The organism is Dictyoglomus sp. (assembly GCA_025060475.1).
Classification (GTDB): domain Bacteria; phylum Dictyoglomota; class Dictyoglomia; order Dictyoglomales; family Dictyoglomaceae; genus NZ13-RE01.
This window is the reverse complement of the sequence record JANXBZ010000003.1, coordinates 1-49,571: the sequence shown is the minus strand read 5'-3', so window position 1 is coordinate 49,571 and position 49,571 is coordinate 1. Positions and strand designations below refer to the sequence as shown.

Below are 49,571 nucleotides of genomic sequence, written 5' to 3'. Positions count from 1 at the left end.
CCACCTGCTCTCTGAATGTCCCCTAACCCTATGTACCTTAATCCATATATCTTTGTCTTTACTACTTCAGCTGGTATCGCTTTTTCCTCAAATGGTTTTATATAATTAATTTCTCCTACTTTTTCTACACTAAATCCTACTATCCTGCCTAAGAGAGGAAGCAATTCCTCAACGGGTACTTTATTAACATAAAATTCAACCTCTCCTGAAATTTTGGGATCTATTACAAAATTTATATTAGCTTTTTTACCTAATTCTTTCAAAATTTCTCTTACATCAATTTTTTTCAATTCTGCAGTAATATATAACCTATTTCCAATTCTATCTACTTTTATCAAATCTGTAACAACTAAAGCTGGGGTTTCTGCTTTTTCTTCTGTCTTTCTTTTAACTAATATTTCTCCCCCTTCCTTAACTTCATAAGATAATCCACTTCCTCTAATTATTAAATCTAAAGCTCGATCTACCAAAACACGGTTAAGGGTAACAAAGACGATACTACTTATATTACTCTCAATAAACACACTTCTACCTGTCTTTTTGGCAATTTCCTGTAAAACATTTTTGATATCTTCTCCATGTAAACTCGTGGAGATATAAATATTACCATCGATCTTTTCAACTAAAATTTTTTCTGGAGGAACAGGAACTTCAGTAACAACTTTTTCTGTGGGAACATCTAAAGATTTAACAAAACTTTCGATTTTAGCAATATCTGAAGACGGACCAGATATAATTAACCAATTCCGATTCTCTTCTGTAGCCACAATAAGATTTTTATTGATATTACTTACAAGATCCTTTGCCTTTTTAGAATCAAAGTATTTTAGTGGAAAAATTTTTGTGGTAAGCTCTCTACTTTCAAGTTTTTGCATCTTATCTAAAGTACTTACTATTAAAACTTCTCCTTGCTGTATATACCCAAGATCACTTGCAGCAAGTAAAGAATAAAAAGCATCTTTAAAGGTTACATCTTTCAAATAAACACTTATTCTTCCTTGAACACCAACATCAGTTATAATATTCATCCCTATAAGTTGTCCCATTGCCTTTAATACATCTCTTATCTCTGCCCTATCAAAAGTTAGAGAAACCTTCTGCATAAACTTGTCTGTAGTAGTCTTAGATGGAGTTTCCATCTGCTTCTCAGAAGTAGAAACTGGAGAAATTTTAGAAGTTTGAGGAAGATTCGATTCTACAACTTCTTTAGGTTCTTCCTTGGTAACACTCACTATAGATGTAGTTTCAACTTTTACTGTTCTTCCGGGAAGTTTTGCAAGAATTTCTTCAGTACCCACAACTAATCCCTGATCTGTCTCTTTGATACCCACCTTGGGATAGGAAACCTTTAAATCAAATACTAAACGAGTTACTAAGGGATCCTTAGAAAACTGGGAAATTCTTATGGTAATAAAAGGACTAACGTTGATATTATAACTTTTAACAGAACTTCTATCTAAGGTATTTTGTAAGTCTACAACAAATCTTAAAGGATTCTTTAATAACAAAGTTTTATAGGGAGGTATTAATTTATTTTCAGTATTTATTATAATCAAAGGAGGATTTAATTTTTTATCTATGGATATACCCAATAATTTATATTCTTCCTTTGAAACAGAAGATTTAGTGTCAACTTGGGTCGCAACTTGCGGACTAATGTGTAATGTTATACTTCCTAGTTTTGAAGATATATTATATTTAGGAATTGACCCGATAAAATTAAAAATTAAAGTAAGAGTCCCTTTTTTAGTATCTTCTTGAAAATTTATATTTCCTATAAAGCCCTTATTTATTTCCAATGATTTTCCTTTTATCTTATTTTCAACTTTTTCTAAAGTTAAGAACAGTTGTGTTCCCTTTTGATTTAAACTATATTTAGGAATTGTTGGTGATGAGAAAAACAAAACAATCTCCATAGAACCAGGAGTTGGCTCTTTGATTTGAATGCTTACTAAAGAAGTTATTGCTGCGAAGGTTGTTATTATAAAAGAAAGGAATATAAATATTAAAAGCTTTTTATTGATATTTTTCAAATTAGTCACCTCCTAATTTTAATATGGCAATTTCATTTCCCTTCCTTAAAGTTAAACTCTCATCATCGATTTTGGAAACATAAATATTATCTCTTAAGATTTGACCACTTTTAACAAAATATCCTTTATCTCCTTCCTCAAGTATAGCATAGTATTTTTTTTCTACCTTTATTATTCCAGTTAATCTAAAATTTTTTGCAAAATTTTCTCCTTTAGGAATAATTTTCACAGGAGTAGATATCTTTTCTTCTTTACGGGTAATTTCTACTACCTGTCTCGAGGAAGAAAGAGTTGTTCCTTCTTTAGGAATAGTAATAACAGAAGCAAAAGGATTACTTCTTCCTAAATTGATACTTGTATATGTATAAATTATTTCTTTATAAGTTAGAGTATTCAACATTTGAGTTAAAGTATCAGTCAAAAAAGGAGTAGAAACAACTTTAGGTTTTACTTCAGTTTCTGGCGGAAAAACTAAAAAATTAGCATAATAATAATATCCTACGCCTCCTATTAATAATAAACTACCAACTATAAACATTACTATTCTAAATTTAGGTTCTTTTAATAATGTATTTAAATCCATGATGAATCCCCCTTAACGAGTTATAAATGTGGACAAGATAAAATTATATTTTAATAAGGAAGCTTCAGTATTTAGGGGATTTATTTTTAGATTTTTAATTAATATTAGCCGAGGAGCTGTTTTAATTTTAGAAAGAAAAAGCAAAAAGGATCCATAACTTCCTTCCATATCTATACTATAATTATATTCTTCATAGGGAGGGGGGGTTTTTCCATCAGTTTTTGGTACATTTGATGGAAGAGGTCTGAAAGAATTTATTTTTAATTTAGATTCTTTAGAGATTTTCTCTACATGAATTAAAAGTCTTGGCAAATCCTCTTTCACAGGAAGTTTTTCCTGTAATTCTGCATATCTTTGCAGAGCTATTCTAAACTTATCCCATTCTTCTAATAACTTTTTATAACTTGCTTGATATTTAATTAAAGTTTGCCTATTAGTCTCAATACTTTCTAAGAGATTAGCTTTTTCTTGTTCTAAAGGACGATAAATTAAGAAATAAAAAATCCCTATAAATAAAAACAAAATTAAAGATAGAATAATCCAAATATTAATTTTCATTCTTCTACCCTCTTATATTGAGCGGATAATTGAAAATTAATAGAATCATAGGGAGGATTTCCAACCCTCGATGCAAAAGCAAGCTTTATATTCTCCCACATACCTAAACTTTCCATTTGAGCAAGAAAAACTGCTATATCATTATAGGATAAAGCAAATCCTTCTAAATTTAAATTTAAATCTTCCATTGCAAAATTTTTAAGCCACAAATTTCTTGGAGTGTTTCTATTTAAACTCTCAAATATGGATAGCCAAGAAATTTCTTTCTGAGAAATTTCATCCAAAAGTTTTAATCTTTCACTATATTGCTTCTTCATCTCATCTATCTTTTGAAGTTCTCTTATTCTGTCTTTTATAACACTTATCTGCTGCTCCAAAGAGATATTTTCATTTCTCAAGTTTCTAACTTCTATTAATATATTTCTATAAAGGGTCAAGGCTCCTAAAAGGACGATAAATAAAATAATAAAAAATAATATCCCCAAAAAGGGTAATCTTATTACTTCCTTTCTTTTTACTACCTTAGGTAATAAATTAATTTTGAACATAATCTAAGCTTCTCCCCAAAAAAGAAGTCCTAATGGGACACTCCACTTAGGTAATTCTTTTTGAAAAATAGAAATAACGTCTTTATTTTTAACTTGTATATTTAACTCATTCAAAGATAAAGGAGAAATTTCTGCCTTTAATCCTAACATTGACTCTAATAATTCAATAAAATCTTTATTTAATACAATATCTCCTAAAAGAATTAATTTTTCAACTCGTTCTTCAGGATACTGCGAGTAGAAGATATTGATATTTCGATAAATCTCTCTTAAGTACTCATCTAAAGCGTAGGATCTACTTAATTCATCTAATTCTTCATCTTCAAACCAATTCTTAGTAAGAATACTTCTAAAGAAAAGAGGAGTTTTATTTTTCAAAATTAATAAATCAACAAATTTTTCTCGAGCATAAATAAAAAGAGTCAATTCTTTAGGAATATCCTTTATTTCTTTGATCGCAGTTCTTATAGCACAAAAGAAGCTTATATCTATTAACTCTGGTTCTAAATTTAAATCTCTTAAAATATTTAAAAAAGAATTTAAAATTTCTGATGGTGAGGCTACTAATAATAATTGATATTCCTTTGTATTTTCTCTTTCTGTTATATTTAATATTTGATAATCAAAATACACATCTTCCACAGGAAAAGGAATAAATCTCTCCAATTCCCATCTCAATGCTTCTCTAAGCTCCTCTTCAGGCATATAAGTAAAATTAATAAATCTTATTGCAGTATTTTGAGCAGGTATAGAAAACAAAACTTTTCCCTTCTTTAACTTAAAGCTTTTTATAATTCTCTTAAGAATCTCTCTTACAGGTTCAGGGTTAGAAAACTGTATTCCTTGAAATATATCATCAGATAAACGTTCTTCATGAATATGTTTTATAATGATCTTATCTCTTTTTCTACCTGCGTGAATTACTCTTAAAGGATTATTAAAATCAATTCCTATTATTTGTTCCTCAGAAGAAAATAAATCTTTAATACTCATATTCTTAATATTCCCTCCAAGATAGTGTTCTTAGCTTAGTTCTTGTTTTTTGTACTACGTTTTCTATTCTATGAGTAGAAAAAATATTATTTAAGAACTCATTATTATGCCTTACAGTACTATTTCCTCCTATATCAACATCCTCACCTAAAGAACACCCATCTATTACAGGATCTCCATAAATGCTCAATTCATCAGTACTTGTATCCATATTTGAAGCAAAAACTATGCCTCTAACTTTATTTCCAGTTCCTGTAATTTTTAAATTTCCTCTAACAACAATAATTCCTTGAAACTCAACATTTCCTGCCATATCTGCTGAGCCATCAACAAAAATAACTAAAGACCACGTATTATATGTTTTAGTAGCAGAATTATACCATGAAGGATTACTTTGAGCTACATTTACTACATTTTTCAAGTCAACTCTATTTCCACTTCTATATAATCCTTGCATCATAGAAATTGCTCTTAAATAAGAAAAATTTAATGTGGGCATTTGTAATGAGGGATCATTAGCAATATAATCAATTCCTGGAATAGGAGAATTTGTTCCATTAATATCATAACTTCTTCCTATAAGATCTACATCTCCTCGAGAATATATAGCAGTATCAAATCTTCCTCCTGGCAAAGGTTCTCCACGAATAATTGCATTTCCTTTTACACTTACATTTCTTGCTGCAAAAACTGCATATTTAAAGGGATCTAAAGAAAATTGATCCGCTCTTCCCCAAATCTCTATACTCCTTTTTACCGTGTAATTTGAAATAGAAGGAATATAACCTACACTTCTTATTACAAAGAAATCTCCCTGTACTAATAAACCTCCTTCATTTATCAAAGCATTTGTATAATTAGCGGAAACAACATATTCCCCTAATCTAATTGGTAAAATAAAGGATCCTGTAAATCTTAATCCTGAAGTTTCAGTAATAGTATAACTTACATTTAGACCATAGGATTCCTTCTTAGATGTAAGATTTAAATCCTTTAGATTTACATTGTTATTAATTAAATAAACTGCATTTTCTAAACCTGCCTGACTAAGATAAAAAGCTTGATTACTCTCTATTTGTCTTCTTGTCATTAAATTCTCAGGAGGTATCAAAGATAAAATTATTCCACCAAGAATAAAAAGAAAAAGGACTATGGAAATAACTAAAATTAATTGTCCCTCTTCCTTCATTTATATCACCTCAAATATATTTTACCTCAAGAAATAATTTTCTTTAAGAGGTAGATAAATAGAGAAAGATAATGTATAATCTGCTCGATTATCCCTATCTGCATCAAGTTTAAGATCAACAAGAACTATTTTAGCTAAATTAGGAGAAGTTATATTGGAAGATGCATCCAAGTAGTAAAAAACTGGAGTTAATACTCTAAAATTATTTTCCGTTAGGGGATTATCACCAACCCATAGACTTCCTTGCTTTACTTGTCTTCTTAATATGCCTGAGGGATTTACATAATATCTAACAGTAGATAATGATGAAGAGACAATATTGGTTTGAAGAGTATATATATAGTAATTTATTATAATACTACTACCATCCGAAGAAGGATCTATTGAGGAGGCTCTTTTTATCTCTCTGATTAGTCTATCAGATACTAATCTTGCATTTCTCTGTAAATCTATTCTTTGATTAAGGCTTTGATAACTTCGAGAACCTACAATAAGAAAATTAACAATAGCAGTAATTACAATAAAAGATACTGTAACACTAATTAAAAATTCTACTAATGTAAATCCTCTTTTCATCATGGAATAGACCTTAATATCTCTAAAGATAAAGTTTGAGTTTGAGTGCCATCTCTCCAAGATACATATAAAGTAATTATTTTACACCATGTATATGGAGTATTTAAAGTATAAGATATTCTAAAACTCATGTTTCTAATATTAATGATCTTAGGATAATTGTTTAATAAAAAAGTATCAATTTGGGTATAGGCTTTTGAATTTATGTTTTCCGCTTCTCTAACTAATAAATGATTAGCTTGTACAAGATTACTAATTCTAGGATATTGAAATAATCCATACGAATACATCTGAAATACAGCAAACATTGCAATAAATATTATTAAACCTACAATTAAAACTTCTATTAGACTAAACCCATTATTACCAATTTTCTGGAGGAGAATCACTAACCCATATCCTCCCTGTAGCTGGAGTTATAATTATATATTTTCTTAATCTTCCTTTTCCCAAAACGACAGTCCCTCCCGCAGATGGTATTCCCAAGGATGTAAAATACAATAAATTTAAAGATCCAAAATCGGCAGAAATTAGATCAACTTTATATTTCTTTAAATCAATTATCCTAAATACTCTATAACTATTGCTATTTGGATTATACACTTTCCAAAGACATAATTCAACATTTGGATAAAATTCAAAAAAGTCGTGATACTCCTTTTGGGAACAAGCACTTTCTTGAAAAAGTTTTAATGCTGAGAATAAATTAATTGTTGCTTCTTCTAAACTCAAAATATCAAAGAGGTTTATAAAATTATAACCTAAAGCAATAATAATTATTGAAAAAATTGAAAAAGCAATCAATAATTCTAGAAGAGTAAAACCCCAATATTCATTGTTCATATAATTAAAACAAAGCAAAATAGAAATTAATTAAATTTTCACCCCAAAAATAACTAAGAATTCCAGAAATGATAAGAAAGGGACCAAAAGGAATATATTCTTTTAAATTTTTTCTTTTTAGGATAATAAGAATGATTGAAACTAAACCTCCTAAAGTAAATCCTAAAAATAGTGTCAATAATCCTAGTTTAACACCTAAAAAACTTCCCAATAAAAGCCCCAACTTTATATCTCCTTGTCCCATTCCTTCTTGTTTGTAAAAAATCAATGCCAAAATGTATATTAATAATAGAATAATTCCAACAACAATGCTTCCTTTTAAACTTTCCGTAAATTTCCCTTCAAATAAAGAGATAAAAATTCCTATCAAAATTCCAGGAATTGATATAATATCGGGTATCAGCATGTGTTCTAAATCTATGAAAAATATAGGTATTAAAAGGGAAACAAATACCAAGGATTTGATTGTAAATAAAGAAAAATCAGAAATCAGAAATAAAATAGAAAAAGTAAAACCCAAGAATGTCTCAACCAGTAAATATCTAAAAGCAATTTTTTCTCTACAATATCTACACCTTCCTTTTAGTAAAATATAGCTGAAAACTGGTATCAAATCCCATAGACCCAATCTATGGTTACATTTAGGACAATGAGAGGGAGGTATAATAATAGATTCTCCCCGTGGTAATCGATATATTACTACGTTTAAGAAACTTCCTATACTTGCTCCCAAGAAAAACATTAAAATTGTTAATATAAATTTAATAATGAGCATAACGCTGTTCTACCTCTTCTTTAAGTAGTTTCATTATATTTTCTATAGAAAAGACTCCTAAATCTTTATCATGCTTTCTAACACTTATTTTTCTTTCAGTCATCTCTTTATCTCCAAGAATAAATAAATAAGGAATTTTCTGGGAAATAGCTTTTCTTATTTTATAATTTAAGCTTGCCTGATCTAAATCTATTTCAACTCTAAATTCCTCTTTTCTAAATATATCCGCTATTTCTAAAGCATAGTCTCTATGCCTATCCGCAATAGGTAAGATGACTATTTGAATTGGAGAAAGCCAAAGAGGAAATCTTCCCCCATAATGTTCTATTAAAACTCCTAAAAATCTTTCTAAAGAACCTAAAAGAGTTCTATGAATCATGACAGGCCTCTTCTTTGTTCCATCAGGAGCATCATAGGTTAAATCAAATCTCTCAGGAAGATTAAAATCCACTTGAATCGTAGGTCCTTGCCATAACTTCCCGTACAAACTTTTTAATCCAATATCTATCTTAGGGCCATAAAAAGCTCCTTCTCCTTCTGCAATTCTATATGTTACTCCCAGAGATTCTAAAGCATTTTTTAAAGAAAGTGTTGCTTTCTCCCAAATTTCATCACTTCCAATATATTTTTCAGGACGAGTAGATAAAGTTATTTCAAAATCTTTCAATCCAAAAGAATTTAGCATAAAGAAAGCAAAATCTAAAATTCCTTTTATTTCGTCCTCTAATTGTTCAGGAGTACAAAATATATGAGCATCATCTTGAGTAAATCCTCTTACCCTTTGTAAGCCATAAAGAACTCCAGATCTCTCATATCTATAAACTGTTCCCATTTCAAAAAATCTCAATGGAAGCTCTTTATAGCTATGTATGAAAGACTTATATATAAGTATATGTCCTGGACAATTCATAGGCTTTATAGCATATTCCTGATCTTCTATTTCTAAAAAAAACATATTTTCTCTGAAATTATCCCAATGTCCTGATCTCTTCCAAAGATCCATCTTTAAAACGTGAGGAGTAATAACTGGAAGATATCCCCTCTTCAAATGCTCTTTTCTCTCAAATTCCTCTATAATTAATCTTAACATCGCTCCTTTAGGAGGATAAAATATTAAACCTGGACCTGCGTCCTCAAAAATAAAAAACAAATTCATTTCCTTACCTAATTTTCTGTGATCCCTTTTTAACGCTTCTTCTCTATTTCTTAAATATTCCTCCAGTTCTTTCTCCGTTAAAAAAGAAGTTCCATATATTCTTTGGAACATTGGATTTTTCTCACTTCCTCTCCAATATGCACCAGAAATATTAAGAAGTTTAAAATATTTAATTCTTCCTGTAGAAGGAAGATGGGGACCTTTACATAAATCTATAAAATTTCCTTGTTTATAAAAAGTTATAGGTTCACTCTCAGGAATTTCCTCTAAAAGTTCAATTTTAAAGTCTTCTCCTAAATCTTTTAGAAGCTTTTTTGCTTCATCTTTTGAAAGCTCAATTCTTTCTAAAGATAAATTTCTTTCTATTATTTCCCTCATCTTTTCTTCAATTTTTTTTAAATCTTCTTGAGTAAAAGGTTCTTTTTTATAAAAATCGTAGTAGAAACCATCTTCTATAGCAGGACCAATTCCTAATTTTACATCTGGGAATAATTCTTTTACAGCATTTGCTAAAACATGTGAAGTTGTATGTCTATATATTTCTTTTCCCTCAGGAGTATCCCAGTCTAATATCACTACTTCGGAATTATCCTCAGGAATATAAGAAAGATCATATAATTTATTATCAATTTTAGCTCCTAAAGCAATATTGTCCAACCCTTTTTCTTTAACCGCTGAAAGTATGTTTCCCTCACATTCCCAACTCTTTTCCCTCCATTTCATTATCCATACCATATATCTCTCCTCCTTGTTTTTAAAAGTAAAGCTCCCGCCATAAAAGGACGGGAGCACCGTGGTTCCACCTTAATTGGTTTTTTCACCCACTTTGATTTCTAACGGAATTACCCGTTTTTACTTACTCTCTCAGAAGAGATTTCAGTAAAAAAGCTCAGAGGTGGTCTTCCCCTTCTAAAGCTTAGAAGGACTCTCACCCTTTCCCTTCCTCTCTGAAAGCTTTAGTAAGGGTACTCTCCTCTTCTTTGCCTTTACTTTATGGTGGGCGCGGGTGGGATTGAACCACCGACCCCTACCGCGTCAAGATAGTGCTCTTCCACTGAGCTACGCGCCCTTTGGCTAAAATTATAAATTTTATAATTATTATAGTCAAGAAGAAATCTGTGCAAGAAATTTATTAAGAATTATAATAGCGGATTGCTGATTCTTTATAATTTTTCTCTTCTCTCTTCTTACATTTCCTTGAATCAACACTTTTTCTGCCTCGATGGTAGAAAACCTTTCATCAACAAAATATACAGGTAATGAAAAATTTTTCTCTAAAATCAAGCCTATTTTTTTAATTTGTAAAGTTCTTTGAGTTTCTTCTCCCTTTAATGATATAGGTAATCCTAAAACAAAACCTTTTATAGAGTAATCATTTAATATTTTCTTAATAAGATTTAAAAACTCTTTTTTTCCCCTATTCTCAAATACCCCTAATCCCTGAGATATAATTCCTAAAGGATCAGATATAGCTAACCCTATATATTTTTCTCCCCAATCTATGGCTAACCATCTTCCCATAATTATTTCTCGAGCCATTCTGTTAATATTTTCTCTATTGTTTTTAAATTATCAATCTTATCTATATTTATTTGAGCAAAAGTATCTCTTCCTCCTCCTTTTCCCTTTAACTTTTCATTTAACATATTCGCAATATCTTTAGCAAGAATTCCCTTTTTAACTAAACTTGGAGATATCATAATATTTATAGAAGTTTTATCTTCTTGATCAATACCCAGGATAATTAAACTATCAGGTTTTTTACTTTTTAAATAATCTCCTAATCTTCTTACTAAATCAATAGATGGAAGATTAACCTTTTCTATGAAGATATTCACGTTATCTTTTGAAATCACCCTCTCTAATATTCTCTTAGCTTCATATTCTAATATTATATTCTCAAGATTTTTAATTTTATTATCCTTCTCCTCTAAAGAACTTAATATTTTTACAAGTCTTTGATTTAAATCATCTAAGTTATTAACTCTTAATAAGCCATAAATATCATTTAAAGCTTTCTTCTGAGAATTAATATACTCCCATGCTTTAAGTCCACACAATGCAAATACTCTTCTTATTCCACTTCCAATTCCTTCTTCCTTTACTATAATAAATAACCCAATATCTCCTGTATATTCTACATGAGTTCCTCCACAAAGCTCCATACTTATATCATTTATTTTTATAACTCTTACCTCTCTTTGATATTTTTCAGTAAATAAAGCTAAAGCCCCCATTTCTCTTGCTTTTTCTAAAGTAGTATATATCTTTTCTACTTTATAATTAGAAACTATGGATGAATTTATAATTCGCTCTATTTCTTCAATTTCTGAAAATGTTAAAGGTTGATAATGGGTAAAATCAAATCTTAAAAATTCAGGAGAAACAAGAGATCCTGACTGCATAACATGATTCCCTAAAGTCTTTCTTAAAGCATAATGTAAAAGATGAGTTGCAGTATGATGTCTTTGAACACTTTCTCTCGACTCTTTATCAACTCTTGCAATAACTTCCATTCCCTCTTCTAATTCTCCTTTAACTACCCTTCCTTTATGAACATAGAATTTTTCTCCTAATTTCTGGACATCATTTACAACAACTTCAACATCTTCACCAACTATTACTCCTTTATCTGCTACCTGACCTCCACTTTCTGCATAAAAAGGTGTTTTATCTAATATAAGATAAATTTCCTCGGAAGGTTTAATTATCCTCCCATGTTTTCCTTGAAGAAAGAATAAAACCTTAGATTTGGTTTCTAACACATCATAACCTACAAATTCAGTAGGAGGAATTTCTCTTAACTCATATATTTCCTCATCGGAGAGATTTATCCATATACTTTCTAGTTTTTCCTCTAAAGAAATTCTCGCTTTCCTTTTTTGTTCCTCCATTGCCTTATTAAAACCCTCTAAATCTACTTTCCATCCCTTTTCTTGGGCTATTTCAAGAGTTAATTCCAAAGGAAATCCATAGGTATCGTAGAGTCTAAACACAAAATCCCCAGATAATTCTGTTATTCCTTCTCTTGATATAGTATCTAAAAGATAAAGACCTTGTTCTAAGGTTTTTAAAAACTGTTCCTCTTCTTTTTTTAATATTCTCATTATAAAATCTTTTTTAGAAACCAATTCGGGATAAAAGGATTTCATAATTTCAATAACCTTTGGAACTAAATTATATAAGAAAGGCTCTTTAATCCCTTTTTCAAAGGCTTTTCTTTCTGCTCTTCTTATTAGCCTTCTTAGGACATAACCTCTCCCATCATTCGTAGGAACAACCCCATCTCCCATGAGAAAGGTTATACCCCTTATATGGTCTGAAATTATTCTTTCTATAACCCTATCTTCTTGATTTATTAATTTTCTAATCTCCTGTATCAGTGGTTGAAAAAGATCAGTATCAAACACATTAACAGCCTCTTCCACAATAGTGGTAATTCTCTCTAAACCCATTCCCGTATCAATGTTTTTCTGAGGAAGAGGAGTTAACTTTCCTTCCTCGTCCATATAATATGTCATAAATACAAGATTCCAAATCTCCATAAATCTATCACATGGATCTCCAGGTTTACAATTTTCTTCTCCTTTGTTTTTAGGCCCAAAATCATAATAAATTTCTGAACATGGACCACAAGGCCCTGTTGGTCCTGGTGGTCCCCAAAAGTTATCTTCTTTACCTAACCTAACTATTCTTTCCGCAGGAATTCCAATATGTTTATTCCAAATCTCAAAAGCTTCATCATCTTCTTCAAAGATAGAAATCCATATAGAAGATAAAGGCAACTGGAGTTCTTTTATGAGGAATTCATAAGCAAATTCTATTGCTTCTTTCTTAAAATAATCTCCTAAGGAAAAATTACCAAGCATCTCTAAAAAAGTAAGATGTCGAGGGGTAAATCCAACTTTTTCTATATCTGTAGTCCTAAAGCACTTTTGAATTGTGGTTATTCTTTTTGCTGGAGGTGTTCCTTGTCCTAAAAAATATGGTTTAAAAGGAACCATTCCCGCAGTGGTAAAAAGTAAAGTCGGATCATCACTAGGAACTAAAGAAGCACTGGGAAGGTGCAAATGTCCCCTTCCAACGAAATATTTAATAAATTTTTCTCTTATTTCTTGACTTATTCTCATTTTCCTTAAGTTTTTATTACTAAAAATCCCCGCTGTGCCGTGATGTCACATGCCTTTGCGCCCTCTTCCCCATACTTTTAAGCCTCACTTCTCTTGGTTATGTAGCTCGTAAGAGCCGCAATCCCAAGAGAAGATATTGGCTTATCTAGAAAAGGTGTTGAGCCAAGGACACGTCCACACCACGCACACAGCAGGGCTCTCTGATTCAATATATATCATTTTTTAATGTTTTTTTCAAGTTTATTCTTAAACTATTTCAAAGGAATCGAAGCTGGAATTTTTTGCATAAGTAGTCCTAATCGTATTTTTGTCATTGCCATAAGTTGCGGGTCTACTTTATCTCCTAAGGATTCTATTTTTTTAAATAAGTTTAAAGCATCAAATAATCTCCCTTCTTCTTCATATATAGAACCTAATATATACAAAGCTTGTGGATTTTCACTGTTTTTCTCTAAGATTTTCTTTATATCCTTTTCTGCTTTTTTAAATTCCTTGATTTTAAAATATTCCATTGCTCTGTTCATATAAAATTCATCTTCATTTTTACATAAACTTTTAGCCTTATTATATGTCGAAACAAAATTAGAATAACCCTTTAATTCTTGAATAATCCCAAGTTTTAACCAAGCCTCTATTCTATTTGGAAATTCTTCTGTAAGCTTTTGCGCTTTATTTTCTGCTTCCTCGTATTTTTTTTCTTCTATTAATCTATCTATAGAGGATAAAGAATTTAAAAATTCTTCTTCTGGTGTTTTATAAAATCTAAAAAACAAAATCGTACCAATGAAAATAATTACTAATATTCCTGTAGATAATAGAATTTTTTTCATTTTTTTCTTTTTTTCAAGTCTATAAATTTCCAATATATGCCACCACCAAAATTCCTTAGGATATGATGAAGATCTTGAAAATATAGAAGAATTTTTTAATCCCTTGTTAAATACTTTTAGGTTTGATTTTGCTAAAGAATCTATTTCTCTTAATCGAATTAATTCGGGTTCGATAGATACTTTCAGATCATTTAATTTCTCAACTAAATCCTGTATTTCTTGTCTCATAATTACAAACTTCTCACAATTTTCTTGAAGTTTTCTTGGATTCGGAACGATTATATCTCCTAGAATTTTTCTAATATCCTCCAATTTTTTTCTTAAATTCTCCAATGGACTCTCCTTCATAGAATCCCCCCTAGCCTAATATTATAACAACTGCTACAGCATATTTATTAGAATGAGAAAGACTTACTTTAATATCTTTTATTCCTCTCTTTACTGCCTCCTCTAAGGCCTTGTTTTTTAATCTTATTTCTGGTTTTCCATTTACACCAGTCAATATTTCTACATCTCTCCAACACCATCCTTCAAATTTACCACCTAATGCTTTAATAAACGCCTCTTTTGCCGAAAATCTTACAGCAATAGAGGAAAGGTTATTTTTTTTGCTACTTATTTGTCGTCTCTCCTCTAATGAAAGAATTCTCTCTAAGAAATTTTTATGTTTTATAACTGCCTCTCTAATTCTATCAATTTCTACTATATCTAGACCTATTCCAAGTATTTTTAAATTTTCTTCCATATGCTATTCCACTGTAACAGATTTTGCCAAATTTCTTGGTTGATCAATCTCTCTTTCTAACTTCTCAGCAACATAATAGGCAAAAAGTTGCAAAGGAATTGTTACAAAAAAAGGATAATATTTTGGATCAAATTTGGGAATATAAATCACATCATTAGCAATATCCAAAATCTTTTTATCTCCTTCGCTAGCAATAGCAATAATTGGTGCTTTTCTCGCTTTTACTTCTTCTAAATTTGAAAAAATTTTATTATAGGTTTCATCCTCAACTGCTATTGCCATTACTGGGGTATTTTTATCTAGCAAAGCAATAGGCCCATGTTTCATTTCTCCTGCTGATACTCCTTCAGCATGAATATAGGATATCTCTTTTAATTTTAACGCTCCTTCTAAAATTAAAGGAAAATTTCTTCCTCTTGCTATATAAAGAAAATTTTTCATTTTTGAATATTTATATGCTATTTCTTTTATTGAATTTGAATTAGACAAAATTTTTTCTAAATATACTGGTATTCTTCTTAAATTATCCCAATTTACACCATTCTCTCCATATAGTCTCTGCTTTATATATTCTTTCAAAAGATAGATAAAAGCCAATTCTGCTATAAATGTTTTTGTTGCTGCCACCCCTATTTCTATTCCCGATCTTAGAAACAAATTAAAATCGCTTTCTCTTGCGATAGTGCTTCTAGGATTATTAGTTAAAGACAGAATTTTTGCTCCTTTTTCCTTTGCTAATCTTAATGCTGCAATAGTATCAGCAGTCTCTCCTGATTGACTTATAGCAATAAAAAGTGTATTTTCATTTATTTTTGGCTTTCTATATCTAAATTCTGAAGAATAATCAACTTCAACATAATAAGGTAACTCTTCTTCCCATAGATATTTTGCAAAGTATCCTGCATGATAGGAAGTTCCACAGGCAACTACAAATATCTTATTTATTTTTTTCCACAAAATTGAATCTTCTTCGAAATCTTTAAAAAAGAAGAGATTTCCTTTTTTTTCTATAGCCTCAGTAAATATTTCTCTTAAAACTGCAGGCTGTTCATATATTTCTTTTAACATATAATGAGGATAGGAACCTTTATCAACAGAGATTTTCTCTTTGGGAATTTTTACAGGTTCTAAATTTAATCTACATAGATTATTTTTTAAGTTATAAATTTCTATACGTCTAGGAGAAAGAATTACTAATTGATCGTCTTCTGGGAAAATATAATTCTCTACCCAAAGAGAAAGAGCAGGAATGTCAGATGCAACAAATATTTCTTCCTCTCCTAATCCAACTATTAAAGGACTCTGCCTTTTGATCACATAAAGAGTCGTAGGATTCTTTTTATCTAATATTACCAAGGCAAAAGAACCCTCTAATTTTTCGATTGCTTTTTTAAAGGAAAAGATAATATTTTCTTCTAAAAATTCCTCTTCTATTAGATGTACAATAACTTCTGTATCTGTTTGACTTCTAAATTTATGACCTTTAGCAATTAGATAATCTTTTAATTCTTTGTAATTTTCAATTATACCATTATGAACTACAATAAAACGTCCATTACAGTCCATATGGGGATGTGCATTATCTATTGTAGGTTCACCATGAGTTGCCCAGCGAGTATGTCCCACACCAATATAGCTCTTCTCATTATAATCAACAATTTCTTCTAACTGTTTTACCTTCCCCACAACTTTCTTTATAATTACTTCCCCATCTACTAAAGTTGCAATTCCCGCAGAATCATAACCTCTGTATTCTAACATTTTTAGTCCATTTATGAGAAAAGGAATACATGTATTTTTCCCTACATAGCCAATTATACCACACATCTTTTTCTCCTCCTCATAATAAAATTTCTATGAGAAGGAGACTTCCTTACTCACCTTTGCTACTGGAAACCTTTTGTCCTGGCGGTCACCCACCAGTTTTGTGAGTTTCCTTTAAGGTAGGTAGCAACTACCTGGAGGCATCCGCCGAAAACTCGATAAACCTCCTCCTCGTCAACTTACCCTTTATCGGGTAAGTCCAGGCGCTTAGTTCAAAAATGAAATTATTTTATTTTTAATTTTTTTCATATATTCCTCTAAAAGGCTTTCAGGAACATCTCCTTCTAAAGTAATCCTTAAAACAGAAGACTCTGTTCCTGAGAATCTTACTATAGATCTAATATTGTTTTCCCTTATCACCTCCTTAACTAATTCTTCCAGAGTTTTTGTTATTTCCTTTGGATAATTTTTATTTAAGTTCAAATTCTCGGTTATTTGAGGATACTGGGGAATAGAATTAGCTAATTCTTCTAAGGAAATATTTTCTTCTTTTAAGATCTTTAAAAGAAAAAGAGAAGCTAAAAGGCCATCACCTGTAGGTAAATAATCAAATAATATAACATGCCCTGAGGGTTCTCCTCCAAGATTTAACTTATTATTCAATATCTCTTCCAAAATATATCTATCCCCAACTTTAGTTCTTATAAGAGAAATATCCTGTCCTTTAAGAAATTCTTCTAATCCCAAATTTGTCATGATTGTGCCAACTACAGTATTTTTATTAAGCTTCTTCTTTCTCTTTAAATATAAAGCGATTATTCCAAGAATTTTATCTCCGTTAACTATGGAAAATTTCTCAGAAAAAGCTAGAACCCTATCTCCATCCCCATCAAAAGTGAATCCAATAGTCGCTCCAGAATTTTTGAAATTTTCAAGTCCTATTTGGGGATAAACTGCCCCACAATTTTTATTTATATTTGTTCCATCATAGTTATAATTAATAGCAACAACTTCTGCACCTAAATCTTTGTATAAGATAGGAGCAATTTCAGAAACAGATCCATTCGCACAATCTAAAAAAATCTTCCATCCTCTTAAATCTAAATTTATAACTTCCTTAAGAAATTTTATATAAAGATTCTTACCTTCTGGAAATTCAATCCTTTTACCTATTTTTTTTCCTCTGTATAAAACAGCTTCAGATTTAAGTAAATTTTCTATTTCTTCCTCAACATTATCAGGAAGTTTAAAACCATCTTTTCCAAAGATTTTGATTCCATTATATTCTACAGGATTATGTGATGCAGAAATAACAATTCCTGCAGAAATATGTTCTAAACAACGAACAAGATATGCAATACCAGGAGTTGGAATAATTCCTACATCTAAGGTATCTATTCCCATAGATAGTATCCCAGATTGTAGTGCAAAATTCAGCATGTCTCTTGAAATTCTTGTATCATATCCTATTATTATTTTTCCCTTTTCTTCTAAATACTCAGCTAATACTTTACCTAATTTTAAAATAAACTCAGGAGTTAAATCTTCATTGACTTTTCCTCTTATCCCATCAGTTCCAAAAATCCTGTTCATCTTAAATCTCTCCTTTCTTCTTCAATAATTGCCCACGAAAAGGTCTTAACAAATCTTCTATTCTCAAAAAGGGTTTCGACTTTAAAATTTTTCTTGATCTTTCCTTTGATAATTATTTCACTTTTTTCTTCAGGAATTCCTGAAAAACTTATCACATTATATCTAAAATTCTCAAATTCCAATGTATAAACTGAAATTGTTGTTCCTACAATAGTATAAGGATCCTTGACCTCTCCTTTAAGTTCTATCTCCTTTGAATCAAATAATTCTGGATTTTCTATAAGCTTTTTCCACCTTTCCCTCCATGGAGTATCTAACCACCATTGATAATAACTATATACCCAAAAACCTAAAAATAGTAAACTCAAAATTACATAAAAAATTTTATGAAATTTCATTATTTTTTATATTATAACAGAGATTTTTTCACCACAAAATGGACAGGTATTAGTATTCAACAGAAGATTTTTCTCTATAGTATAACCATTCCTAATAATAAGTTGATTTTTACATTTCGGACAAAAAGTTGTAGAAGTTTCTAAATTCCATATATTACCTAAATAAACATAATTTAACTTTTCCTTGGCAATAGAATAAGCTTTCCAAAGAGTTTCAAGAGGTGTAGGAGATAAATTAAATTTATAAGCAGGAAAATACCTAGAAAAATGAAGAGGAATATTTTTATCTATACTTGCTATCCAGTTAGTTAATTCCTTAATTTCATCCTCTTTATCATTCCAACCAGGAATTATAAGAGTAGTAATCTCTATATGAATACCCTTCTTATAAGCTAAAAGTATAATGTTCAACACTTTTTCTAGTTTTCCTTGGCATAACTTAGAGTAAAATTCTTCATTAAAAGATTTTAGATCAATATTCATAGCAGATATATATGGAGCTAATTCTAAAAAAGGCTCTTCTTCTATATAACCATTGGTTACTAAAACATTTTCTAAATTTTGTTCTTTAGCAATTTTAGATGTTTCTAAGACAAATTCATACCATATAAAGGGTTCATTATACGTATAAGCAATACCAAAAGATTTATAGGATCTAGCAAGAGAAATCAGTTTATAGCTATCAATCTTTTCAAGTTCAAATTCATCAGGAGAAACCTGTGAAATCCTCCAATTTTGGCAATATGGGCATTTAAAATTACAGCCTACAGTCCCAACAGATAAAATAAATTTTCCTGGATGAAAATGGTATAGTGGTTTTTTTTCAATAGGATCTAAGGCAATAGAACTCACGAAATTATAATTAAGAGAATATAATATACCTTCTCTATTTTCTCTGACTCCACATATTCCTCTTTTTCCTGACAAAATTAAACAATGATGTGGACAAAGAAGGCATTGAACTTTTTTGTTGTCTAATTTTTTATAATACAAAGCTTCTTTCATTCATTCCTTATATCTAATTACAGTAAATTTGTAAATTTTATAATCCTCTGAAGGATCGATACCTGCTTTTGCCAAAGCAATTTCTAACTGTTTCTTAACAGTATTTACCCCTTCAAGATCTGGCAAAAGAACTCCTCTTCTCCATCCCTTCTCTACAACTATACCGAATTTTTTAGGATCTAATTCATCTAAACTTTTTACTTCTTCTAAAGGAGAAAGTATATCTACAGAAAATTCTAAATCATCTAATTCCTCTAAGGTTACAGGAGGAAATCTTGGATCTCTGAATGCAGAATTTATAGCATTTTGTATAATTTCTTGAGCTAAATTCTCAGATGTAGGCAATATAGTTCCTATACACCCCCGAAGCTTACCGTTTTTTGTGTGAATAGAAACAAAAGAACCTGCTCTTTTTTTAAGTTCCAAAGGAATATCTTCGGGGGGATCAATAATTTTTTTTTCTTTTAAGTATACTTCAATAGCCTTTTTAACTAGAGAAATAACATAATCCTTTAAATCCATAATTTAACGCTTTGAATATTGAGGAGCTCTTCTTGCTCTTTTTAGGCCATATTTCTTTCTTTCTTTCTCTCTAGGATCTCTCTTCAAGAGTCCTTCCTTTTTTAGGATACTTCTAAATTCTGGATTAAGATTAGTGAGAGCCTTAGCAATACCATGAGCTAAAGCTTGAGCCTGAGCAGAGGGTCCCCCACCATTGGCATCCGCAATAATATCTACTTGATCCTTCATTCCTGTGAGCTCTAATGGCTTTTTAGCCAATACATGAAAAAATATTCTTCCCCCAAAATACTCTTCTAAAGTTTTATTATTTACAATTATTTTACCTTCTCCTGGATAATGAAGCCAAACTTTAACTCTTGAAGTCTTCCTGCTCCCAACCTCATGAAATATTTTCTTTTCTCGAAGATTCAATTCCAACATCTATCCCTCCTAGATATTTAATACCTTTGGTTTTTGAGCATGATGAGGATGCTCAGGGCCAGAATAAATTTTAAGCTTTTTAATCATCTTCCTTCCTAAGGAATTTTTAGGAAGCATTCCCTTTACTGCAAAATAAATGATCCTTTCAGGAAATTTAACTCTCATTTCTTTAGCAGTTAAAATCTTGTCACCTCCAGGATATCCTGAATGTCTAAAATAAATTTTAGTATCCTCTTTTTTGCCCGTTAATACCACGTCTTTTGCATTAATTACTATCACAAAATCTCCAGTATCTACATGAGGAGTATATATAGGTTTGTGTTTGCCCTTTAAAATCTTAGCAATTTCAGAAGCTATTCTTCCCAAAACCTTTCCTTTGGCATCTACTAGAAACCACTCTCTTTTTATCTCTTCTTTTTTTGCCATATAAGTTGACATTTCTATTCCTCCTTTCTTAATGGACTTTATAATATAATATAATTTCTTGCTCTTTGTCAATATTTTATAAACTGAACAATAGTCAAAAAATCCCTCCTGTAGTTATAAAACTTAGTAGAAAAGAATAAAACCTTCCAGAATTAGTCAATATTATAACAAAAAATTCTGTAAAGAAAAGAGTACCTAAATTTTCTTTTTCTATCTTCATACTCATCAGTCTTAGTTTTTTAATAGATTTTTCTAAAGGTTTTCTTTTATAGTTTTAAGAAATTTTAGACAATTATTTTTAACAAAATTTTAATTGTTTAAATCTCCTAATAATTTTAAAATATATTGTGAAAAAAATAACGTTAAAAAAATAACAATAATAGGAGTTTAAACATGGGAAAATTAATCTTAACAAAAGAAACTAACTGTCAATATTGTTATAAATGTCTTAGAAACTGTCCTGTCAAAGCGATAATGTTTAACAAAGGAAAATCATACGTTATGGATGATGAATGCATTTTATGTGGAAACTGTATAGAAATATGTCCTCAGAGGGCAAGAACCTATACAAAAAGTATACATATTTTATATGAACTAAAAGATAAGCCTTTTTTGGTCTCCATAGCACCATCATTTTTTGCTCATTTTGACGAGCCACTCAAAATTATTACTTTTTTAAAAAGCCTAGGAGCTATTGCAGTACAAGAAACTGCTGTAGGAGCTGAGATAATTTCTAGATATTATAGAGACTTTATCAAAAAAAATAAAAATAAAACCATGATCACTACATCTTGTCCCGTAGTTTTTGATATGGCAGAGAAATACTATCCAGAGGTCATCCCTTATCTTTCTCCTTTTTTGTCTCCAATGAATGTACATTCATTGTTCATGAAGAGATATTTTGGAAATTTTCCTGTAATGTATATAGGACCATGTATAGCAAAGAAAAAAGATGGAGAAGAATATGTAGATTTAGTCTTAACTTATGAAGAACTAGAAAATTATATAGAAAAAAATAATATAGATATTGTCAGCTTAGAAACGAGTTATCCCACTCCTCCATACCCTGATAAAGGTAGATTTTATCCCATAAGTGGAGGCATAAACTTCACTCTAGAAGGAGACTGGATAAATCATATGGTTGTAGAAGGGGTAGAAAATATAGCAAAGATTTTTGAAAACATTAAGTCTTATAAAGAGGGTTTCGTAATAGAAGCTACAGCATGTTTTGGAGGCTGTATAAACGGACCAGCTATAAGAAAAGATATAGGTATTTTAGAGAAAAGAAAGAGAATTATTAGTTATGCAGAACAACTCAAAGAAATAGAAAAACCTAATAATTTCTCAAGCTTTCAATTTATTGACGACATAAAGAGAATTTTTTCTCCTAAAAAAAATGTCATAGAAGTATCAGAAGATAAAATCAGAAAAATTTTGATAGAGATGGGAAAAGAGAATTCTAAAAAAGAGCTAAATTGCGGTGCTTGTGGATATTCAACTTGCAGAGAAAAAGCTGTAGCTGTAGTTTTAGGAAAAGCAGAGAAAGAAATGTGTATTACTTATTTGATTGATAAGGTAAGTTCAGTTAGTAATGCAATTATAGAAGAGTTTCCAAACATCATTATTATTTATAACAAAAATAATAAACCCATATATATAAATCCTTCTGGAGAAGATTTCTTTTATAATAAAGAACCTCTTTTAGATTTTGTAATCGAGGAAATAGAAAGTGGAAAAAACTCAATAGAAATCTCAGTAGATGATGAGCATTATTACTTTTTTGTTAAAACCTTTGAACTACCTGATGGACATGGAAAAGTAGCATTACTCTTAGATATTACTAAGGAAAAGAAAAAAGAAGAAGAACTCAAAAGATTGAAAAAAGAAAGTGCGGAGAAAATAGAGGAATTGATAAATAGGCAGATGCTTCTTGCTCAAGAAATTGCAAGTCTTTTGGGAGAATCTATTGCTGAAACAAAAAGCTATTTTGTACAGTTTAGGAAGGTGTTAGAAGAAGATGCTGACTTGTGAGGTAGTTTTTGCCTTCAAAAATAAAGAAGGAGAAGAAGTTTGTGGAGATTCTATAAAAATAAAAAGAAATGAAGATAAAGTAGTAGTTACTGTCTCTGATGGTCTTGGAAGTGGAATAAAAGCGAGTATTCTTTCTACTCTTACCGCTTCTTTAGCCACCACCATGTTGTTCAATGATATGCCTTTAGAAGAAGTGATGAAAAGTATATTATCCACTCTTCCAAAATGTAAAATAAGAGACATAAGTTATGCGAATTTTTGTAGTATTCTTTTTAAATCATTAGATAAAACATGCTATATAGCAGAGTATGAATTTCCTTTAGTTCTATTGTTTCGCAAAAAGGAATTTGTAGAGCTAGAAAAGAAAAAGAATATTATTGAAGGCAAAGAAATAAAAGAAAGCTTCTTTGTACCCTTAGAAGATGATTTCTTATTCGTAATGACTGATGGGGTTCCCCAAGCAGGATTAGGAACAAAATTGTTTCCTTTAGGATTAGGCGTAGAGAATATTAAAAGGGAAATTACTAATCTTATTAGGTATAAATTGACTCCTAAGGAAATAGTTGAACATTTGATTGAAAAAGCAAAAAAACTTGATAAGGGTGTAAAGGGAGACGATGCTCTTTGTTGTGTCTTACATTTTAGAACTTTCAATAAAGTTAATGTAATGGTTGGTCCTCCTTCGGATCCCTTTTTGGATGAATTCGTAGTTAAAAGATTCATAAGTATGCCAGGAAGGAAGGTGATATGTGGAGGAACTACTGCACAAATTGTAGAAAAAATTCTAGGAAAAAAAGTTGAGCTTGATTTGAAAACTATTTCTGATAATTCTCCACCTATAGGATATATGGAGGGTATAGATTTAGTAACAGAGGGGATTATTACTTTAACACAAGTTTTTAGATATCTTAATGGACAAACAGAAAATTTAGGTTATGGAGCAAGTATTATTGTTGATTTTATAGAAAAAGCTGACGAGATTTGTTTTATTGTTGGGAAAGCTATTAACCCTACTTATCAAAATCCACTATTTAGTTATGATATGTCTCTTAAGTTTAGAGTTATTCAGGATATAGCAGAAATATTAAAGAAAAAAGGGAAAATTGTTAAAATTGAATCTTACTAAAAAGGAGGTCAAAAAGTGAAACTTAAAAGAAATTTTGCCAAAGTAGAAGAAATTTTAAAAAAACATAATTATCGCCAAGATAATCTCATAAAAATTCTTTTAGATATTCAAAAAGAATATCGCTACTTACCAGAAGATGTTATTAATTATATAGGTGTAGCCTTAGATATACCTCCTGCTAAAATATATGGTGTTGCTACTTTCTATGCTCAATTTTCTTTAAAACCTAAAGGTAAATATACTATTTCAGTTTGTGATGGTACAGCATGTCATATGGCAGGATCTACCTCTCTAATTGAATCAATTAGAGAGGAATTGAAAATATCACCAGGAAATGTAACAGAAGATCTTCTTTTTAGTCTCGATCAAGTAGGCTGTCTTGGAGCTTGCGCTCTTGCTCCTGCTATGGTCATAAATGAAGAAGTGTATGGAAATCTTACCCCTGAAAAAGTTAAAGAAATTATAAAAAACTTAAAAGAAAGGGAGAGGAAAAATGAAAGTGCTTAAGACAATCGATGAAGCATTACAATATATTGAAGAGAAGAAAATTGAGAGAAAAAAGAAACTGGAGGATATTAACATTTTTGTATGTATAGGTACTGGCTGTGCTGCAAAAGGTTCTGTAAAAATTTACGATGCCTTTAAAGATTTATTTAAGGAAACTAAAAGAGCAAAGGTCTATCCTCTCGAAGAAAACAATAATAGAATCAAGAAAACTGGTTGTTGTGGTAGATGCTCTTCAGGGCCATGGGTAATTGTAATGCCTTACGGATATTTTTATTGTGAAGTAAGGCTTGAAGATGTGAAAGAAATATATGAGGAAACAATATTAAAGGGTAAAGCAGTAGAAAGACTTCTTTTTGTAGATCCTGCTACCTCTCAAAGAGTAGAAAAGTTAGAGGATGCAAAATTTTTTAAAGCTCAATCTTTCTACATAATGGAAGATATTGGAAAGTGTGAATGCGATAGCATTGATGATTATATGGGAAGAGGTGGTTATCTTTCTTTTTTGAAAGTATTAGTAGAGAATAAGCCAGATAAAGTTATTCAGATTATAAAGGACTCAGGACTAAGAGGAAGAGGAGGAGCAGGATTCCCAACTGGTATTAAATGGGAAATAACAAAAAATAGTAAAGGAGATAGAAAATTTGTTGTTTGTAACGGAGATGAGGGTGATCCTGGAGCTTTTATGAATAGAACTCTTCTAGAAAGAGATCCCCATGCAGTTTTAGAAGGAATGCTTATTGGAGCTTACACTATAGGAGCTAATAAAGGTTATGCATATATAAGGGCTGAATATCCTGTGGCCGTAGAAATGTTTAGAAAAGCCATAGAAGATGCAAAGAACTTAGGATTAATAGGAGAAAACATACTTGGTACTTCATTTTCCTTTGATATAGAAATAAAAGAAGGTGCAGGAGCTTTTGTATGTGGAGAAGAAACAGCCCTGCTTGCTTCGATTGAGGGAAAAAGAGGAATTCCAAGACCCCGTCCACCTTATCCTGCTCAGGCAGGACTTTGGGGTTGTCCTACTCTTATTAATAATGTAGAAACCTATGCCAACATTCCTAAAATAATAAGAGACGGCGCAGAAGCTTATAGAAAAAGAGGCGTACCAAATTCTCCCGGAACAAAGATGTTTTCTGTCACTGGTCCTGTGAAACTTACCGGTATTATTGAGGTCGAATTTGGAACAACTCTAAGAGAGATTATATATGATATATGTGGAGGACTTTCCGATGGAGATGAACTTAAAGCAGTTCAAATAGGAGGTCCCTCGGGGGCTTGTTTATCTGAAGCACTTCTTGATCTTCCTTTAGACTATGACTCTCTGAAGACTGCAGGAGCAATGGTAGGTTCTGGAGGAATAGTAGTACTATCTAAAAAGACTTGTATGGTAGAAGTAGCAAGATTTTTTTTGGATTTTACAAAAAGAGAGTCTTGTGGAAAGTGTATTCCTTGTAGAGAGGGTCTTATGCAGGCATATCATATACTTGAAAAGTTTACTCAAGCAAAAGGCTCATGGGAGGATCTTGAAAATTTAGAATTTTTGGCAGATCTAATTAAGAAGGCATCTGCTTGTGGATTAGGACAGACTGCTCCTAATCCTATTTTAAGCACTTTAAGATTCTTTAAAGATGAGTATATAGCTCATATTGATGGTGTATGTCCTAGTGGCATGTGCACTGCTTTTAAGAAATATTCTATTAATCCTGATCTTTGTAAAGGTTGTGGATTGTGTGCTAGATCATGTCCTAAGGGGGCTATATTAGGTGAAAGAGGTAGACCTTATAGAATTGAACAAGAAAAATGTATTAAATGTGGCGCTTGTTTTGATAAATGCAAGTTTAAAGCAATTGAAATTATATAGGGAGGAAGAGAGATTATGAAAATATATGTAGACGGAAAAGAAGTGATAATAAGAGATGATGAGAGAAATCTCTTGGAAGCTCTTAAAAATGTAGGTATAGAAATACCTAATCTATGTTATCTATCAGAAACATCAATTTATGGAGCATGTAGATTATGCTTGGTTGAGGTTGACGGAAAAAATATTGTTACATCTTGTAATTTAAAACCATATGAAGGCATAGTTATTAGAACAAATACTCCAGAGATCTATGAGATAAGAAAAGGTATTCTAGAACTTCTACTTGCCTCTCATAGTAGAGACTGTACGACTTGTGAGCGAAATGGAAGCTGTAAATTACAAGATTATGCTGAAGCTTTTGGAATTAGAAGAATAAGATTTGCTTCCTTAACCAGAGATAGTAAAATTGATAGCACATCTCCTGTAGTGAGAGATAACTCCAAATGTATTTTATGTGGAGACTGTGTTAGAGTATGTGATGAGGTACAAGGAGTTTCAGCTATAGATGTAGCAGGAAGAGGTTTCACTTCTAAAGTAGTTCCAAGTTTTGATCATAGTCTTTCTGAAGTAGAGTGTGTATATTGTGGACAGTGTGTAGCTTACTGTCCTACAGGAGCACTTTCTATAAGAAACGATATAGACAGGTTATATAAAGTTTTGAAAAATAAAAATAAAATTATAATAGGAATGATTGCTCCAGCTGTGAGATCTGCCATACAAGAAGAATTTAAACTTGACGGTGATCTCTTTATTGCAGGAAGATTGAACTCTTTCTTGAAAATGATAGGTTTTTCAAAAGTTTTTGAGGTACCTTTTGGAGCAGATTTGGTAGCTTATGAAGAAGCTCATGAATTTCTAGAAAGAATAGAGAGAGGTAAAAACATTCCCCAGTTTACTTCTTGTTGTCCGGCTTGGGTGAAATATGTGGAAGAATTTTATCCTTCTTATATTGAGAATTTATCTACCGTAAAATCTCCACAACAAGCACTAGGAAGTATTATTAAAGAGATATACGTCCAAGAAAATGGTATATCCAAGGAAGATATCTTCCTTGTCTCAATTATGCCATGTACTGCTAAAAAATTCGAGGCTGAGAGAGAAGAACATAAGGGAGTAGTAGATCTTGTCATAACAACAAAAGAACTTGCTCAAATAATTAAAGCAAGTGGTATTAATATATCTCTTCTAAAACCAGAACCTTTCGATAAACCTTTTAATTTGTATTCGCAGGGGGGTTTAAACTTTGGCAAAACAGGTGGAGTTTTGGGAACAGTTTTATCGGTTATTGATAATAAGCTGAAAATTAAATCTCTTTGTGAAGAGGAGATAGAGAAAGGTATAAGGTTATTTAATATGGAACTATCTAACGGTAAGAAGCTAAGAGCTATGGCTATTTATAGCCTTGGAAAGGCAAAGAAGATTATGAGAGATATTAAAGAGGGAATTCTTGAAGTAGATATAGTAGAGGTAATGGCATGTAGTTTAGGATGCATAGGAGGCGGTGGTCAACCATATCCAAATGACAGTATAACAAGATTAAAAAGAGCTAAAGTACTTTCTGAGATAGCTAGTATAAACCCTATAAGTTCACCTGAAGAAAATCCTTATCTTATGGAGTTGTATAATAAGTACTTAGATCATCCATTAAGTCATAAAACTCATAAGATCCTTCATACTAATTACTCTCCAAAAAGAAGAGTACCTGAGAAAGATATAGAGATTTTACCTCTTCCCATTTCAGAAGAGGAAAAAATAAAAGTAAGAGTATGTCTTGGTACATCTTGTTATCTAAAGGGTTCTTATAAGATACTGTCTGAACTTATTGAGCTAGTAAGAAAAGAAGACTGGGCTAATAATATAGAGGTAGTTGGTACTTTTTGTACTGAAAATTGTAGTAATGCTCCAAATATTTTAGTTGATGATATATTAATAACTGAAGCAGATATTAATAAGATAAGGGAGATGTTAATAGAATATGCTAAAAGAAAACAGAGAATATCTGATGTTTCCTAGAGCAACTCTAGAAAGATTAAAACTTTATCATAGACTTCTTTCAGAAGAAAATAAAGAATACATATCCTCAGAAGAAGTAGGAGAAAAACTTGGCATTCCTCCGGAACAAGTTAGAAAGGATCTCTCTTATCTAGAATATAAAGGAAAACCTAAAGTGGGTTATCATGTAAAAAGCTTACTTGATGAGCTTAATAAACTCTTTGGTCTTGATAAAAACGTAAAAGTAGTAATAATAGGCGCTGGAAACCTAGGTTCTGCTCTTACAAATTATCCGGGTTTTGCTAACTATAATATAGAGATCGTAGGAATATTTGATAATGATAATCAAAAAATTGGAAAAAGAATAGGTGATTTGGTAGTACTACCCTTAGACTACCTTGAAAGAGTTATAAAGAGGTTCAGTGTAGAAATAGGAGTAATATGTGTTCCAAAAGAATCAGCTCAAAAAGTTGCAGAACTTCTTGTAAACAGTGGAGTTAAAGCCATATGGAATTTTGCTCCTACATTTATAAAAGTACCTAATGAGATTATAGTGAAAAATGAAGACATATCTTTAGGGCTTCTAAGTCTGAAACATATGCTTGAGGTAAAAAAAACAAAATATTAAGGAATAATAAAAATTCTATCAAAGAAATTTTTCTCTTCAATTCCCTCTTGGTGGCTAACCATCAAGAGGGATATTTTTTTATCCTCAAGATATTTCTTCAAAAATTCTTCTACCTTTTTTTTAATCTTTGAATCTAAGGACTTAAAAGGCTCGTCTAGTATTAGAAGATTATGAGGTATGGTAAAAGACCTAATGAAGGAAAAAATTTGCTGATATCCTCCCGAGAGTTCTTGAGGATATAAATGTAAATACTCTTTAAGATTGAAATATTCTGTAAGAAATTCAAGCATATTTATATCTTTTGCTGTTAGTTTTAAATTTTCCTCCATATTTAGCCAAGGTAAAAATATGGGATCTTGGAATTGGAAAGATATTTGAGGTTTCTCAAAAAATTCAATTCTACCCTCATCAGGAGATATTATTCCAGCAATTATTTTTAATAAAGTTGTCTTTCCACTTCCATTAGGTCCTTTTATTATGATTCTTTCTCCCTTATTAATCTCTAAAAAGATTCCATTTAAAACTTTCTTCCCATTGAAAGATTTTTTAATATTAGTTAATCTTAAAAAAACCATTTTTAACACTCTCCCTTAAAAAACCAGTTCTTTGAAATATAAATTCAGAAGATTTACTTAAAAGAAAAAGAAATAGGGCATAAGCATAGACTTCCTCGACATTTAGAAAAGTCTTTGCATAACTAATTAGAAAGCCAATTCCCTTTTCTCCCGAAAAAAATTCTGCCATAGCTGATATTTTAAAAGAAGAAACTATAGATATAGCAAAACTAGGTAATAAAAAAGGCTTCAGATAAGGAATTAAGAATTTAAAAAAATACTTCTTTTTACAAACAGGATATATTTTAAAAAGCTCTATATATTCTCTAGGTATATTTTTAATAGCGTTATAAGTATTTAGGTAAAAATTAGGAAAAAGCACAACAAAAACAATAAATATTATAGTTTTATTTCCAAAACCAAACCAAAATAAAGCAAGAGTTATCCAAACAATTAAGGGATTACTTTGAAATAAATCGATAATACTTCTTATGCTATTATGAACATATGAATTTTTCACAATTCCGAATATTAGGCCAAAGATTAAAGCTAGAAGAAGTCCCATAATCCCTCTAAACATTGTAGCTATTAAATGTTGATAAAAGTAAGGATTTTTCAATAAGTCAATTATTTTATAAAGTACCTTATGAGGATAGGGAAGAATTAGATTTGAATTTATTACCATCCCCATAAGGTACCATATAATTATAAATAATATCCAGAATAGTATTTTATAGTTTAAAGAAGTTCTCATCTGGAATATTTCCTATTAATTGAGGAGCTTTTTCATATATATACTCTAAAAAGTTTAACAAATCTCTTTTTATAGAATAACCTTGATATCTAAAAGCTAATCTCTTTAAGGATGATCTTATAATATGTCCTTCTATATTGAGAATTTTAGAGGATTTTTCGATATAATTTTCTGGATTCATATTTAGATTCTTAAAATTATCTCTAAATAGTTTATCTATTCTTTCTATATCTTTTTTATTTAAATCTCTCCTTATAGCAATAGAGGTTATTGGCAGATATTTTCCTTTTGAAATCCATCTGTATACTTGCTGAATATCTAAGAGTATCCTTCCATTTTTAGCTAAACACATGGATACAAAGGGTTCGGGTAATAGAGCATTATTTATTTTTCCAGAAATATATAATGATGTTATTTCCTGAGGAGTGGAGTAGTAGATATTTATTTTGTCCTTTAATTCTGTTTGCTGAAGAAAAATATTGAAGATAATATCTTGAGTAGAACCTTTTTGGGCTATATACAAGGTTTCTCCCTTTAGCTCTTCAAATTTTTTTGCTTTATTAGAAATTAAATAGAAGGCAGAAAAGTTAAAAGTAGCAAGATATTTAATATTTACCCCCTTATTATATAAATTAACAAGTGTAATAAATGGAGCTATTATTACATCATATTTACTATCTCTTGCTCTGATAGTTAATTCATCAATGGTTCTCCAAATAGTAAAGTTAAAGTCTGAACTTTCTAAGATTAATGGGGCAAAAGGTATAATACTTGGTCCTAAAGGAATTAATACTTCTATTTTTTTAAGATTATTAGAAAAAGCTAAGTTAGGATTTGATATTAATAGAATAACTAACAATATCAATATTATTTTTTTCAAAATTTCACCTCCATAAAATCGTTATTTTTTTCACGATAGATTATAACAAAAAATTTTTAAAAAAATATTAAATCAGCAGAAATTTTAATAAGCTTTTTAAAGTGGTAAAAAGTTTCCCTATGTAGAATTATCTCTTAATTTATAGATTGTCATATTTTACATCAAAAAGATATAAACCTTGGGGTGGAGCACAAGTAGAAAATCTTCTATCAAATTTTCTTTCTAAGTAGGAAATCCATTCATCAATCTTCTTTCTTCCACATCCTAATTCTACCATACCTCCTACCAAGAATCTTACCATTTTCCATAAAAAGTGAGAAGCAGAAATATAAAAAATTAAAAAATGACCATAAAATTTCCAGAAACAATTTTCAATTTCAACTACTGTGTCTTTATTTCCTTCTTGTATACAAAAATTAATAAAATTATGTTTCCCTAAAAGTAATCTTGCTGAAGTAGATAAGATTTCTTTATTTAAAGGATATTTGATCCACCAGACAAAATCTTTTAAGAATAATGAAGGAATTTCACAATTATATATAATATAAATATATGACTTGCTTTTTGCACTATATCTTGCATGAAAACTTTCATCAACTCTCTCAATGTTTTTTAAAATTATATCTTCAGGCAGAAGAGAGCTTATTGCACGTCTTAGCTTATCTAAGTCCCAGTTTTTCAAAGATTTAAAACTTACTATTTGATTCAATGCATGAACTCCTGCATCAGTTCTTCCTGCTCCAAAAACTTTTATATCCTCCTGGAAAATATCTCTTAATATTTTTTCTAAAACTCCTTGAACTGTTCTTTTGCCTGGTTGTTTCTGAAATCCATAAAAGTTTTTTCCTAAATAAGCAATAGTCAATTTCCAATTGTACATCATCACAGACTTAATAGAAATACTGAAAAAATAATTATAAAAGAAATATAAAGATTTTCTTTCATTTCCCAAGTTAATTTTTTATAACGAGTTCTACCCTTTCCCCCTCTATATCCCCGTGCTTCCATCGCTTCTGCCAATTCTCCAGCCCTTCTAAAAGCGCTAAGAAAAAGAGGAATAATAATAGGTAGCAGTTTTCTGGCCTGTTCAATAAGACTTCCTTTTCCAAATTCTGCACCTCGAGATTTCTGAGCCTTTATTATTTTATCTGTTTCCTCTAAAAGAGTTGGTACAAATCTTAAAGCAATAGTCATCATCATTGAAAATTCATGTACAGGAAATCTGACATAATTAAGAGGTTTTAAAATATCTTCTAAACCATGCGCTAATTCTAAGATAGAAGTAGTTAGAGTCAAAAGAGAAGTAATTATAACTAAAAAAATAAGTCTTGTAGACATGAACACAGCCATTTGAATTCCTTTCTCAGTTATGTGGAAAATTCCATATCTAAAAAAAACTTTTCCTCCTTCTTCTCCAAAAAAGAGATGTAGAGTAAAAGTAAACGCTATTAAAAAATACAAGGGCTTTAAGCTTCGAATAAAATATTTTAAAGGAATTTTAGAGATTAAAACTTCTGAGACTAAGAAAAAAAAGAATATTAAGTAAGAAATATTTAGCTTTAAAAGAAAAAGAAGTATTATTAACCAAAAGGACGATATCAATTTAGCTCGGGGATCTAAGGAATGTAAAAAAGAGTTTCCTGGTATATATTGACCTAATGGAAAGGTCTTCAATGCTTCCATGATGCCAAGTACCCCTTATACGCAAGAATTATTTCCACGATCTCATTTAATGTCATATATCCTTCAACAGGATAGCCTTTTTCCTCTAGAATTTTTATAATCTGAAGAATTTGAGGAAGATCTAAACCGATTTCAATTAACTTTTGTTTCTCTCTAAAGAGAAAATCAATGGATCCATCTAAAATAATTTTTCCTTTATGTAATATTATTACTCTTTTTATTAAGGGAATAATCTCGTCTAAATCATGAGAAACTATAATCAAAGTTTTATTTTTCCTCGTCCACCTGTTTAAATATTGCATTAATTCTCTCTTTCCTCGCGGATCTAAGTTTGCGGTAGGTTCATCTAAAACTAGAACTTCAGGATCCATAGCTAAAATACTTGCAATGGCTAATCTCCTTTTTTCTCCACCAGATAAAGAAAAGGGAGATCTCTCTTTAATTATTTCATAGTTTAAACCAACAACATCCAAAGCTTTCTTAACAGTATCTTCTATTTCTTCCTCTTTAAAACCTATATTTCTTGGACCAAAAGCAACTTCTTCAAAAACAGTTTCTCCAAATAGTTGATGCTCAGGATATTGAAAAACTAAGCCTATAATTCTACATATCTCTTTCATAGACCATTCTCTTATATCTTTTCCTTTTAAATATACCTTTCCTTCTGTAGGTTGTAAGAGTCCATTAAATAATTGTATTAATGTAGATTTTCCTGAGCCCGTTTCACCAATAATTCCTATTCTTTCTCCCTCATTAATAGAGAGAGAAATTTCTTTTAAGGCTAATCTTTCTAAAGGAGTATTTTTTAAATAATAGAAACTTACGTTATCTAAAAAAATCAAAGACATTCTTTAAGCTCCTCAATAGTCAAGATAGGATAATAAATATCTGCTCCTTTATCTTTAAGAATCTTTGATAATTTAGTAACTAAAGGTAAATCTAAACCCCATTTGATAATTTCAGAATATAAAGTAAAAACCTCTTTTGGGGTTCCTATAAATTTCATTTCTCCATTATCTAATATTATAACCTTTTCTGCTAAAATAACCTCTTCCATGTTGTGGGTAATTAATATTATAGAAATTTTTTCTTTTTCATAAAGGTTTTTTATAATATTCAATATTTCTCTTCTCCCTTTAAGATCTAGCATAGTTGTAGGTTCATCCAAAATGATATATTTAGGAAGCATTGCTAAGACACTAGCTATAGCAACTCGTTGTTTTTGTCCACCAGATAATAAATGAGGAGGATAATTCCTATATTCTTTCATACCTACAGAAGAAAGAGCAAATTCTATCCTTTCCTCAATCTCTTTAGGAGATAATCCTAGATTTTCACAACCAAAAGCTACATCCTCTTCTACAGTCATACCTATAATTTGGTTATCTGGATTTTGAAAAACTAAACCAACTTTTTGTCTTATTTCCCAAATTCTAGCTTCATCTTTTGTATTTATGCCATCTACAATTACATCTCCATATGTAGGAATTAAGAGTCCATTTATAAGACGTGCTAAGGTAGATTTACCAGAACCATTTGCTCCTACTATAGCTAAAAAAGAAGGAGAAGGTATTTCCAAGTTAAAATTCTTAATTGCTACCTTCTCCTTTATAATTTCATCTCTATAAACAAAGGTTACTTTTCTAAGTTCTATCATTTACACTAATTCAACTACTGCTTCTTGAGCTGCATCACCTCTACGTATACTTGCTTTCAATACTCTTGTATATCCCCCATTCCTTTGTTGATACTTAGGTGCGATTTCAGTAAATATCTTTCTAACAATTTCTCTATCTTGAATCCAACTATAAACCAGTCTACGATTGTGTATAGTGTCTTTTTTGGCTAAAGTAATAATTTTTTCCGCTAAAGGAGTAAGTTCTTTTGCTCTTGGATAAGTAGTTATAATTTTTCCATGTTTAAAAAAGGAAAGTAATAAAGCCTTCAATAATGCCTTTCTTTGAGGCGTGGGTTTACTTAATTTTCTATATGCTTTACGATGTCTCATCAGATTCCTCTCCTTTCGTACTAGATAACGAATAACCTTTTTCCTTTAATTTTTCTTTGAGTTCTTGAAGAGATTTTTGTCCAAAGTTTTTTATATTAATTAACTCTTGTTCTGTTTTAGAGAGTAGTTCATCTATAGTATGAATTCCTGCCATTCTTAATGCATTGTAAGCACGAGTAGACAAGCCTAAATCTTCCAATGTCAAAATCTTCTTTTCTTCTTCTTTAATAAAAGGTGATTCCTCTTTCTTTATCTCTGAGAAGGAAAAGTCCTGCTCTAAAATAAATTTTGCATGATCCATTAAAATTTTAGCTGCTTCTTTTAAAGCAACATCTGGAGAAAGAGCTCCATTGGTCCAAATATTTATTACTAGACGATCTAAATCTGTTCTTCTTCCAACCCTTGTTTTTTCTACCTCATAACTTACTTTTTTTACAGGTGAAAAGATAGAGTCTAAATTTATAACACCAATGGGCTGTCCTGGAACTTTATTCTCCTCTGCAGATACATAGCCTTTTCCTTTTCTTACTTCTACTTCCATATATAGAGGAACCTCTTCTACTAAAGTAGCAATCACTAAATCAGGATTTATTATTTTTACATTAGAGGGAGCTTTAAAATCTTCTGCTTTAACCACTTTTGGACCTACAACATTTAGTTGAAGAATATGTGTTTCGTTATCTTCAATCTTTACCACTATTTTTTTAAGATTCAATAAAACTTCTAAAATATCTTCTTTCATTCCTTTATAAACATCTAACTCATGCCTTATTCCTTCTATTTTCACTGCTGTAACTGCTGCCCCTTCAATAGAAGATAGTAATATTCTTCTAAGAGAGTTACCAATAGTCCATCCAAAGCCTCTCTCTAAAGGTTCTATTATAAATCTTCCATAAGTTTCATTTAATTCCTCAATAAAAACTTTCCTTGTTTCTTCAATCAATTTATCTACCTCCTTAACGAGAGTAGAACTCAACAACTAATTGCTCTTGTACAGGAACATCTATTTCTTCTCTTGTAGGCAATCTCAGAATTCTACCTTTTAGATTCTCATTATCTACTTCTAACCAGGAAGGAACATGTTTATTAGAAAAAGTCTCAAGAGCTTCTTGGACAGGAATAAGATCTTTTTCTGCAACTTCAATTATATCTCCCACTTTAACATTATATGATGGTATATTCACTTTTCTTCCATTTACAAGAATTTTTCTGTGTAAAACTAATTGTCTTGCTTGAGCTCTACTCAAAGCCCATCCAAGACGATAAACTACATTGTCTAAACGAGTTTCTAAAATTTGGAGAAGTCTCTCACCTGTAACTCCTTTTCCTTTAGATGCTTCTTCAAAGTATCTTCTAAATTGTCTCTCCAATACTCCATAGATTCTCTTTAGTTTTTGTTTTTCTCGCAATCTCAATCCATATTCTGTAAGTTTTCTTTGGGCTCTACCATGTTGACCAGGAGCAGATTTTCTCCTCTCAAAGGGACACTTATTACTAAAGCATTTTGTCCCCTTAAGAAATAATTTAATTCCTTCTCTTCTGCATAAACGACAATCAGGACCGGTATATCTTGCCATATTTTCTTTCCTCCCTCTTACACTCTACGTCTTCTTGGTGGTCTACATCCATTGTGAGGTATAGGAGTAACATCCTTAATTAAATTAATTTCTAAACCTGCAGCCTGTAGAGATCTTATTGCAGTTTCTCTTCCTGGACCAGGTCCTTTTACTAATACATCTACTCTTTTCATTCCATATTCCATAGCTTTTTTTGCTGCCATCTCAGCTGCGAGTTGTGCTGCAAAAGGCGTTCCCTTTTTTGTTCCTTTAAATCCAGCTGTGCCACCACTACCCCATGCAACAACATTTCCTGCAGGATCGGTTATTGTCACAATTGTATTATTAAATGTAGCACTTATATGAGCAACTCCTTCAGGAATAACTTTCTTTTCTCTTTTTGGCCCTCTAACTCTTTTCTTCTTTGCCATTAATTATTCAACCTCCTGAAATTTAAGTTTTTATTTCTCCTTACGTTTTGCACCTACAGTTTTACGAGGACCCTTTCTAGTTCTGGCATTACAACGAGTCCTCTGACCTCTTACTGGTAAGCCAAGTTTATGTCTAATTCCTCTATAACATCCAATTTCTATTAACCTTCTAATATTAGAAGCTACTTCTTGCCTTAAATCTCCTTCAACTTTATATTTATTTTCAATTTCTTCACGTAATCTACTTATTTCTTCCTCAGTTAAATCTTTTACCCTTTTATTTGGATCAACTTTTGTAACCTCCAAAATTTTTTTACTTGTTGTACGCCCAATCCCATAAATATATGTCAAGGCAACATCAATTTTTTTATCTTTTGGTAAATCTACTCCTGCAATACGAGCCATTTATTAGACACCTCCTTAACCTTGCTTTTGCTTATGTCTTGGATTTTCACAAATTACCATCACTCTACCCTTTCTTCTTATAATTTTGCATTTTTCACATATTTTCTTAACAGAAGCTCTAACTTTCATCTTTAACCTCCTTATTACTTGATGAAAATCTATATATAATTCTTCCTTTAGTTAAATCGTAAGGAGATAGTTCTACTTTAACTCTATCCCCAGGCATAACTCTTATAAAATTCATTCTCATTTTACCAGATACATAAGCTAATATTTCAAATCCATTATCAAGCTCTACCTTGAAAGTTGCATTTGGTAAAGCTTCTTTAACGGTTCCTGTAATCTCAATTACTTCTTTCTTAGTCATACATCCCCTTATTCCTCTTGAGTTAAAACTTCAGGACCGTTTTTAGTTATTATCACAGTATGTTCAAAATGAGCAGAGAGACTTCCATCAAGAGTAATAGCAGTCCATCCATCATCTAATATCTTTACTCTGTAATCTCCCATAGATACCATAGGTTCTATTGCTAATGCTAATCCTTCCTCTAAAATTGGACCTTGTCCTGGTGGCCCAAAATTAGGTATACTTGGCGGTTCATGAAGATTCTTTCCTATACCATGTCCTGTAAAATCCCTTATGATACTAAAACCACTTTTTTCTACATGTTGTTGTATAGCCCAAGATATATCCGATAAATGGTTACCTACTCTTGCCTTTTCTATACCCTTCCATAAAGCAGACTCCGTAACTTCTATAAGTCTTAAAACCAAAGGAGAAACCTCTCCTATGGGATAGGTTCTTGCTGAATCAACGTAAAAACCATTATATTCTAATCCAATATCTATACTTACAATATCACCATTTTTCAATATTTTATTTTTTCTTGGTATCCCATGGACTATCTCCTCATTAATAGAAACACAGATTACTTCTGGGTATCCTCTATATCCTTTAAATGCAGGTTTTGCTCCATATTTATAAATTAAGTTTTCCACTTTACGAGATAATTCGTAAGTTGATACCCCTTCATGGATGTATTTTTCTAATTCTTTAAAGATCCTAGCTAAAATTTTTCCTCCTTTTCTCATATTATCAATTTCCTCTCTAATTTTAAGCCCCATTACCAGCCACCTTTAATATTTCTCTAGTTACTATCTCTTTATTTTCTTCTCCATTTACCTCATATAATATACCTTCATTTTTATAATATTCCAATAATGCTTGACTCTCTTTATAGTAGGTATCAAGCCTTTTTCTAATAACCTCTTCTGTATCATCGCTTCTTTGATAGAGTTCTCCGCCACATAAATCACATTTATTATTTTCTTTAGGAGGCATAGATATTAAGTTATAAATAGCACCACAATTCCTACATACTCTACGAGATGTTAACCTCTTTATTACAATCTCGTCAGATACTTTAAGATATATAACCTTTATATCCGCATTAACTAAAAACTTCTTTAAGTATTCTGCCTGTACAATTGTCCGGGGATATCCATCCAAGATAAATCCAGAGGAACAATCTTTCTTTGATATTCTTTCTTTAACTACTTCCCAAACTAAATCGTCAGGCACTAATTTACCTGCATCTAAATATTCCTTTACCTTTTTTCCTAAAAATGTTTCGTTTTTTACTGCTTCTCTAAAAATATCTCCTGTAGAAATATGAGGAACATTTAAAATCCCACTTATTTCCTTCGCATGAGTTCCCTTACCCGCACCTGGAGGTCCAAAAAATATTAATACTCTCATTTCAAAAACCCCTCATAACTTTTCATTATCATCTGAGCCTCTAAAGTTTTAATTGTATCTAAAATTACACCTACCATAATAAGAATACTTGTTCCACCTAATTGGAACTCTGTAACTCCAGTAAGTCTCTCTATAAAGGTAGGTATTAAAGCAATCAAACCTAAAAATACCCCTCCAAAAAAGTTTAACCTATTTAAAGTATTTGCCAGATATTCTTCCGTAGGCTTACCAGGTCTTACGCCGGGAATAAATCCCCCGTACTTTTTGAAGTTTTCTGATAGTTCACTGGGGTCAAAAACAATAGAAGCATAAAAGTAAGTAAAACCTAAAACAAGAAGAAAATAAAATATGGGATATAGAAAGGAGTTAGGAGAAAAAATATTAAGTATATTTTTTAACCATGGAATATTAGCAAACTGTCCTATTGTAGGAGGGATCATAAGAATAGTAATTGCAAATATAATTGGAATAACTCCTGCTTGATTTAATTTTAGAGGTAAATAAGTAGATTGTCCTCCATATACCCTTCTTCCAACCACTCTTCGCGAGTATTGAACAGGAATCCTTCTTTCTGCACTTTCTTCCCACACTACTCCAACAATTATTGCGATTAACAATATAAAAAATACTATTACATTTAAAATCCCAATTTCACCTCTTTGCAATAACAAAAATGTCCTTGCAACATCAGTAGGAAAACGTGCCAAAATAGATGCTAATATTAGTAGAGAAACACCATTACCTATGCCATATTGAGAAATTTGTTCCCCTAACCACATTATAAAAGTGGTTCCCGCAGTTAATGTAATTACAGTAGTAAGAACATATATAGGAGTTAGCTGAGGAATTACTTTATAATTATGCATAAAAATAGTCAATCCAAAAGCCTCTATAGCTGCAAGAAGAACCGTTAAGTTTCTTGCATAACGAGTAAGTTTTCTTCTTCCATCTTCCTCCTTTTTTAGTGCTCCTAAAGAAGGAAATACTACAGTAAGAAGCTCCATCATAATTGAAGCATTAATATAAGGAGTAATACCCATTGCAAAGATAGAAAATCTTGCAAGAGCTCCACCTGTAAATAAGTCTAAAAAACCAAGAAGTCCTTGAGATTTAAATAAATTACTCAAAGCAACCCTATCTACTCCTGGCACTGGTATATGAGCACCAAATCTATATACAGCAAAAATAAACAATGTAAATAGTATTTTCTTTCTCAAATCAGGAAGTTTAAAAGCTCTTATTAAAGTATCAAACACTATTTAATCACCTCTACTTTTCCGCCTGCCCTTTCAATTTTTTCTTGAGCTGAGGAGCTAAAAGAATGAGCTCTTACAATTAAGGGTTTAGAAATTTCACCATCTCCTAAGATCTTTACTCCAAAATTTACTTTTTTAATTATTCTCTTTTTTAGTAATATCTCAGGATCTACTACATCATTAGGATTAAAATTCTCTTCCAAAACTTTTAGATTAACTATGGTATATTTTCTATAAGGAGCATTTGGTATTCCACCAAGTTTGGGAAGTCTTCGAGTAAGAGGAGTTTGCCCTCCTTCAAATCCTGGTCGCGTCCCATCTCCTGTTCTTGAATTTTGTCCACTCATGCCTCTCCCCGCATACTTCCCAGAAGCAGCATACCCACAACCTACTCTTTTTGGTTCCTTTCTTGCTCCTAATTTTGGTTTTAATTCAGAAAGTTTCAATTTTCTCCCTCCCCATTTGAGGATTTCTGAGAAACTTTTACAATTTCTCTTATTTTCTTTCCTCTCATTTTTGCCACCTCAGGAAGATCTCTTAAAGCTTTCAATGCGTTTAAAGTTGCTTGGGCTAAGTTAATAGCAGTAGTTGAACCTAAAGACTTTGCTAGAATGTTTTTAATTCCTGCCAATTCCAAAACAGCCCTTGCAGCACCTCCTGCGATAACTCCAGTACCAGGAGCAGCAGGCTTTAAAAGAATTTTTGAGGCTCCTAATTTTCCAATAACTTCGTGAGGAATTGTTCCTTTGCTTATGGAAACTTTTATGGCATTCTTTTTAGCTTTTCTTATTGCTTTTCTAATAGCATCAGGAACTTCCGCTGCTTTTGCAATTCCTACACCAACAGTTCCTTGCTCATCTCCAACAACAACTAAAGCTCTAAACCTCAAATTCTTTCCTCCTTTAACAACTTTAGCTACTCTTCTAATCTCTACAACTCTTTCTTTAAAAATAGGTTCTAATTCTTTGCTCAATTATTTTCCCTCCTTATTTTTTAAAATTCCAATCCTTCAGCTCTTGCACTATCAGCAAGAGCTTTTATTCTTCCATGATATAAAAATCCACCTCTATCAAAAACTACTTTCTTTATTCCCTTTTCTAAAGCTCTTTTAGCAATAACTTTTCCTACTAATTTTGCTGCCTCTATATTATCTGTAGATTTTAACTGTGACTTTAATTCCTTTTCTAGAGACGAAGCAGAAACCAATGTATGTCCTTTAGTATCATCAATAATCTGAGCATAAATATATCTTAAACTTTTAAACACAGCTAAACGAGGCCTTTCAGGAGTTCCAAATATTTTCTTTCTTATTCTTAAATGTCTTATCTTTCTTTTTTCTTTTCTTGATTCTTTTTCTATCATTTATACACTACCTCCTATTTTTTCCCTGCCTTACCAGCCTTTTGACGTATTTTTTCACCAAGATATCTAATTCCTTTTCCTTTATAAGGCTCTGCAGGTTTAATACTTCGAATATAAGCAGCAAATTGGCCTACTTTCTCTTTATCTATTCCTTTAATTGTTATCTTAGTATTATCTTCTACATTTACACTTAAACCCTCAGGTATCTCTAATTCCACAGGATGAGAGAATCCTAAATCCATGACTAACTTATTTCCTTGAAGTCTTGCTCTATATCCAGTCCCTTGTAGTTCTAATTTCTTCTCAAAACCCTGAGTAACTCCAACAATCATGTTATTAATAAGAGCTCTTGTTAAACCATGAAGGGCTTTAGAAAATTTCTCATCATCAGATCTTTCTACTATTATTTGATGATCTTGTGCTTTTATTGATATTAGAGGATGAAAACTTTTTTCTAAAATTCCTAAAGGGCCCTTTACTCTTAAACTATTTTCTCCTATGAATTCAACTTCTACTTTCTCTGGTATCATTATTGGTTTTCTACCTATTCTTGACATATCCTAATTCCTCCTTTACCAAATCATACAAAGAACTTCCCCACCAATACCTAAAGTCCTTGCTTCTTTATCAGTCATTAATCCCTTTGAGGTAGATATTATAGCAATTCCTAATCCTCCAAGTACCCTAGGTATTTCATCTTTACTTACATAATATCTTCTTCCAGGCTTACTAACTCTTTTTACTCCTTGAATCACTGGTATTTTATTAACATATTTCAAATAAATACGAATAAACTTTTTAGGTTCTTCGCCAAATACTTCATATTTATCAATATATCCTTCCTTTAATAGAAGCTCCGTTATACTAAGTTTTAGTTTTGAAAAAGGAATATCAACTATGGATTTTCTTCTTTGATTCGCATTATTAATTCTAACTAGCATATCCGCAATAGGATCTGTAAGCGTCATAGTAAAAACCTCCTACCAACTTGCCTTTCTTACTCCTGGAATTTCTCCTTTAAGGGCTAATTCTCTAAAACAAAGTCTACAAAGACCAAATCTTCTTATGTATCCCCGTGGTCTTCCACAGATTTTACATCTATTATATTCTCGAACTTTAAATTTTTTGGGTTTTAACCATTTAACAATTTGTGATTTCTTGGCCACAATTTCCTCCCTCTCTTCTAATTTCTATTTTTTAAAAGGCATACCAAAAAGAGATAAGAGCTCTTTTGCTTCTTCATCGGTTTTTGCAGTAGTAACTATAGTAATATCCATTCCTCTTATTTTGTCTATTTTATCATATTCAACCTCTGGAAAAATTAACTGTTCCTTAATTCCAAGACTATAATTACCTCTACCATCAAAGGAATTTGGAGAAACACCTTGAAAGTCTCTTACTCTTGGAAGAGCAATATTTATTAACTTATATAAAAAGGCATACATTCTATCTCCTCTTAAAGTTACTTTTAATCCAATGGGCATACCTTTTCTTAAATGAAAATTAGAGATCGATTTTCGTGCTCTTCTTACTAAAGGTTTTTGTCCAGTAATTACAGCTAAATCTCTTGCTGCAGATTCAATTGCAGAAGGATTTTGTACAGCATCGCTAACTCCCATATTTATCACAATTTTTTCTAAGCGAGGAACAGCCATCGGATTTTTATATCCAAATTTCTTCATCATTTCTGGAATAATTTCCTTTTTATATTTTTGCTTTAGAATTTCCATATCTCTTCCTCCCTAGTTACACACGATCAATAATTTCATTGCATTTTTTACAAACTCTTACCTTTTGTCCTGTTTCTAAAAAGGAATATTTAATTCTTGCTGGATGGTTACAACGAGGACAAATCAACATAACTTTGCACCTATAAATTGGTGCAGGTTTTTCTACAATACCTCCTTGCCTATTTTTAGGGGTAGGTCTCATATGTTTTTTTACAATATTTATTCCCTCCACAACTATTTTATCTTCCCGTGGAAGGATACTTATGACTTTTCCTCTTTTTCCTTTATCTTTACCTGATATTACTAAAACTAAATCTCCTTTTTTTATTCCAAACATAAAATCTTCCTCCTTATATAACCTCAGCAGCTAAGGAAATTATTTTTGTGAAATTTTTATCTCTTAATTCTCTTGCTACTGGTCCAAAAACTCTTGTCCCTCTTGGATTTCCTTGCTTATCTATAATCACTGCAGCATTATCATCAAATCTCACGTAAGAACCATCCTTTCTTCTTATTTCCTTTCTTGTTCGAATAACAACTGCATAGACTACATCACCCTTTTTGATACTTGCTCGAGGAACAGCATCTTTAACACTTGCAACGATTATATCTCCTACTTCCGCAATACTTTTTTTTCCTAACACTCTAAAACACATTATTTCTTTTGCTCCACTATTATCTGCTACAACCAACCTAGTCTGAGGTCGAATCATTTATACCACCTTCCTCCATTACCTCTTCAGTTATAGTAGGGAGAGCTTCTCCTTTTCTTAATATTTTTACTAATCGCCATCTCTTCTCCTTACTTAAAGGTCTAGTCTCTTGAATCAGAACAAGATCTCCCTCTTTTGCCTCTTGTTTTTCATCGTGAACTTTATATTTCTTTAGCTTCTTAACTGTCTTTTTGTATAAAGGATGCGAAAAGGTATTCTCTACAAGAACCACAATAGTTTTCTGCATTTTAGCACTCACTACTCTACCAATCATTTCTTTTCTTTTACCCGACATAGTTTCCTCTCCTTATTTTCAAGATTTAAGTTCTCGTTCTCTTAATACTGTTAATATCCTTGCAATATCTTTTCTAACTAATTTTATTCTATGAGGATTTGTAAGACCACCTGTCTTAAGCTGAAATCTCAAATTAAAAAGTTCATGTCTAAGTTTTTTTAATTCCTCTTTTAATTCATCGTTTGTTTTTTCTCTTAGTTCTCTTGCTTTTACCATAATTATTCACCACCTAATTCTCGAGATACGAAACGAGTTTTAATGGGAAGTTTAGTTCCCGCTATTTTTACTGCTTCTTTTGCTTCCTCCTCTGGTATTCCACCTATTTCAAAAAGAATAGTACCTGGTTTTACAACAGCTACCCAATCTTTTACATCTCCTTTTCCTCCACCCATTCTACTTTCAGCAGGTCTTGCAGTAACAGATTTATCTGGAAATATTCTGATCCATACTCTTCCATTTTTTCCTGCGTAACGAGTAAGAGTTCTACGGACTGCCTCTATTTGAGCACTAGTTATCCAAGCAGGAGCTAAAGCTTGAATCCCGTAATCACCAAATACAACTCTATTCCCACGACTTGCTTTACCTTTTAATCTACCACGATGTTGTTTTCTATATTTAACTCTTTTAGGCATCAACATCGTAATCCACCTCATCTCTTTCAAAATCTTCTTCAAGTAAAATCGAAGTAGTAGAAGGTATTTCTTCAACAGATTCCTTTCCTAATTCTGGTTTATCTCCATGATAAATCCAAACCTTTACTCCTATAACTCCTGAAATAGTTTTTGCCTCAGCAAAACCGTAATCAATATCTGCTCTTAATGTCTGAAGGGGAATTCTTCCTTCCCTAAACCACTCTGATCTTGCAATTTCAGCTCCATTTAGTCTTCCAGAGCACATTACTTTTATTCCCTTTGCTCCTGCTCTTAAAGCTCTATTTATTGCCTGTTTCATTGCTCTTTTGTAGTTCACTCTTCTCTCAATTTGAGAAGCAATGTTTTCTGCAACTAATTGTGCATCAAGTTCTGGATTTTTTATTTCCTTTACAGATATAAAAACATTCTTCCCTGTTAACTTTATTAGGTTCTTTCGAATATTTTCTATCTCCATACCTCCTCGACCTATAAGCATTCCTGGTCTTGCAGTATGGATAGTAATATCTACTCTATTAGCTACTTTTCTTTCTATTTCTATCAAGGAAACACCTGCCTGGGAATAATTAGTCTTTATATAATTCCTAATTGCCCAATCCTCATGTAATAAGATAATATAATCCTGTTTTCCCGCAAACCAATGACTTTTCCAATCTTTTATAATTCCTAATCTAAAACCATAAGGATGAGTTTTTTGTCCCACTTTATCCCTCCTCTTTTTCTTGGACATATATAACAATGTGACTATTCCTTTTTTGAATTATATCAGCACGTCCTCGTGCTCTTGGATTAATTCTTTTCCATCTTGGAGCTTCATTTATCCATGCTCGAGAAATATATAATCTCTCTCCTCTAAGACCAAAATTATGTTCCGCATTAGCTTTTGCAGATCTTAAGCATTTCAATATAAAATATGCAGCTTTATGAGGCAAGGCTTCTAAAATTGCCTCAGCCTCATTTACCATTTTTCCTCTTACTAAATCTAATACTCTTCTTGCTTTATATGGAGATATTCTTACATATTTACTTTCTGCTTTAACCTCAAACATTTGTAGACTACCTCCCTATTTAATAGCTGTGATTCGAGCAGTAGGAATTCTATGCCCTGTAAAAGTACGAGTAGGTGCAAATTCTCCTAATCTATGTCCTATCATATTTTCTGTAATGTAAATAGGAATATGTTTCCTACCATTGTAAACTGCAATAGTATGTCCTACCATCTCTGGTACTATAATAGATCTTCTTGACCACGTTTTAATTATCCTCTTTTCCCCTTTTTCATTAAGCTTTCTAATTTTTTCCAAAAGTTTTGGGTCTACATAAGGCCCCTTTTTTAATGATCTTCCCATAAATTTTCACCTCTATTTTATCTCTTTCTTTTCGTTAGCTCTTTGAACAATAAATCGATCAGATGGCTTTCTTTTCTTACGAGTTTTATATCCCAACGTAGGTTTACCCCAGGGAGTAAGAGGACCTGGATGTCCAATAGGTGCTTTGCCCTCACCTCCACCATGAGGATGATCTACAGGGTTCATAGCAGAACCCCTAACGTGTGGCCTTCTTCCTAACCACCTATTTCTTCCTGCTTTTCCTAAAACGACATTTTTATGATCGATATTTCCTACTTGACCAATAGTTGCTCTACATCTTAAATCAAAAAGTCTTATTTCTCCAGAAGGAAGACGAATATAAGCCCATTTACCTTCTTTTCCAAGAATTTGAGCAGAGGTTCCAGCAGCTCTTACCAATTGCCCACCTCTTCCGGGATAAAGTTCTAAATTATGTATTAAAGTACCATCAGGAATATTTTTTAGAGGAAGATTATTTCCAACTTTTATATCCACATTTTCACCCGAAATTACTGTATCTCCAACTTTTAAACCCTCCGGAGCTATTATATACCTTTTTTCTCCATCCGAGTAACTTAATAAAGCAATTCTCGCAGATCTATTAGGATCATATTCAATACTTATCACTTTTGCTGGAATGTTATCTTTATCCCTTTTGAAATCAATTATTCTATAAAGCCTTTTATGTCCTCCCCCTCTAAATCTTACAGTTATATGACCAAAGTTATTTCTCCCTCCAGACTTTTTTAGAGGAACCACCAAAGATTTTTCTGGTTCCTCTTTTGTTATTTCAGAAAAATCTGGAAGAAGAGCATGTCTTGTTCCTGGCGTTATAGGTCTTAATTTCTTAAGTGGCATAATAATACCTCCTATACTCCACTAATCAGTTCGATTTTATAACCTGGTTGCAAAGTTACAATTGCCTTCTTCCTTTTTGAAGTATAACCTTGAGACATTCCTAATCTTCTTAACTTAGGCTTTTCATTTATAATTGCCACTTTCTTAACTTTAACCTTAAAAATTTCTTCTACTGCTCTTCTAACATCAATTTTATTGGCATCTCTCGCTATTTCAAAAATATACTTTCCATACTTTGATAATTCAGTACTTTTTTCTGAAATTATAGGACTTAGAATTACAGTATATGGATCTTTCATTTTAAAAATGCCTCCTCTAAAACAGGTATCGCATCTATAGTTAGAATTAAATAATCATATTTTAATAAATCATAGACATTTAGACAAGACGCAACCATTGTTTTAACATTTTTAATATTCGAAGTTGCTCTCTTTATAAGTTCATTTTTCTTAGGAAGACTTACTAGAACAGAAGAATTACTTAATCCAAAATTGTCTAGGATTTTTACAAACTCTTTTGTCTTTGGTTGAGAAAGTTCTATTTTATCTAAAATTATAAGATTATTTTCCTTTAGTTTTGTAGATAAAGCAGACCTAATAGCTAATCTTCTCATTTTCTTAGGCATCTTATAAGAATAATCTCTCGGTTTTGGTCCAAAAGGTCTTCCTCCACCTACCCAATGGGTAGCCTTTCTATCACCTTGACGAGCGTGACCTGTACCTTTTTGAGGCCAGACTTTTCTTCCACTTCTATTAACCTCAGATCTTCTTTTTGTTGAATGAGTTCCTTGTCTTCCATTTGCTAGATACATAACAACACACATATGAAACAAATCTGGTCTTGTCTTAACCCCAAATAATTCTTCCTTAAGTTCTATCTCAGAAACTTTTTCTCCATTCTGATTATAAACAGGAACTTGAATCATTGTTCTATCCCCTTCCTAAGAGATTTAATAGCTTTTCTAATTACCAGTAAATTACCTGGCGGTCCTGGAATTGCACCTTTAATAAGCAATAGATTTTTTTCTTTGTCAACCTTTACAATTTCTAAATTTTGAATAGTGACTAATTCATTGCCATATCTTCCAGCCATTTTTTGACCTTTCATTACATGCTGAACTCCACCAGCACCAATTGATGCTCTTCTTCTATGACACTTAGAACCGTGAGACATTCTTCCTCTACTAAAATTCCAGCGTTTTATATGACTCGTAAATCCTCTTCCTTTTGTTTTCCCTGTTACATCAACTAATTCTCCTTCTTTAAAAATATCTACAGTAAGTTCTTGTCCAGGTTTATATTCGTGAGGATTTATAACTCTTATCTCTTTAACAATTTTGAAAGTTGGAAAGCCAAGTTTTTTAAAAAATCCTCTTTGGGGCTTATTTAACTTTGTTTCTTTACACTGTTCATATCCTAATTGAATAGCATTATATCCATCTCTTTCTTCAAGCTTTAAAGACAATATTAGGCATGGTCCCCCCTTAACAACTGTGACAGGAACCACCTCACCATTTTCTCTAAAAATTTGAGTCATACCAATTTTTCTTCCTAAAATTCCTTTCGTAGTTGGTGCAGACATCTCAATCCCCTCTTCTCTAAGTTTTAATTTCTACTTCAACTCCTGCAGGAAGCTCTAAATTCATAAGAGCTTCCACAGTTTTTGCAGTAGGTTCTATGATATCAATAAGTCTCTTATGAACTCGAATTTCAAAGTGCTCTCCGGAGTTTTTATTAACATGAGGAGAACGCAATACCCAATATCTACTTACTTTTGTAGGAAGAGGGATAGGACCAGAAATTTTTGCTCCTGTCCCTCTCACAGTATCAATAATCTTTTTAGCGGATTGATCTAGAATTCTATGATCAAAAGCCTTGAGCCGGATTCTTATTCTTTGTTTTTCTAAATAGCTACTCATAAATTCTCATTCCTCCCTACTCAATAATTTTAGTTACGACTCCGGCTCCAACAGTCTTGCCACCTTCTCTTATGGCAAATCTTAACCCCTCTTCTAGGGCTATAGGCTTTATTAATTTTATCTCCATCTCTAAATTGTCCCCTGGCATCACCATCTGTACCCCCTCGGGCAACCT

Annotated in this window: 65 protein-coding genes, 1 tRNA gene, 1 pseudogene and 1 other annotated feature; of the genes and pseudogenes, 6 read left to right on the top strand and 61 right to left on the bottom strand. The window is 31.4% G+C overall.

What is annotated here, in order from left to right; translation table 11 throughout:
- The 23 genes from NZ841_02200 to rplM form a co-directional block, all read right to left on the bottom strand.
- A partial coding sequence (locus NZ841_02200) for an AMIN domain-containing protein (protein ID MCS7201578.1) occupies window positions 1–2,033 on the bottom strand: 2,033 nt, incomplete at its 3' end.
- Between the two features lies 1 nt (window position 2,034).
- On the bottom strand, window positions 2,035–2,616 hold the full coding sequence (locus NZ841_02195) for a hypothetical protein (protein MCS7201577.1): 582 nt from the start codon (window positions 2,614–2,616) through the stop codon (window positions 2,035–2,037).
- Between the two features lie 12 nt (window positions 2,617–2,628).
- A complete protein-coding gene (pilO, locus tag NZ841_02190; protein ID MCS7201576.1) occupies window positions 2,629–3,174 on the bottom strand; it encodes a type 4a pilus biogenesis protein PilO in 546 nt (181 codons plus the stop codon).
- On the bottom strand, window positions 3,171–3,722 hold the full coding sequence (locus NZ841_02185; GenBank protein ID MCS7201575.1) for a PilN domain-containing protein: 552 nt from the start codon (window positions 3,720–3,722) through the stop codon (window positions 3,171–3,173). Before NZ841_02185 ends, pilO begins: the two co-directional genes overlap by 4 nt.
- Before the next feature lie 3 nt (window positions 3,723–3,725).
- Window positions 3,726–4,715 (bottom strand): pilus assembly protein PilM, encoded by a 990-nt coding sequence (gene pilM / locus NZ841_02180; GenBank protein MCS7201574.1) that lies wholly within the window; start codon window positions 4,713–4,715, stop codon window positions 3,726–3,728.
- Between the two features lie 4 nt (window positions 4,716–4,719).
- Window positions 4,720–5,904: a hypothetical protein gene (locus tag NZ841_02175; GenBank protein MCS7201573.1), complete on the bottom strand. Its 1,185-nt coding sequence runs from the start codon at window positions 5,902–5,904 to the stop codon at window positions 4,720–4,722.
- Window positions 5,905–5,925: 21 nt separating this feature from the next.
- Complete coding sequence (locus tag NZ841_02170; GenBank protein ID MCS7201572.1) at window positions 5,926–6,483, bottom strand: prepilin-type N-terminal cleavage/methylation domain-containing protein; 558 nt, start codon at window positions 6,481–6,483, stop codon at window positions 5,926–5,928.
- Window positions 6,480–6,869: a hypothetical protein gene (locus NZ841_02165; GenBank protein MCS7201571.1), complete on the bottom strand. Its 390-nt coding sequence runs from the start codon at window positions 6,867–6,869 to the stop codon at window positions 6,480–6,482. The genes NZ841_02170 and NZ841_02165 overlap by 4 nt, the downstream gene beginning before the upstream one ends.
- Window positions 6,844–7,323 carry a prepilin-type N-terminal cleavage/methylation domain-containing protein gene (locus NZ841_02160; GenBank protein MCS7201570.1) on the bottom strand — a complete coding sequence of 160 codons (480 nt, stop codon included), beginning with the start codon at window positions 7,321–7,323 and terminating at the stop codon, window positions 6,844–6,846. Before NZ841_02160 ends, NZ841_02165 begins: the two co-directional genes overlap by 26 nt.
- A 4-nt stretch (window positions 7,324–7,327) precedes the next feature.
- Entirely contained in the window at window positions 7,328–8,098 is a 771-nt protein-coding gene (locus NZ841_02155; GenBank protein MCS7201569.1) for a prepilin peptidase, read from the bottom strand.
- Entirely contained in the window at window positions 8,085–9,989 is a 1,905-nt protein-coding gene (gene thrS, locus NZ841_02150) for a threonine--tRNA ligase (GenBank protein ID MCS7201568.1), read from the bottom strand. The genes NZ841_02155 and thrS overlap by 14 nt, the downstream gene beginning before the upstream one ends.
- Before the next feature lie 40 nt (window positions 9,990–10,029).
- Window positions 10,030–10,244 (bottom strand) — a binding site (T-box leader).
- A gap of 4 nt (window positions 10,245–10,248) precedes the next feature.
- Window positions 10,249–10,323, bottom strand: a tRNA-Val gene (locus NZ841_02145).
- A gap of 35 nt (window positions 10,324–10,358) precedes the next feature.
- Complete coding sequence (gene ruvX / locus NZ841_02140) at window positions 10,359–10,793, bottom strand: Holliday junction resolvase RuvX (GenBank protein ID MCS7201567.1); 435 nt, start codon at window positions 10,791–10,793, stop codon at window positions 10,359–10,361.
- Window positions 10,778–13,384: an alanine--tRNA ligase gene (alaS, locus tag NZ841_02135; protein ID MCS7201566.1), complete on the bottom strand. Its 2,607-nt coding sequence runs from the start codon at window positions 13,382–13,384 to the stop codon at window positions 10,778–10,780. The genes ruvX and alaS overlap by 16 nt, the downstream gene beginning before the upstream one ends.
- 251 nt (window positions 13,385–13,635) lie before the next feature.
- Window positions 13,636–14,562 (bottom strand): tetratricopeptide repeat protein, encoded by a 927-nt coding sequence (locus NZ841_02130; protein MCS7201565.1) that lies wholly within the window; start codon window positions 14,560–14,562, stop codon window positions 13,636–13,638.
- Between the two features lie 10 nt (window positions 14,563–14,572).
- Window positions 14,573–14,959: a holo-ACP synthase gene (gene acpS / locus NZ841_02125; GenBank protein ID MCS7201564.1), complete on the bottom strand. Its 387-nt coding sequence runs from the start codon at window positions 14,957–14,959 to the stop codon at window positions 14,573–14,575.
- Window positions 14,960–14,962: 3 nt separating this feature from the next.
- Window positions 14,963–16,786, bottom strand: a complete 1,824-nt coding sequence (gene glmS, locus NZ841_02120; protein ID MCS7201563.1) for a glutamine--fructose-6-phosphate transaminase (isomerizing) — start codon at window positions 16,784–16,786, stop codon at window positions 14,963–14,965.
- A gap of 204 nt (window positions 16,787–16,990) precedes the next feature.
- The gene (glmM, locus tag NZ841_02115; protein ID MCS7201562.1) at window positions 16,991–18,316 is read right to left on the bottom strand and encodes a phosphoglucosamine mutase; all 1,326 of its coding nucleotides are present in this window, start codon (window positions 18,314–18,316) and stop codon (window positions 16,991–16,993) included.
- Window positions 18,313–18,714 (bottom strand): hypothetical protein, encoded by a 402-nt coding sequence (locus NZ841_02110; protein MCS7201561.1) that lies wholly within the window; start codon window positions 18,712–18,714, stop codon window positions 18,313–18,315. Before NZ841_02110 ends, glmM begins: the two co-directional genes overlap by 4 nt.
- Window positions 18,715–18,720: 6 nt before the next feature.
- Window positions 18,721–19,719, bottom strand: a complete 999-nt coding sequence (gene amrS, locus NZ841_02105; GenBank protein MCS7201560.1) for an AmmeMemoRadiSam system radical SAM enzyme — start codon at window positions 19,717–19,719, stop codon at window positions 18,721–18,723.
- Window positions 19,720–20,241 (bottom strand): AmmeMemoRadiSam system protein A, encoded by a 522-nt coding sequence (gene amrA, locus NZ841_02100; protein ID MCS7201559.1) that lies wholly within the window; start codon window positions 20,239–20,241, stop codon window positions 19,720–19,722.
- Between the two features lie 3 nt (window positions 20,242–20,244).
- Window positions 20,245–20,661 carry a 30S ribosomal protein S9 gene (gene rpsI, locus NZ841_02095; protein MCS7201558.1) on the bottom strand — a complete coding sequence of 139 codons (417 nt, stop codon included), beginning with the start codon at window positions 20,659–20,661 and terminating at the stop codon, window positions 20,245–20,247.
- 9 nt (window positions 20,662–20,670) lie between these two features.
- Window positions 20,671–21,099: a 50S ribosomal protein L13 gene (rplM, locus tag NZ841_02090; GenBank protein ID MCS7201557.1), complete on the bottom strand. Its 429-nt coding sequence runs from the start codon at window positions 21,097–21,099 to the stop codon at window positions 20,671–20,673.
- Between the two features lie 381 nt (window positions 21,100–21,480).
- Here rplM and NZ841_02085 point away from each other — a divergent pair, with 381 nt between their 5' ends.
- The 6 genes from NZ841_02085 to NZ841_02060 are packed head-to-tail and all read left to right on the top strand — an operon-like array spanning window position 21,481 to window position 29,235.
- Entirely contained in the window at window positions 21,481–23,118 is a 1,638-nt protein-coding gene (locus tag NZ841_02085) for a 4Fe-4S binding protein (protein MCS7201556.1), read from the top strand.
- Window positions 23,105–24,244, top strand: a complete 1,140-nt coding sequence (locus NZ841_02080) for a serine/threonine-protein phosphatase (protein ID MCS7201555.1) — start codon at window positions 23,105–23,107, stop codon at window positions 24,242–24,244. The genes NZ841_02085 and NZ841_02080 overlap by 14 nt, the downstream gene beginning before the upstream one ends.
- A gap of 15 nt (window positions 24,245–24,259) precedes the next feature.
- Window positions 24,260–24,751: an NADH-quinone oxidoreductase subunit NuoE gene (nuoE, locus tag NZ841_02075; protein ID MCS7201554.1), complete on the top strand. Its 492-nt coding sequence runs from the start codon at window positions 24,260–24,262 to the stop codon at window positions 24,749–24,751.
- The gene (locus NZ841_02070) at window positions 24,738–26,615 is read left to right on the top strand and encodes an NADH-quinone oxidoreductase subunit NuoF (GenBank protein ID MCS7201553.1); all 1,878 of its coding nucleotides are present in this window, start codon (window positions 24,738–24,740) and stop codon (window positions 26,613–26,615) included. The genes nuoE and NZ841_02070 overlap by 14 nt, the downstream gene beginning before the upstream one ends.
- A 15-nt stretch (window positions 26,616–26,630) precedes the next feature.
- Entirely contained in the window at window positions 26,631–28,628 is a 1,998-nt protein-coding gene (locus NZ841_02065; GenBank protein MCS7201552.1) for an iron hydrogenase small subunit, read from the top strand.
- Entirely contained in the window at window positions 28,591–29,235 is a 645-nt protein-coding gene (locus tag NZ841_02060) for a redox-sensing transcriptional repressor Rex (GenBank protein ID MCS7201551.1), read from the top strand. Before NZ841_02065 ends, NZ841_02060 begins: the two co-directional genes overlap by 38 nt.
- On the opposite strand, the gene NZ841_02055 is transcribed toward NZ841_02060, so the two are convergent.
- The 38 genes and pseudogenes from NZ841_02055 to tuf all read right to left on the bottom strand — a co-directional run.
- A complete protein-coding gene (locus NZ841_02055) occupies window positions 29,232–29,810 on the bottom strand; it encodes an ATP-binding cassette domain-containing protein (GenBank protein MCS7201550.1) in 579 nt (192 codons plus the stop codon). The two genes, NZ841_02060 and NZ841_02055, sit on opposite strands and share 4 nt — an antisense overlap.
- Complete coding sequence (locus NZ841_02050) at window positions 29,788–30,474, bottom strand: ABC transporter permease subunit (protein MCS7201549.1); 687 nt, start codon at window positions 30,472–30,474, stop codon at window positions 29,788–29,790. The genes NZ841_02055 and NZ841_02050 overlap by 23 nt, the downstream gene beginning before the upstream one ends.
- Before the next feature lie 46 nt (window positions 30,475–30,520).
- Complete coding sequence (locus tag NZ841_02045) at window positions 30,521–31,423, bottom strand: DUF3834 domain-containing protein (protein ID MCS7201548.1); 903 nt, start codon at window positions 31,421–31,423, stop codon at window positions 30,521–30,523.
- Window positions 31,424–31,562: 139 nt separating this feature from the next.
- Window positions 31,563–32,303: a tRNA pseudouridine(38-40) synthase TruA gene (truA, locus tag NZ841_02040; GenBank protein MCS7201547.1), complete on the bottom strand. Its 741-nt coding sequence runs from the start codon at window positions 32,301–32,303 to the stop codon at window positions 31,563–31,565.
- Window positions 32,304–32,305: 2 nt separating this feature from the next.
- Window positions 32,306–33,106, bottom strand: coding sequence for an energy-coupling factor transporter transmembrane protein EcfT (locus tag NZ841_02035; protein MCS7201546.1), 801 nt, complete (start codon window positions 33,104–33,106; stop codon window positions 32,306–32,308).
- Window positions 33,094–33,954: an energy-coupling factor transporter ATPase gene (locus NZ841_02030; GenBank protein MCS7201545.1), complete on the bottom strand. Its 861-nt coding sequence runs from the start codon at window positions 33,952–33,954 to the stop codon at window positions 33,094–33,096. The genes NZ841_02035 and NZ841_02030 overlap by 13 nt, the downstream gene beginning before the upstream one ends.
- Window positions 33,945–34,763, bottom strand: coding sequence for an energy-coupling factor transporter ATPase (locus tag NZ841_02025; protein MCS7201544.1), 819 nt, complete (start codon window positions 34,761–34,763; stop codon window positions 33,945–33,947). Before NZ841_02025 ends, NZ841_02030 begins: the two co-directional genes overlap by 10 nt.
- Window positions 34,764–35,114: a 50S ribosomal protein L17 gene (gene rplQ / locus NZ841_02020; GenBank protein ID MCS7201543.1), complete on the bottom strand. Its 351-nt coding sequence runs from the start codon at window positions 35,112–35,114 to the stop codon at window positions 34,764–34,766.
- Complete coding sequence (locus NZ841_02015; protein MCS7201542.1) at window positions 35,101–36,090, bottom strand: DNA-directed RNA polymerase subunit alpha; 990 nt, start codon at window positions 36,088–36,090, stop codon at window positions 35,101–35,103. The genes rplQ and NZ841_02015 overlap by 14 nt, the downstream gene beginning before the upstream one ends.
- The gene (gene rpsD / locus NZ841_02010; protein MCS7201541.1) at window positions 36,071–36,691 is read right to left on the bottom strand and encodes a 30S ribosomal protein S4; all 621 of its coding nucleotides are present in this window, start codon (window positions 36,689–36,691) and stop codon (window positions 36,071–36,073) included. Before rpsD ends, NZ841_02015 begins: the two co-directional genes overlap by 20 nt.
- Window positions 36,692–36,708: 17 nt before the next feature.
- Window positions 36,709–37,101: a 30S ribosomal protein S11 gene (gene rpsK, locus NZ841_02005; GenBank protein ID MCS7201540.1), complete on the bottom strand. Its 393-nt coding sequence runs from the start codon at window positions 37,099–37,101 to the stop codon at window positions 36,709–36,711.
- 30 nt (window positions 37,102–37,131) lie between these two features.
- Entirely contained in the window at window positions 37,132–37,506 is a 375-nt protein-coding gene (rpsM, locus tag NZ841_02000) for a 30S ribosomal protein S13 (GenBank protein ID MCS7201539.1), read from the bottom strand.
- 15 nt (window positions 37,507–37,521) lie between these two features.
- Window positions 37,522–37,635: a 50S ribosomal protein L36 gene (rpmJ, locus tag NZ841_01995; GenBank protein ID MCS7201538.1), complete on the bottom strand. Its 114-nt coding sequence runs from the start codon at window positions 37,633–37,635 to the stop codon at window positions 37,522–37,524.
- Window positions 37,625–37,873 carry a translation initiation factor IF-1 gene (gene infA / locus NZ841_01990; GenBank protein MCS7201537.1) on the bottom strand — a complete coding sequence of 83 codons (249 nt, stop codon included), beginning with the start codon at window positions 37,871–37,873 and terminating at the stop codon, window positions 37,625–37,627. Before infA ends, rpmJ begins: the two co-directional genes overlap by 11 nt.
- An 8-nt stretch (window positions 37,874–37,881) precedes the next feature.
- Window positions 37,882–38,631: a type I methionyl aminopeptidase gene (gene map / locus NZ841_01985; protein ID MCS7201536.1), complete on the bottom strand. Its 750-nt coding sequence runs from the start codon at window positions 38,629–38,631 to the stop codon at window positions 37,882–37,884.
- Entirely contained in the window at window positions 38,621–39,265 is a 645-nt protein-coding gene (locus NZ841_01980) for an adenylate kinase (GenBank protein MCS7201535.1), read from the bottom strand. Before NZ841_01980 ends, map begins: the two co-directional genes overlap by 11 nt.
- The gene (gene secY / locus NZ841_01975) at window positions 39,262–40,521 is read right to left on the bottom strand and encodes a preprotein translocase subunit SecY (GenBank protein MCS7201534.1); all 1,260 of its coding nucleotides are present in this window, start codon (window positions 40,519–40,521) and stop codon (window positions 39,262–39,264) included. The genes NZ841_01980 and secY overlap by 4 nt, the downstream gene beginning before the upstream one ends.
- Window positions 40,521–40,967, bottom strand: a complete 447-nt coding sequence (gene rplO / locus NZ841_01970; GenBank protein ID MCS7201533.1) for a 50S ribosomal protein L15 — start codon at window positions 40,965–40,967, stop codon at window positions 40,521–40,523. The genes secY and rplO overlap by 1 nt, the downstream gene beginning before the upstream one ends.
- Window positions 40,964–41,494 carry a 30S ribosomal protein S5 gene (gene rpsE, locus NZ841_01965; GenBank protein MCS7201532.1) on the bottom strand — a complete coding sequence of 177 codons (531 nt, stop codon included), beginning with the start codon at window positions 41,492–41,494 and terminating at the stop codon, window positions 40,964–40,966. Before rpsE ends, rplO begins: the two co-directional genes overlap by 4 nt.
- Before the next feature lie 20 nt (window positions 41,495–41,514).
- Window positions 41,515–41,883 carry a 50S ribosomal protein L18 gene (gene rplR / locus NZ841_01960; GenBank protein MCS7201531.1) on the bottom strand — a complete coding sequence of 123 codons (369 nt, stop codon included), beginning with the start codon at window positions 41,881–41,883 and terminating at the stop codon, window positions 41,515–41,517.
- A gap of 14 nt (window positions 41,884–41,897) precedes the next feature.
- Entirely contained in the window at window positions 41,898–42,440 is a 543-nt protein-coding gene (rplF, locus tag NZ841_01955; protein MCS7201530.1) for a 50S ribosomal protein L6, read from the bottom strand.
- 15 nt (window positions 42,441–42,455) lie between these two features.
- The gene (rpsH, locus tag NZ841_01950) at window positions 42,456–42,851 is read right to left on the bottom strand and encodes a 30S ribosomal protein S8 (GenBank protein ID MCS7201529.1); all 396 of its coding nucleotides are present in this window, start codon (window positions 42,849–42,851) and stop codon (window positions 42,456–42,458) included.
- 12 nt (window positions 42,852–42,863) lie between these two features.
- A complete protein-coding gene (locus NZ841_01945) occupies window positions 42,864–43,049 on the bottom strand; it encodes a type Z 30S ribosomal protein S14 (protein ID MCS7201528.1) in 186 nt (61 codons plus the stop codon).
- Window positions 43,050–43,073: 24 nt separating this feature from the next.
- Window positions 43,074–43,613: a 50S ribosomal protein L5 gene (gene rplE / locus NZ841_01940; protein MCS7201527.1), complete on the bottom strand. Its 540-nt coding sequence runs from the start codon at window positions 43,611–43,613 to the stop codon at window positions 43,074–43,076.
- Window positions 43,614–43,629: 16 nt separating this feature from the next.
- Window positions 43,630–43,950 carry a 50S ribosomal protein L24 gene (rplX, locus tag NZ841_01935; protein ID MCS7201526.1) on the bottom strand — a complete coding sequence of 107 codons (321 nt, stop codon included), beginning with the start codon at window positions 43,948–43,950 and terminating at the stop codon, window positions 43,630–43,632.
- A gap of 13 nt (window positions 43,951–43,963) precedes the next feature.
- Window positions 43,964–44,326 (bottom strand): 50S ribosomal protein L14, encoded by a 363-nt coding sequence (rplN, locus tag NZ841_01930; GenBank protein MCS7201525.1) that lies wholly within the window; start codon window positions 44,324–44,326, stop codon window positions 43,964–43,966.
- Window positions 44,327–44,366: 40 nt separating this feature from the next.
- A pseudogene (rpsQ, locus tag NZ841_01925) lies at window positions 44,367–44,621 on the bottom strand (30S ribosomal protein S17).
- A gap of 18 nt (window positions 44,622–44,639) precedes the next feature.
- Complete coding sequence (gene rpmC / locus NZ841_01920) at window positions 44,640–44,837, bottom strand: 50S ribosomal protein L29 (protein ID MCS7201524.1); 198 nt, start codon at window positions 44,835–44,837, stop codon at window positions 44,640–44,642.
- A 2-nt stretch (window positions 44,838–44,839) separates the two neighbouring features.
- The gene (gene rplP, locus NZ841_01915) at window positions 44,840–45,259 is read right to left on the bottom strand and encodes a 50S ribosomal protein L16 (GenBank protein MCS7201523.1); all 420 of its coding nucleotides are present in this window, start codon (window positions 45,257–45,259) and stop codon (window positions 44,840–44,842) included.
- Entirely contained in the window at window positions 45,246–45,974 is a 729-nt protein-coding gene (gene rpsC, locus NZ841_01910) for a 30S ribosomal protein S3 (GenBank protein MCS7201522.1), read from the bottom strand. Before rpsC ends, rplP begins: the two co-directional genes overlap by 14 nt.
- Window position 45,975: 1 nt before the next feature.
- Window positions 45,976–46,320, bottom strand: a complete 345-nt coding sequence (gene rplV, locus NZ841_01905; GenBank protein ID MCS7201521.1) for a 50S ribosomal protein L22 — start codon at window positions 46,318–46,320, stop codon at window positions 45,976–45,978.
- A 15-nt stretch (window positions 46,321–46,335) separates the two neighbouring features.
- Window positions 46,336–46,620 (bottom strand): 30S ribosomal protein S19, encoded by a 285-nt coding sequence (rpsS, locus tag NZ841_01900; GenBank protein ID MCS7201520.1) that lies wholly within the window; start codon window positions 46,618–46,620, stop codon window positions 46,336–46,338.
- A 12-nt stretch (window positions 46,621–46,632) separates the two neighbouring features.
- On the bottom strand, window positions 46,633–47,478 hold the full coding sequence (gene rplB / locus NZ841_01895) for a 50S ribosomal protein L2 (GenBank protein MCS7201519.1): 846 nt from the start codon (window positions 47,476–47,478) through the stop codon (window positions 46,633–46,635).
- Window positions 47,479–47,489: 11 nt separating this feature from the next.
- Window positions 47,490–47,777, bottom strand: a complete 288-nt coding sequence (gene rplW / locus NZ841_01890) for a 50S ribosomal protein L23 (protein MCS7201518.1) — start codon at window positions 47,775–47,777, stop codon at window positions 47,490–47,492.
- Entirely contained in the window at window positions 47,774–48,403 is a 630-nt protein-coding gene (gene rplD, locus NZ841_01885) for a 50S ribosomal protein L4 (GenBank protein MCS7201517.1), read from the bottom strand. Before rplD ends, rplW begins: the two co-directional genes overlap by 4 nt.
- Entirely contained in the window at window positions 48,400–49,059 is a 660-nt protein-coding gene (gene rplC, locus NZ841_01880) for a 50S ribosomal protein L3 (protein MCS7201516.1), read from the bottom strand. Before rplC ends, rplD begins: the two co-directional genes overlap by 4 nt.
- A gap of 16 nt (window positions 49,060–49,075) precedes the next feature.
- Window positions 49,076–49,396 carry a 30S ribosomal protein S10 gene (gene rpsJ, locus NZ841_01875; GenBank protein MCS7201515.1) on the bottom strand — a complete coding sequence of 107 codons (321 nt, stop codon included), beginning with the start codon at window positions 49,394–49,396 and terminating at the stop codon, window positions 49,076–49,078.
- Between the two features lie 16 nt (window positions 49,397–49,412).
- A partial coding sequence (gene tuf / locus NZ841_01870) for an elongation factor Tu (GenBank protein ID MCS7201514.1) occupies window positions 49,413–49,571 on the bottom strand: 159 nt, incomplete at its 5' end.

What these genes read in the sequence shown, in the direction of transcription:
- NZ841_02195 (MCS7201577.1), bottom strand. Translation starts at nt 2,616, where the DNA reads ATGGATTTAAATACATTATTAAAAGAACCTAAATTTAGAATAGTAATG.
- pilO (MCS7201576.1), bottom strand. Translation starts at nt 3,174, where the DNA reads ATGAAAATTAATATTTGGATTATTCTATCTTTAATTTTGTTTTTATTT.
- NZ841_02185 (MCS7201575.1), bottom strand. Translation starts at nt 3,722, where the DNA reads ATGTTCAAAATTAATTTATTACCTAAGGTAGTAAAAAGAAAGGAAGTA.
- pilM (MCS7201574.1), bottom strand. Translation starts at nt 4,715, where the DNA reads ATGAGTATTAAAGATTTATTTTCTTCTGAGGAACAAATAATAGGAATT.
- NZ841_02175 (MCS7201573.1), bottom strand. Translation starts at nt 5,904, where the DNA reads ATGAAGGAAGAGGGACAATTAATTTTAGTTATTTCCATAGTCCTTTTT.
- NZ841_02170 (MCS7201572.1), bottom strand. Translation starts at nt 6,483, where the DNA reads ATGATGAAAAGAGGATTTACATTAGTAGAATTTTTAATTAGTGTTACA.
- NZ841_02160 (MCS7201570.1), bottom strand. Translation starts at nt 7,323, where the DNA reads ATGAACAATGAATATTGGGGTTTTACTCTTCTAGAATTATTGATTGCT.
- NZ841_02155 (MCS7201569.1), bottom strand. Translation starts at nt 8,098, where the DNA reads ATGCTCATTATTAAATTTATATTAACAATTTTAATGTTTTTCTTGGGA.
- thrS (MCS7201568.1), bottom strand. Translation starts at nt 9,989, where the DNA reads ATGGTATGGATAATGAAATGGAGGGAAAAGAGTTGGGAATGTGAGGGA.
- ruvX (MCS7201567.1), bottom strand. Translation starts at nt 10,793, where the DNA reads ATGGCTCGAGAAATAATTATGGGAAGATGGTTAGCCATAGATTGGGGA.
- alaS (MCS7201566.1), bottom strand. Translation starts at nt 13,384, where the DNA reads ATGAGAATAAGTCAAGAAATAAGAGAAAAATTTATTAAATATTTCGTT.
- NZ841_02130 (MCS7201565.1), bottom strand. Translation starts at nt 14,562, where the DNA reads ATGAAGGAGAGTCCATTGGAGAATTTAAGAAAAAAATTGGAGGATATT.
- acpS (MCS7201564.1), bottom strand. Translation starts at nt 14,959, where the DNA reads ATGGAAGAAAATTTAAAAATACTTGGAATAGGTCTAGATATAGTAGAA.
- glmS (MCS7201563.1), bottom strand. Translation starts at nt 16,786, where the DNA reads ATGTGTGGTATAATTGGCTATGTAGGGAAAAATACATGTATTCCTTTT.
- glmM (MCS7201562.1), bottom strand. Translation starts at nt 18,316, where the DNA reads ATGAACAGGATTTTTGGAACTGATGGGATAAGAGGAAAAGTCAATGAA.
- NZ841_02110 (MCS7201561.1), bottom strand. Translation starts at nt 18,714, where the DNA reads ATGAAATTTCATAAAATTTTTTATGTAATTTTGAGTTTACTATTTTTA.
- amrS (MCS7201560.1), bottom strand. Translation starts at nt 19,719, where the DNA reads ATGAAAGAAGCTTTGTATTATAAAAAATTAGACAACAAAAAAGTTCAA.
- amrA (MCS7201559.1), bottom strand. Translation starts at nt 20,241, where the DNA reads ATGGATTTAAAGGATTATGTTATTTCTCTAGTTAAAAAGGCTATTGAA.
- rpsI (MCS7201558.1), bottom strand. Translation starts at nt 20,661, where the DNA reads ATGTTGGAATTGAATCTTCGAGAAAAGAAAATATTTCATGAGGTTGGG.
- rplM (MCS7201557.1), bottom strand. Translation starts at nt 21,099, where the DNA reads ATGTCAACTTATATGGCAAAAAAAGAAGAGATAAAAAGAGAGTGGTTT.
- NZ841_02085 (MCS7201556.1), top strand. Translation starts at nt 21,481, where the DNA reads ATGGGAAAATTAATCTTAACAAAAGAAACTAACTGTCAATATTGTTAT.
- NZ841_02080 (MCS7201555.1), top strand. Translation starts at nt 23,105, where the DNA reads ATGCTGACTTGTGAGGTAGTTTTTGCCTTCAAAAATAAAGAAGGAGAA.
- NZ841_02070 (MCS7201553.1), top strand. Translation starts at nt 24,738, where the DNA reads ATGAAAGTGCTTAAGACAATCGATGAAGCATTACAATATATTGAAGAG.
- NZ841_02065 (MCS7201552.1), top strand. Translation starts at nt 26,631, where the DNA reads ATGAAAATATATGTAGACGGAAAAGAAGTGATAATAAGAGATGATGAG.
- NZ841_02060 (MCS7201551.1), top strand. Translation starts at nt 28,591, where the DNA reads ATGCTAAAAGAAAACAGAGAATATCTGATGTTTCCTAGAGCAACTCTA.
- NZ841_02055 (MCS7201550.1), bottom strand. Translation starts at nt 29,810, where the DNA reads ATGGTTTTTTTAAGATTAACTAATATTAAAAAATCTTTCAATGGGAAG.
- NZ841_02050 (MCS7201549.1), bottom strand. Translation starts at nt 30,474, where the DNA reads ATGGTAATAAATTCAAATCTAATTCTTCCCTATCCTCATAAGGTACTT.
- truA (MCS7201547.1), bottom strand. Translation starts at nt 32,303, where the DNA reads ATGTACAATTGGAAATTGACTATTGCTTATTTAGGAAAAAACTTTTAT.
- NZ841_02035 (MCS7201546.1), bottom strand. Translation starts at nt 33,106, where the DNA reads ATGGAAGCATTGAAGACCTTTCCATTAGGTCAATATATACCAGGAAAC.
- NZ841_02030 (MCS7201545.1), bottom strand. Translation starts at nt 33,954, where the DNA reads ATGTCTTTGATTTTTTTAGATAACGTAAGTTTCTATTATTTAAAAAAT.
- NZ841_02025 (MCS7201544.1), bottom strand. Translation starts at nt 34,763, where the DNA reads ATGATAGAACTTAGAAAAGTAACCTTTGTTTATAGAGATGAAATTATA.
- rplQ (MCS7201543.1), bottom strand. Translation starts at nt 35,114, where the DNA reads ATGAGACATCGTAAAGCATATAGAAAATTAAGTAAACCCACGCCTCAA.
- rpsD (MCS7201541.1), bottom strand. Translation starts at nt 36,691, where the DNA reads ATGGCAAGATATACCGGTCCTGATTGTCGTTTATGCAGAAGAGAAGGA.
- rpsK (MCS7201540.1), bottom strand. Translation starts at nt 37,101, where the DNA reads ATGGCAAAGAAGAAAAGAGTTAGAGGGCCAAAAAGAGAAAAGAAAGTT.
- rpsM (MCS7201539.1), bottom strand. Translation starts at nt 37,506, where the DNA reads ATGGCTCGTATTGCAGGAGTAGATTTACCAAAAGATAAAAAAATTGAT.
- rpmJ (MCS7201538.1), bottom strand. Translation starts at nt 37,635, where the DNA reads ATGAAAGTTAGAGCTTCTGTTAAGAAAATATGTGAAAAATGCAAAATT.
- infA (MCS7201537.1), bottom strand. Translation starts at nt 37,873, where the DNA reads ATGACTAAGAAAGAAGTAATTGAGATTACAGGAACCGTTAAAGAAGCT.
- map (MCS7201536.1), bottom strand. Translation starts at nt 38,631, where the DNA reads ATGGGGCTTAAAATTAGAGAGGAAATTGATAATATGAGAAAAGGAGGA.
- NZ841_01980 (MCS7201535.1), bottom strand. Translation starts at nt 39,265, where the DNA reads ATGAGAGTATTAATATTTTTTGGACCTCCAGGTGCGGGTAAGGGAACT.
- rplR (MCS7201531.1), bottom strand. Translation starts at nt 41,883, where the DNA reads ATGATAGAAAAAGAATCAAGAAAAGAAAAAAGAAAGATAAGACATTTA.
- rplF (MCS7201530.1), bottom strand. Translation starts at nt 42,440, where the DNA reads ATGTCAAGAATAGGTAGAAAACCAATAATGATACCAGAGAAAGTAGAA.
- rpsH (MCS7201529.1), bottom strand. Translation starts at nt 42,851, where the DNA reads ATGACGCTTACAGATCCTATTGCGGATATGCTAGTTAGAATTAATAAT.
- rplE (MCS7201527.1), bottom strand. Translation starts at nt 43,613, where the DNA reads ATGGAAATTCTAAAGCAAAAATATAAAAAGGAAATTATTCCAGAAATG.
- rplX (MCS7201526.1), bottom strand. Translation starts at nt 43,950, where the DNA reads ATGTTTGGAATAAAAAAAGGAGATTTAGTTTTAGTAATATCAGGTAAA.
- rplN (MCS7201525.1), bottom strand. Translation starts at nt 44,326, where the DNA reads ATGATTCGACCTCAGACTAGGTTGGTTGTAGCAGATAATAGTGGAGCA.
- rpmC (MCS7201524.1), bottom strand. Translation starts at nt 44,837, where the DNA reads ATGGTAAAAGCAAGAGAACTAAGAGAAAAAACAAACGATGAATTAAAA.
- rplP (MCS7201523.1), bottom strand. Translation starts at nt 45,259, where the DNA reads ATGTTGATGCCTAAAAGAGTTAAATATAGAAAACAACATCGTGGTAGA.
- rplV (MCS7201521.1), bottom strand. Translation starts at nt 46,320, where the DNA reads ATGTTTGAGGTTAAAGCAGAAAGTAAATATGTAAGAATATCTCCATAT.
- rpsS (MCS7201520.1), bottom strand. Translation starts at nt 46,620, where the DNA reads ATGGGAAGATCATTAAAAAAGGGGCCTTATGTAGACCCAAAACTTTTG.
- rplB (MCS7201519.1), bottom strand. Translation starts at nt 47,478, where the DNA reads ATGCCACTTAAGAAATTAAGACCTATAACGCCAGGAACAAGACATGCT.
- rplW (MCS7201518.1), bottom strand. Translation starts at nt 47,777, where the DNA reads ATGAAAGATCCATATACTGTAATTCTAAGTCCTATAATTTCAGAAAAA.
- rplD (MCS7201517.1), bottom strand. Translation starts at nt 48,403, where the DNA reads ATGATTCAAGTTCCTGTTTATAATCAGAATGGAGAAAAAGTTTCTGAG.
- rplC (MCS7201516.1), bottom strand. Translation starts at nt 49,059, where the DNA reads ATGTCTGCACCAACTACGAAAGGAATTTTAGGAAGAAAAATTGGTATG.
- rpsJ (MCS7201515.1), bottom strand. Translation starts at nt 49,396, where the DNA reads ATGAGTAGCTATTTAGAAAAACAAAGAATAAGAATCCGGCTCAAGGCT.